The organism is Streptomyces sp. NPDC007875 (assembly GCF_042868035.1).
In the GTDB taxonomy this organism is placed as follows: Bacteria; Actinomycetota; Actinomycetes; order Streptomycetales; family Streptomycetaceae; genus Streptomyces; species Streptomyces antimycoticus.
The window spans coordinates 636246-691922 of record NZ_JBIADZ010000001.1 but is presented as its reverse complement, the minus strand read 5'-3'; the positions used below and the strand labels follow the sequence as shown (position 1 = coordinate 691922).

Below are 55677 nucleotides of genomic sequence, written 5' to 3'. Positions count from 1 at the left end.
GGGCGTTGTGCGAGGCGACCACCCGCTGGCCGTGCGGCCCGCCGTAAGGGTCCATCAGGACCGGCAGTGGTCCGTCGCCCTCCCGGTAGCCGCTGGGCAGCAGCACGGCGCAGGGGATGTCCCGCTTGCCCGCGAAGAGGAGCTCGGGGCGGGCGGTGATGACGGGCTGCTCCGCGTACGAGGCGATCTCGGCGATGCGCTCGGCGGCGCCGTGGTCGGCGGGCCGGAGGATCTCCACGCTCACCCCGGGCCGATCCAACCCGGTGTACGCCAGTGCGAGCACCTCACCGCCGCGCACGGCGGAGTGGACCGCCGGGAAGGGCCGCTTGCCGACCGGCTCCCAGCCGCCCTGGTCGCCGCTGCCCCGGAACCAGGCGCGGTGGACATCGATCTCGCCCGGCCGCTCGGGCAGCGGAGCACCGGCCCCCGGAGAGGCGGAGAACAGCACGTCGTCCGTGCCGATGTCGAGGACCGCGCGCACCTGGAGGGCGCCGGACGTCAACTTGCGGTCGCCGACCATCAGCACCCGGGCGCCGCCCTCGTCCGCGATGCGGACGAGTCGTCCGTCCTCCGTCCAGGCCGGCACTCCGGGGAAAAGATCCAGCCAAACCGTGTCCTCGTCCACATGGACCGTGCTGGTCCGTCCGGTGTCGGTGTCCACGGCCAGATAGAGCTGGCTGCGCTGGTCCCTGGCCTGGACCAGAAGCAGGGGCGGACCGTAGGCCGACCAGTGCACCCGCGCGAGGTACGGATAGCGCTCCCGGTCCCATTCGATCTCCGTACGGGAGCCGTCCAGACCGAGCAGAACCAGCCGCACCTCGGCGTTGGCGGTGCCCGCGGCGGGATAGGCGGCCTCCGCGGGCTTCCGGCCAGGGTGGGCCGGGTCGGCGGTCCACCAGCGCTGTACGGGGGCGTCGTCAGCCCGGGCGGCCAGCAGGGCGTCGCTCCGGGGCGACCACCAGAAGCCGCGTGAGCGGTCCATCTCCTCGGCCGCGATGAACTCCGCGAGGCCGTAGGTGACGGTGTCCTCCTCCGGCTCCGCGAGTGCCCGGTCGTCCTCGCCGTCCGTGCCCGTGACCCGCAGCGCCCCGCCCGCCGCATAGGCGATGTGGCGGCCGTCGGGCGAGGGGCGCGGGTCCACGACCGGACCGGGGACACGCAGCTCACGGCTGGTGCCCGCGGGCAGATCGGTGGTGAAGAGCCGCCCGGAGAGGGCGAACGCGGCCCGCTCGACGGCGGCGTCCACCGCGTAGCCGACCACCCCGGCAGACCCCTCGCGGCTGCGCTCGCGCCGCGCCCGCTCCTCGGGGGACAGCTCCTCGCCGGCGCCGCCGAGCAGCTCGGCCGGGTCGGCGGCGGGGTACTCGCGCTGCCCGGCGAGGTCGTGCACCCACAGGAGGCCGGTCCGGTCGGTGCCCGAGCGGGAGCGCAGGAAGACGACGCGTGAATCGTCGGGGGCCACGGTCAGGGCCCGCGGTGCCCCGAGGGTGAAGCGTTGGGTCCGCGCGTGCTGCCGTGGGAACGAGAGCTGTCCGGTCATAGGGCGAGCGTACGGCTCAGGATCATCGCGAGGGAGAGTACGGATCGGTAGGCCGGGGCGGCGTTGCCGCCGGCACGGTCCGGCCGGAACGACGCGGGGGCCAACCGGCCCCGCCCGATGGCGAGATGGCGCATAACCACCGAGAAACCGCCCCGGGGGCGCGGAAGTTCGTGCGATCAGGCATGCGCCCCTGTCATGCTCCCGTGCACCGAGTCGTGTGCACAGCGCCATAGTTATGATCGATTGCGCATAGTGGGTAGGCCCTCTGTGGCATCAATATGTTGTCCGTCCGAGTGCGTGTATCTGGAGGTGAGCCGCTGTGGCGCTCTCGATCTCGATGTCAGTGCTGCTGCTGATCATCGTCTTCATGCTCGTGAACAAGGCAGGGCTGAAGGCGGTTCACGCGGTCGTCTGCGTCCTCCTCGGCTTCTACCTGGCGAGTTCTTCGGTAGCCCCGACGATCGACGACCTCACCACCAATGTGGCGGACATGATCGGCGGCGTGAAGATCTGACCCCGAGCGGGGCCGGGACGTGCGACCCGTGGGCACTGGTGTGCGAATCGTAGGCTGTGCCCATGACCGCTCTTCCCGCCCGTCGTCTGCTGCTGGTGCACGCACATCCGGACGACGAGTCGATCAATAACGGCGCGACCATGGCGAAGTATGCCGCCGAGGGCGCACGCGTCACCCTGGTGACCTGCACCCTCGGTGAGGAGGGCGAGGTCATCCCGCCTGCCCTCGCGCATCTCGCCGCCGACCGCGACGACGCGCTCGGTCCGCACCGGATCGGCGAACTCGCCGCGGCCATGGACGCCTTGGGGGTCGAGGACTACCGCTTCCTGGGTGGTCCCGGCCGCTATCGCGACTCCGGGATGATGGGCGCCCCGCAGAACGACCGGCCGGACTGCTTCTGGCAGGCCGACCTGGACGAGGCCGCGGGGCACCTGGTGGCCGTGGTCCGCGAGATCCGGCCACAGGTTCTCGTGGCGTACGACACTCATGGGGGGTACGGCCACCCCGATCACATCCAGGCCCACCGCGTGGCGATGCGCGCCGTGGAGCTGGCCGCCGACACGGACTTCCGCCCGGAGCTGGGCGAGCCGCACGACATCGCGAAGGTCTACTGGAACTGTGTGCCGCACTCGGCCGTCGAGGAGGGCTTCGCCCGGCTGCGGGCCGCGGGCCGCGATTCCCTCTTCCCGGGTGTCGCCACGGTCGACGACGTCCCCGGAGTGGTGCCGGACTCGGACGTCACCGCGTGCATCGACGGCACCGCCCAGGCCGGGGCGAAGGCGGCGGCGATGCGCGCCCACGCCAGCCAGATCGCGGTGGACGGACCCTTCTTCGCGCTCTCCAACGACCTGGGCCAGCCGATGTTCGTCCAAGAGCACTACCGGCTGGTCAAGGGCGAGGCCGCGGCGGACCGCGAGGACGACCTGTTCGCGGGGGTGACGGCATGACGGCCCTGCGCCTGGGTGGATACGCCCTGCTCGCCGTGGCCGGGGTGCTGGTCGGCGCCGCTGGCGCGCTGGTCCAAGCGGCATGGTTCCCCGGCGGGTTGCTGCTGGCGCTGCTCGCGGTCGCGGGCCTGTGCTACGGCGGGGTCAAGGCCGCGGGTGCCCGGATGGGCGGCGGAGTGCCCGCGGGGGCCTGGACGGTGGCCGTGTTGCTGCTCACTTCCTCCCGCTCCGAAGGGGATTTCCTTTTCGGCGCCGGGCTGGGGTCGTACGCTTTCCTCCTCGGCGGGATGTTCATCGGTGTGATGTGCGCCACGTTGCCTTTGGTGCCGCAACCTCCTGGCCCGCCGGTCCGACTTGGTAAGTGACGTGACGTTTTCGGCGCGACGTCCCCGGCACTTGGAGGCCCTTCGGACATGCGGCGAAGGGTGCGCCTCGGGCGTACCGGATGCGGTGATCCGGCGGCCGTCAAGTGCGCGTCCGCACCGCCCAGTATGGTGGTGCCGCCGCCGAGCCGCCCGCGTGAGGTCTGACGGGCGGCGGAGCTAACTGGGAGAACCTGCTTTGAGCCGTGAATCTGACAGTTCGTCCTCCGGGCCCCGGGAGGGAAGCGGCGGTGCCGCCTACCCGTCGGGTACCCCGCCGTACGGATCCCGCCAGTACCCCTCGCCGAACCCCACGCAGGAGGCTCCGCAGGAGTTCGCCGACGACGGGCAGGCGCGGGCCGCGGCCAAGCCGGAGGAGCCGAAGACCGAAACCACGCTGACGACCCGGATCAAGATCAACATTCCGGGGTCGCGGCCCATTCCGCCGGTGGTCATGCGCACGCCCGTCGCGGAGGACGGCGTACCCGCGCAGCGCTCCGGCGGGGACAACGACGCCCCCGAGCCCGCCAGCGGGCTGCCCCGGGTCGACTACACGCCGACGCCGGAGCGCGGTGTGCCGGCCGAGCCCGGCGGGCCGGGCGAGCCTTCCGAGAACCGCGAGAAGAAGGGCGACGGCGAGCAGCGGACCAGTGACTGGTTCTCGCCCCGTAGGCCCAGGGGCGGTTCGTCGGCCACCGGCAGCACGCCGACGCCGCCGATGCCCCCGGCCCCGGACACCACGCAGGGGTTCCCCGCTCCGGACACCACGCAGGGATTCCCCTCCCCGGAGACGACTCAGGGATTCCCGGCGCCGGACACCACCCAGGGGTTCCCGGCCCCGCAGCAGGGCGGCGGCCCCGTCGCCGATCTGCCGTACTTCACCGACGCCCAGGCCCCGTCCGGACACCCCGAGCCGACCGGGCCCACCACCGGCCCGATGACCGGCGACATGTTCATGCCGCCGTCCGGCCCCGGTGCGGGCCCGCACGACAGCGAGTTGCTGGCCCCGCCCGGACCGGGCCCCGCCGGCGGCCCGTACGGCGGTGACCCGCAGACGCCTCCGGGCGGCGCGGGGCCGCTGGCCGGCGGCCCGGCCGCCCAGCCGCCGACCCCGCCGGGCGGCTCACCGATGTCCGGCAGCCTCGGCGCCACCACCGGCGCGGGCCCGCTGACCGGCCCCGGGGAGGGGTTCGCGGACGGCCTCGGCCCCGACCCGTCCCCCTCGCTGTTCCGCGACCCCGAGCCCACGCCGGGCGGCGGGGTGCCGCCGGACCAGATCTCCAGCGACACGCTGGTCAGCGGGGTGCCCGTGGTGCCGTCGGCCGGGGGCCGGTCCAGACCGCCGGCGCCGCCCGCCCCGGGCGGCCTGGGGGCCCCGGCGCCCGGCGGCGCCAGCGCCCCGGCGCCGTCCGCCCCGAAGGCCGGCAAGCCCAAGAAGAAGGGCCGTTCCAAGGTCGTCATGGTCGCGGGCCTGCTGTTCGTGATCGCGGGCGGGGCCTACGCCGCCGGTCTGGTGATGAACCACGCCGATGTGCCGAACGGCACCACCGTCCTCGGCGTCGACATCGGCGGCAGCTCCAAGGAAGTCGCCGTCGACAAGCTGGACACCGCGCTGGGCAAGCGCACCACCGCCCCGCTGACGGTGTCGGTCGACGGCCAGCAGAAGGAGATCAAGCCCTCCGTCGCGGGCCTGGCGCTCGACACCGAGGCCACGGTCCGGGACGTCGCGGGCCGGGACTACAACCCGGTCACCGTGATCGGCTCGCTCTTCGGCGGCACCCATGAGGCCGACCCCGAGGTCACGGTCGACGAGGAGAAGCTGCGGGACGCCCTGGAGCGGCTCGCGGGCGACTCCGGCACGGCCCGCGAGGGCGGCATCGACTTCAGCTCCGGCAAGCCCGTCGCGGTGTACGGCAAGGAGGGCAAGGGGCTGGACGTGGACACGGCGGTCAAGGCCGTCTCGGAAGGGTTCCGCCTGCGCGCCGAGACCGGCCAGAACAAGGCCATCACCCTGCCGGTCGCCGTGCGCCGCCCCACGGTCAGCGACGCCGAGGTCGACCGGAAGATGAAGAGCTTCGCCAAGCCCGCGATGTCGGGGCTGGCCACGGTGCAGACGGACGCCCAGCACTCGATTCAGTTCGGCCCGGACAAGTCGCTGCCGAAGATCCTCTCCATGAAGGTGATCGACGGCAAGCTGGTGGAGAGCTACGACCTGTCCGTCATGAAGCAGCTGTACGGCAGCACCTTCGACGGCGTTCTGCTCGAACGGGGCGACGGCAGCAAGAAGCCCGTCACCCCGGAGGACGTGGAGTCCGCGCTGCGGCAGGCGCTGCTCGGCAAGACGCCCAGCGAGCGCATCGGCGTCATCGGCAAGGACAACTGAGCGGGCGCTGCCCGTTCACCACGCGGCCCCCGCCCGGCACCGGGCGGGGGCCGCGTCAGGTCTGCCTGGCCGCGGCAGGTCTCCCGGGTGCGTCATGCCCCGACCCATGACATCTGTCATCCCCAGGTCACGACCGCTGACACTGCCGGGCACCGCCCGCCCTCGGCCAGGCTTGTGGCCATGACCGCAACGACCGCTGTTTCCGCCCCCGGCACCGGGGCCGCCACCACGGGCGCTCCGCCCGTGGTCCGCTTCGAGAAGGTGAACAAGAGCTACGGCAGTGTGCGCGCCGTGGCCGATCTCGATCTCACGCTGTACCCGGGGGAGACCGTCGCCCTGCTGGGCCCCAATGGCGCCGGCAAGTCCTCCGGCCTCGATCTGCTGCTCGGCCTGCGCCACCCCGACTCCGGGCGGGTGGAGGTCTTCGGCACCACTCCGCGCCAGGCCATCGTCCGCGGCCGGGTCGGCGCGATGCTGCAGAGCGGCTCTTTGATGGAGGACGTGACGGTCCGCGAACTGGTGGGGCTGGCCTGTGATCTGCACCCCAAGGGCCATCCGGTGGACGAGGTGCTGGAGCGGGCGGGGGTCGCCGAGATCGCCTCCCGCAAGGTGAACAAGCTCTCCGGCGGTCAGGAGCAGCGGGTGCGCTTCGCGTTCGCCACCGCCGGGGCCTCCGATCTGATCGTGCTGGACGAGCCCACGACCGGTATGGACGTGGCGTCCCGGCAGACCTTCTGGGGCGCGATGCGGGAGCAGACGAAGCAGGGCCGCACCATCCTGTTCGCCACCCACTACCTCGAAGAGGCCGACGCCATCGCCGACCGGGTGATCGTGCTGCACGGTGGCCGGGTGCTGGCCGACGGCTCGTCCGCCGAGATCAAGGCGATGGCCGGGGCCCGGCGGATCTCCTTCGAGCTGGATGGGCCGATCGACGAGACGGCGCTGCGCGCCCTGCCCGCGCTGACCGGGATCGACATCTCGGGGCGTACCGTACGGGTTCGGTCCACCGACCCGGACGCGACCGTGCACGCGGTCTACGGGCTCGGGCTGTATCCGCGCGGCCTGGAGGTCACCGGGCTCGGCCTGGAGCAGGCGTTCCTCGCCATCACCGACGCCGCCACCGGTACGGCCACCGGCGCCGCGCCGACAGTTGAGGAGTCCGCACGATGAAGGCGCTGGTCAAGCTGGAGATCGCGCGGACCCTGCGCAATCGCAAGTTCATGTTCTTCACGATCATCTATCCGTCCGTGCTCTTCCTGCTGATCGCGGGCAGCACCGACGCCGACGACCGGGTGCCCGGCACCCGGCTGTCGATGCCGCTCTACTACATGGTCGCGATGGCCTCCTTCGGGGCGCTGACCGCCGGGCTGATGGGCAACGGCGAGCGGATCGCCAAGGAGCGCGAGGGCGGCTGGACCCGGCAGCTGCGGCTCACCCGGTTGCCCGGCCGCGGCTATGTGGGGGCCAAGATCGCCGTGGGTGCGGTGGCCACCCTGCCGTCGATCGTGATCGTCTTCGTGGTGGCCGCCGCCGTCAAGGGCGTGCGGCTGGACGCCGCCTGGGAGTGGGCGGCGCTGACCGGCGCCATCTGGGCGGGCTCCCTGGTCTTCGCCGCGCTGGGGGTGGCCATCGGCTATCTCGCGAGCGGGGACGCGGTACGCCCGCTGACCATGATCATCTACTTCGGTCTGTCGATCCTCGGCGGGCTGTGGATGCCGACCACGTCGTATCCGCAGTGGCTGCGGAACATCGGCGACTATCTGCCCACCCACGCCTACACCGCCCTCGGCCAGGCGATCGAGCTGGGCGGCGCCCCGCACGCCAAGGACGTCGCACTGCTCATCGGCTATCTCGCGGTCTTCGCGGGCGGTGCGGCGTGGCTGTACCGCAAGGACACCCGTAAGGCGTGAGCGGCACCCGTAAGACGCGAGAGACAGTCGTAAGGCGTAAGGGACATCCGTAAGGCATGAAGGACAGCCGTAAGGCATGACCGGGGACGTGACCCGAGGCGTGATCCGAGGAGAGAAGAACCATGGCTGACCGGGCCGAGTGGACCGACGGCGATCCGGAGTGCCGCCCCGGCGTGCGCCGCCGGCTGACCTGGTGGGCCGACGCGATGGCGTACGACGACGAGAACGACCGGCTGGCCGCCATCGGCCAGAGCCCCGAGAACCGCCGGCAGGCCCTGATCAAGCTGATGTGGATCGGGATCTGGATGGCCTATATGGGCGCGCCGGTGAGCGATCTCGCCGACGGGCACCACACCGTCCCCGCCACCGTGTGCGGTGCGCTCGGCCTGCTGGCCTTCGTCGCCATCTATCTGGTGCTGGTCTTCCGGCACACCGGCCGGGCGCTGAGCCGGGCCGCGGTCTTCGGGGCGCTGGGCACGTCCTGCGTGCTCGCCGTCGTTCTCACCCTCACCATGGGCGACGCCTGGCTGGTGCTGTGCGTCTATGTGTCCGTCGCCTACGGGGCGGTGCTGCCGCTGCGGCTCTCGCGGTGGGCGATTCCGCTGAACACCGCGTTCATGGTGGCCGTCGGGGTGCTGGTGCGCGGTTCGCACGGGCTGTTGTCCGCCCTGGTGATCCCCTCGCTGCTCGGCGGGTTCGCGATGAGTGGGGTGCGGCAGATGGTCCGTACCACCCGGGCGCTGCGCGCCGCCCGCGCCACCGTGGCCCAGCTCGCCGCCAACGAGGAGCGGCTGCGGCTCGCCCGCGATCTCCACGATCTGCTGGGCCACTCGCTCTCCCTGATCACGCTCAAGAGCGAGCTGGCGGGCCGGATGCTGCCCGACAAGCCCGAGCAGGCGGCGCGGCAGGTCGCCGATATCGAACGGGTCAGCAGGCAGGCGCTGGTGGACGTCCGGGAGGCGGTCAGCGGCTTCCGCCGCCCCACCCTGGAGGCCGAGGTCGCCGGGGCCCGTACCGCCCTCGCCGCCGCGGGCGTCGCCGCCGACCTGAGCCGGGCCGCCACCCACCACCCTGACCTCCCGCCCGACCAGGAGGGGGCCCTGGCCTGGGCGCTGCGCGAGGCGGTCACCAATGTGGTGCGGCACAGCGGGGCGCGCCGCTGCGCGGTCACGCTCGACGAGACGGGCCACGAGCTGTGCCTGACCGTGACCGACGACGGCCGCGGCGCGACCGGCCCGCACGGCAACGGGCTCACCGGGCTGGCCGAGCGGCTCCAACTGGCCGACGGCCGCCTGGAGACCGGCCCCGGCGAGCGCGGCGGCTTCACCCTCCGCGCCCTGGTCCCGCTCTCCCACGGCGTCCGCGTGGAACTGCCCTCACAGGCCGCGCCGTAGGAGGGCGGGCCGCGCCGTAAGGACCGCGCGGAGGGAGCGCGCGGAAGAAGGGAGCGCGCGGAAGAAGGGAGCGCGCGGAAGAAGGGAGCGCGCGGAAGAAGGGAGCGCGCGGAAGAAGGGAGCGCGCGGAAGAGCGGATACGAAGAGCGGATACGCTGCGGGGCGTGATCCGGGTACTGCTGGCCGAGGACCAGTCCATGGTGCGGGAGGCGCTGGCCGCGCTCCTCGGGCTCGAGGACGAGATCGAGGTCATCGCGCAGGTGGCCCGCGGCGACGAGGTCGTGGACGCCGCCCGGACCCATCGCCCCGATGTGGCGCTGCTGGACATCGAGATGCCCGGTATGAGTGGGATCGAGGCCGCCGCCGCGCTGCACCGGGCCGCGCCCGGGATCCGGATCGTGATCCTGACCACCTTCGGCCGCCCCGGCTATCTGCGCCGCGCGATGGAGTCGGGCGCCGACGCCTTCCTGGTCAAGGATGCCCCGGCGGCTCAGCTCGCCGACGCCATACGGCGGGTGCTGCGCGGGGAGCGGGTGATCGACCCCACGCTGGCCGCCGCCGCGCTGGTGGACGGGGCCAGCCCGCTGACCGCGCGGGAGCGCGAGGTGCTGCACGCCTCGGCGGACGGCTCGACCAACGCCGAGCTGGCCCGTGCTCTGCACTTGTCGCCGGGCACGGTCCGCAACTACCTCTCCACGGCCATCCAGAAGACCGCCGCCCGCAATCGGGCCGAGGCCGTCCGCATCGCCCGCGAAAAGGGCTGGCTGTAGCCGCGCGGGCTTTCCCCTCCCGCCCCTTCCCGAGACCTGACGATATGCGGCTCCGCCGCGTGGGGCCCCGGCCCCCGCCGGGGCTCCGCTCCTCAACCGCCGGAGGGGCTGGAAGGCCGGGCCGCCGTCCCGCGACGATCGGCCTGCCTCACGTGCCAGGCCCTGCCCGGCGGCTCTTCCCGGGCCCATGGCGCCCGTACGACGCCCCCCCGCGTCCGCCCCTGGCCCCCTGGCCATCACCGGACAGCCGCCAGGCCCTGCCCGGTGGATCTTTCCGGGCCCCGGCATCCGTACGACGCCCTCCGCGTTCGCCCCTGGCCCCCCTGGCCCCCTGGCCCCCACCGGACAGCCGCCAGGCCCTGCCCGGTGGATGTTCCCGGGCCCCGGGCACCCGCATGGCCCCCGGCCACCACCGGGAGGTGCCCCAGCACCGGACGCCCGAGCCGACGACGCTCGGCACGGCGCCCCCAGCGCCCGCCACCGCGCCCCTGACCACCACCGGAGGTGCCCTGCGCCGGACGCCCCGGGTCCCGAGGCCGAGCAGCCGCCGATGCTACCGGCGCGAAGACCCACCGGACAGCCGCTCAGCAGATCGGCGGAGGTCGACTGCGGTTCGAAAGGGTCCTGAAGTGGCGCGGGGCTGTGCCGATGTGCGGCTCCGCCGCGTGGGCGACCGGCCAAGATGGCGCCGCAGACGATCGACAGCAGGCCAGGGCACTTTCAGGGGAGCGCTTAGTTGAGCATCGCGCGGGCGGCGCGGGCCTCGTGGCGTACGGTCTCGGCGGCGTCGGGCTGCACCGCCTCCACCACCTCCGCGTACTCCTCCAGCTCCTTGGCGCCGGTCATGAAGTCGCCCCGCTCCACCAGGAGTTGTGCCCGCTCGTAGCGCAGCTCGGCCGGATGGCTGGGCAGCAGCAGCGACAGCTCGACCGCCCACAGCCGGACATCGGTGCGCTCGGGGCGGGCGGATGCCCAGGCGCGGATGTTGTTGAGGATCCGCAGCACGATGTCCAGCGGCCCGGCCGGGCTCAGCATCGACGCAGAGAGCGGGGCGCCCGTGGCCCCCGACACCAGCCTCGCCGCGTCCTCACTGGACAGCGGCCGCCCGCCGTCGAACGGATCGGCCAGCACATGGCTTCCGTAAGGATCGCCGAAGCCGACCACGAAGTGGCCCGGCAGCGCCACCCCGTACACCGGCGCCCCCGCCCGCCGTGCCACCTCCATCCACACCACGGACAGCAGGATCGGCAGTCCACGGCGGCGCCGCAGCACCGTGTGGAGGAGCGAGGACCCCAGCCGCCCGTAGTCGGCGGGGCCGCCCCGGAAGCCATGGCGCTCGCCGAGGAGGCGGGCCAGCGCGGCGGCCCAGTCCTCGGGGCCGCCGGGGGAGAAGGGAAGCTGACCGGCCAGCCGGTCGAGCTCGATCTGCGCTTCGTCGAGTCCGGTCTCGTCCAGTCCGGAATCGGCCTCCATGCCGACCAGCAGGCACAGCAGCGCCAGATCGGGGCGCTCTTCGCGGGCCGCGTCGGCGAACCGCCGGCGGCGGGACGTGTCGTTCATCCGTGGCATAGCCGACTCGTACCCTGCTCAGCGCACATCGTGTCCAGATGCGCGCCAGTGGTGGTAGCTGTGGTGGACGGTGAAGCCCATGCCCTCGTAGAGGGCGTGCGCACCGTCATTGTCCGTCTCCACCTGGAGATACGCGGCCGAGGCGCCCTCGTCGAGCGCCTTGCGGGCCAGTGCCGTCATCACGGCCTTGGCCAGTCCCTGGCGCCGCCGCTCCGGGGCGACCTCCACGGCGGTGAACCCGGCCCAGCGGCCGTCCACCACACAGCGCCCGATCGCGGCCGGGGCGTCTCCCTCCGACCCCGGCACGGTGGCGAACCACACCGAAGGGCCGCCGGACAGCACCGTGCGCGCCTCGGGGGAGGGCTCGCCGGACGACCGCTGGTAGCGGGCCAGCCAGGCGTCGTCGAGTCGGCGGGAGAGCGTCACCGCCGAGGTGCCGGCGTCCAGGTCCCCGATGGGGGCGAGCGCCGCGATGCGTATCCGCGCCGAGACCTCCCGTGTCCAGCCGCGGCTCTCCAGCTCCGCCGCGAGCAGCTCCTGGGTGCCCTCGGCGCCCGTGCTGACCTGGATGTACGCGGGCAGCTCCCGCGCCGTGTACCAGTCGGTGACCCGGCGCAGCGCCTCGTCGAGACCCATCCCGGGGTCGCCGAGGGGCAGCACCGAGTTGGCGCGCCGGGTGAATCCTTTGGAGGCGCGCAGCGTCCACTCGCCCAGCGGCTCGCTGACCATGGGCGGCCAGGCCCTGGCGGAGACCCGGTCCAGCTCGGGCGCGGTCGCGGTGGGGCCGCGGCGGCGGGCCGGAGCCGCGGGCACCACCTTGCCCGCCACCAGGGACGACTCGGCGATCCGCACGGCCTCCCCGGTGCGCCGCGTGATGGAGAGCGAGCCCTCGGTCCACGATGTGAGAACACCGACCACGTCGGTGAAGGTGGGGGCGGGCTCACGCTCCCCGGTGATCAACCTGACCGAGACGCGTTTTCCCACGTCATCCGGGGTGATCCGGACTTCAAGACGTCCGCCAGTGGTGAAATCCACAGCTCAGTCAGCCCCTCATGTGCGTCTGGTGCCCAAGAACGGAGATACTAGGTGCGGGCATCGACGACGCCGCGCTCCCGCGCGATAGCAGCCCTAACGAGGAGGAACGACAGCGTGACCTACGTCATCGCGCAGCCTTGTGTCGACCTGAAAGACAAGGCGTGCATCGAGGAGTGCCCCGTCGACTGTATCTACGAGGGCCAGCGGTCCTTGTACATCCACCCGGACGAATGCGTCGACTGCGGGGCCTGTGAGCCGGTTTGCCCGGTCGAGGCGATCTTCTACGAGGACGACACTCCCGAGGAGTGGAAGGACTACTACAAGGCGAACGTCGAGTTCTTCGACGAGCTCGGTTCGCCCGGTGGCGCGAGCAAGCTCGGCCTGATCGAGCGGGACCACCCCTTCATCGCCGCGCTTCCGCCGCAGGAGCACGACGAGTAACCCTGCCCCGGCGTCAGCGCCCGGAAGCAGCCGGCGGTCCCGTATGGCCTGTGGCCTGCGGGACCGGGCTGTTTTCCCGGGCGCTCCCGGCGTTCCGGTGGGTCCCGGGTCTCCCCGGGGTCCACCGGTTCGGCCGGAATCCACCGGGTTCCCGGGTCAGCGGCCCGGGCAGTTCGAAGAACCCGGGCAGTTCCGAAGAAAGTGAGCCACCCCGTGCCACCCGTATCCGCCCGCCTCCCGGTCTTCCCCTGGGACCGGCTCGAACCGTACAAGGCGATCGCCGCGGCCCACCGCGACGGCATCGTCGACCTCTCGGTGGGCACCCCCGTCGACCCGGTCCCCGAGCTGATCCGCGCGGCCCTCGCCGACGCCTCGGACAGCCCCGGCTATCCGACCGTCTGGGGCACGGCCGCGCTGCGCGACGCCCTCACCGGCTGGGTGGAGCGGCGGCTGGGCGCGGCCCGGGTGACCCACACCCAGGTGCTGCCGGTGGTCGGCTCGAAGGAACTGGTGGCCTCGCTGCCCGCGCAGCTTGGTCTCGGCCCCGGCGACGGGGTCGCCTTCCCGCGGCTCGCCTATCCGACGTACGAGGTGGGCGCGCGACTGGCGGGCGCCGAGCCGGTGCCGTACGACACGCGGACATTTGCGGCCGGCGCCGCGGGCACCGATCTCGACCCGGCCGGGCTGAAGCTGCTGTGGCTCAACTCTCCGTCCAACCCGACCGGCCAGGTGCTGTCCAAGGACGAGCTGCGCACCGCCGTCGCCTGGGCCCGCGAGCACGGGGTGCTGGTGGTCAGCGACGAGTGCTATCTGGAGCTGGGCTGGGAGGCGGACCCGGTCTCCGTACTCCACCCGGACATCTCCGGCGGGTCCTTCGAGGGGCTGGTGGCGGTCCACTCGCTGTCCAAGCGGTCCAATCTGGCGGGCTACCGGGCGGCCTTCCTCGCCGGTGACGAGGCGGTGCTGGGCGAGCTGCTGAAGATCCGCAAGCACGGCGGGATGATGGTGCCCGCACCGGTGCAGGCGGCCACGGTCGCGGCGCTCGGCGACGAGAAGCACGTGGCCGAGCAGCGTGAGCGCTATGAGCGGCGCCGGGCGGCGCTGCGGTCGGCGCTGGAGGGCCGGGGCTTCCGCATCGAGCACAGCGAGGCGTCGCTGTATCTGTGGGCGACGCGGGACGAGCCGTGCTGGGACACCGTGGGCGCCCTCGCCGAGCTGGGCATCCTGGTGGCCCCGGGCGAGTTCTACGGCGCGGCGGGGGAGCGGCACGTCCGGGTCGCGTTCACGGCGACCGACGAGCGCGTGGCGGCGGCGGTGCGGCGGCTGGCGGGCTGAACAGATCAACAGGTGAACGACCGGGAGGGGCCCGGGGAGTACGAGACTCCCCGGGCTCCCGTGTTGGTCCGGCGAGATCAGCCGAGCAGCGGCAGGCCCTTGATCGGCAGGTCCTTGACCGGGAGGTCCGGGCCCTGCGGGGCGCTGGGCGCGGGGGCCTGCGGGGCGGCGGCCTGCGCGGGTGTGGCCGCCTTGCCCTTGCCCTTGGCGTGGGCGCCGCCCTTGCCCTTCCCGTGTCCGAGGGCCCTGCTCTCGCCCTTACCGGCGGCCTTGGCGTGGGCGGCCCCGGCCGGGCCGGCCTTGGCGGCCTTGGTGGTCTTCGCGCCCTTGGCGGTCTTCGCGCCCTTGGCGGGCTTCGCGGGCTTGGCCGGGGCCGCCGTCGCCGGGGCGGTCTGGCCCGGCAGGATCTCCTTGACGGTCCCGCCGGCCTTGCGGCTGACGTCACCCGCCGTGCTCCCGACCTGCTGCGAGGCGACGTCGGCGACCTCACCGACCGAGGCGGGGTCCAATGAGGACAGCCCCAGCTTGGAGGACTGCGGCTGGGCCGGCTCCGCCGCACTCGCGACGCCGGCGGCGCCGACGACGGGTGCCGCGCTCGCCGCGACCAGCAGTGCGGCCCGGGCGATCCGACGGGTGAGAGGGAGGGACATGGTTCTCCTTTGGCGGAGGGACAATTGGCGTGCGGTGCCCGGCGATTCGGACGCTGTGAATACCGCGCGAACCCCGCGAAGGTTGCGGTGAGACAAGGCAAAGAGTTGGCAATGCGTCGCATTATCCGGTTCTGCGTGTAATACGCCCGGGCCATTCCTCCGTGCGTGCCGCACAATGCGCCGTAAGCCGCCCTGAACTGCGGTGATTCCATGCGCTATCGCATGGTGACGATCCGCACTTCCGTCCCGGAAATTCCCTTGGCGGGACGCCAACCCGCCGCGGAATTCCGGGCGTTCCATTCGCGCTCGCCGTAAGAGACACGTTCGATGCGCAACTCGTCCGAGTGGGCCACCGCCCAGTGCGCGATCTCCCAGCCGCGCTGCCCCGCGCGCCCCGGAGCCGCCGCCTTCGGCACCGGAACCACCACCGTGTGCGGCGAGGGCGCGGCCTGCTTGCCGCCGCCGTGCCCGGCCGAGGCCGGCCGCGCCTCCGTCTCGGAGCCGAACTCCCGCTTCAGCGAAGCCCGTACGCGCCCCGGATCGCCCGCCTGACCGTCGTCCGGCGGCCCCGGGCAGCTGAGGGCCGCCCCGGAGCGCCCGGTGAGGGCGCCGGTCAGCACCACCGCTTCGGTCTCATGCTTCGCGTACGCCTGGGGGAATCCGCTGCGCTGCACCCGCTGCGCCGCCACCGTCAGCGGCAGCCGCGAATAGCCGGGCATCCGCACCAGGTCGTCGTAGAACTTCCCGGCGGCGTAGACCGGATCACGGATCTGCCGCACACTGCCCCAGCCCTGGGAGGGGCGTTGCTGGAACAGCCCCTGCGAATCCCGGTCCCCGTGGCGGATGGTGCGCAGCCCCGACTCCTGCAGGGCGGTGGCCAGTGCGATGGTGACGGCGCGCTCCGGCAGTCCGCGGGAGGCGGCCACGGCCTCGATCGTGGCGGCGTTCACGGTCTGTTCGGGGGAGAGCCGCACATCCTCGCCGTTCGCCCGTACGACACAGCGCGGCGGTCCCACACCACCCGTCAGCAGCTGCGCCGCCAGGTATCCGGCCAGCGCCAGCAGTACGGCACAGGCGACCGCGGCCCGCAGCAGCCGGGCGCGGTGGGAGAAGACGGACAGGGGCACGCGCCACACGGTACTGGAGCTCGCGCGGCCCCGCCGGATCACGGGCGCGGGGTGGGGAACACCACGTCGCCAACCGCTTGGGCCGCCAGGACCGGGGCCGCCCGGGTCGCCGGGCCGGGGCCGCCGGGGGCCAGGGCCGACCGGCTAGGGTCGGCCGTATGGCACACCCAGAACTCGACCTGTCCCTGGACGCGGCCCGGCTCACCGCCCGGCTCGTCGACTTCCCCTCGGTCAGTGGTGAGGAGAAGGCGCTCGCCGACGCCGTGGAGCAGGCCCTGCGGGCCCTGCCGCATCTGACCGTCGACCGGGACGGGGACGCCGTCGTCGCACGTACGAACCTCGGGCGGGACGAGCGGGTCGTGCTGGCGGGCCATCTGGACACCGTGCCGATCGCCGACAACGTGCCCTCCCGCCTCGACGACGACGGCGTGCTGTGGGGCTGCGGCACCTCCGACATGAAGTCCGGCGTCGCCGTACAGCTGCGCATGGCCGCCACCGTTCCCGAGCCCAACCGCGACCTCACCTTCGTCTTCTACGACCACGAGGAGGTCGCCGCCGAGCTCAACGGGCTGGGGCGGCTGGCCAGGAATCACCCCGAGTGGCTGGCCGGGGACTTCGCCGTGCTGCTGGAGCCCACCGACGGCAAGGTCGAGGGCGGCTGCCAGGGCACGCTGCGGGTACGGGTGACCACGCAGGGGCGGCGCGCCCACTCCGCGCGCAGCTGGCTCGGTGAGAACGCCATCCACAAGGCCGCGCCGATCCTGGACCGGCTGGCCGGATACGTCCCCCGGCGGGCGGAGATCGACGGGCTCACCTACCGCGAGGGCCTCAACGCGGTACGGATCGACGGCGGCCACGCGACCAACGTCATCCCGGACTTCTGCACGGTGACGGTGAACTTCCGCTTCGCCCCCGACCGCTCCGAGGAGGAGGCGCTCGCGCACGTCCGCGAGGTCTTCACCGGCTTCGACATCGAGCTCACCGACAGCGCGCCCGGCGCCCTGCCCGGTCTCGGCCACCCGTCGGCCGCCGCCCTCGTGGCGACCCTCGGGGTGGAGGTGGCCCCCAAGGACGCCTGGACCGATGTCGCCCGCTTCTCGGCGCTCGGCGTGCCCGCGGTGAATTACGGGCCCGGCGATCCGAAGCTGGCCCACACCCGCGAGGAGCACGTACCGGTCGCCGCCGTCCTGGAGGCCGAAGAACGACTGCGCGCCTGGCTGGCCCACTAGCGCCACCGGGCGGCCGGCCCCGCCACGGGCCGCAGCCGGCCGCAGGCGTCTGGATCCGTCGGGCGTCCCCTGGCGGCGCCCGGTGGCCGTTGGACCTGTGATCAGCGGTTCGGTGGGTGAGTGTGGCCGGGATTTCGGCTCCAAGCCGCCCGTGGGGCCTACCCTGAACCACAGATCTTTGACCAGATCTTGGTCTTGGCGAAGGGAGCACACAGTGGGCAACGCCGAAGAAGAGCGAGCGCTGCACGAGCAGCGTCTGGGCCCGGTCGTGCGCCGCCGCCACCAGATGCGACCCGAGACGACCGATCAGCGGCTCCTGGACACGCAGGGGGCCACGCATTGGGTGCACGAGGACCCGTTCCGGGTGATGCGCATCCAGTCGGAGTTCGTCGAGGGCTTCGGCACCCTGGCGGAGCTCGGCCCGGCGATCAGCGTGTTCGGCTCCGCCCGTACGCTCGAGGGGTCCCCGGAGTACGAGGCGGGGGTGCGGATCGGCCGGGCCCTCGTCGAGGCGGGCTTCGGGGTGATCACCGGCGGTGGCCCCGGCGCGATGGAGGCCGCCAACCGCGGCGCGACCGAGGGGGGCGGCGTCTCGGTCGGCCTGGGCATCGAGCTGCCGTACGAGCAGGGTCTGAACCCGTACGTCGACATCGGCGTCAACTTCCGCTACTTCTTCGTGCGAAAAACGATGTTTGTGAAGTATGCCCAGGGGTTCGTGGTGCTTCCCGGCGGGCTCGGCACCCTCGACGAGTGCTTCGAGGCGCTCACCCTCGTCCAGACCAAGAAGGTCACCCGCTTCCCGATCGTCCTTTTCGGCAGCGCCTACTGGAAGGGCCTGGTCGACTGGCTCAGGAACACCCTGATCGCGGAGGGCAAGGCGTCCCCGCACGATCTGGACCTGTTCCACCTCACCGACGACATCGACGAGGTGATCGACCTGGTGACCAAGGAGTCCGGCGTCTGACGGCGCGCTCCTCGCGCCCCGCCGGGCCGGTGCCCGGCGGGTTTCCCCTCAGGCCAGTCCCCGGCGGGCGACCGCCGGGGGCCGGTGGCCCGCGATGGACGACACCATGTCCAGCACCTGGCGGGTCTCGGCCACCTCGTGCACCCGGTAGATCTGGGCCCCCAGCCAGGCCGATACGGCGGTCGTCGCGAGCGTGCCGATCAGCCGCTCCTTGACCGGCCGGTCCAGGCTCTCGCCGACGAAGTCCTTGTTGGACAGCGAGACCAGGACGGGCCAGCCGGTCTCCGTCAGTTCGCCCAGCCGGCGCGTCGCCTCCAGTGAGTGGCGGGTGTTCTTACCGAAGTCATGGCCCGGGTCGATCATGATCCCGTCGCGCCGCACCCCCAGTTCGAGGGCGCGCTCCGCGAGGTCCACGGTGACCCGCAGGATGTCCTCCACCACATCGTCGTAGCCGATCCGGTGCGGGCGGGTGCGCGGCCGGGCCCCGCCCGCGTGGGTGCACACCAGCCCGACGCCGTGGCGGGCGGCGACCTCGGCCAGCTTGGGGTCGACCCCGCCCCAGGCGTCGTTGAGCAGATCCGCACCAGCGGCGCAGACCGCCTCGCCGACCTCATGGCGCCAGGTGTCCACGCTGATCACCACGTCCGGATGGCGCCTGCGGACCTCGGCCACGAAGCCCACTGTGCGGCGCGCCTCCTCCTCGGCACTCACCTCGTCACCGGGTCCGGCCTTGACGCCGCCGACGTCGATGATTGCGGCGCCGTCCGCGATGGCCTGCTCCACGCGGGCCAGGGCGGGCTCGTCGCGGAAGGTCGCCCCCTGGTCGTAGAAGGAATCCGGTGTCCGGTTCACGATCGCCATGATCACTCGCTCGTTCTCGCCGAACTCACGTCGTCCCAGCCGCAGCATCCGAACTTCCTTCACGTCTTCTTCCAGGTTGCGGGCAGCGACGATAACTGTCGGAGGGGCATGGCACGATCGGGGCAGACAGTTATCGAGGCCGACGGACACAGACTCAACCATGCATCTGACGGGGAGACGATCACCGTGTTCTTGTTCTTGCTGATCGCGCTGGTCGTGGTGGTCGGCGGGGTCACGCTCGCCGTCGTCGGCGGCGGTGACGGCCCGCTCACCGAGGCGCCCCCGGACCGGCTGGACGAGCCGCTGCCCGCCGACCGGCCGCTGGCCCGCGCCGATGTGGAGGCGCTGCGGCTCCCCATGACGCTGCGGGGCTACCGGATGGCGGACGTCGACGATGTGCTGGGCCGCCTCGGTGCCGAGCTCGCCGAGCGCGACGCCCGGATCGCCGAGCTGGAGGCGGCGCTCGCGGGCCCGCACCCGAAGCCGTCGTCGCCCCCCGGGCCCGGCCCCGATCCCCTGTCGGCCCCGGAGAGCGACCACGGCTTCGGGCGGAGCGGCCGGGAGGGCCCGGCCGAGTGGCCCGGCTTCGACGAAGACGGCTTCGAGGGAAACCTCTTCGAGGGGCGCGGCTACGACGGGCGCGGCCATGAGGGACACGGCTACGAAGGGCATGGCGCATGAGCGGGCAAGGTGTGGTTCCCGGGCCGGACGGTCTGTTGCGCTGTCCCTGGGGGCTGGAGGCCGAGACCATGGCCGACTACCGCGTCTACCACGACACGGAGTGGGGCCGCCCGGTCCACGGCGATGACGCGCTCTATGAGCGGATCTGTCTGGAGGCGTTCCAGTCCGGGCTGTCCTGGCTGACGATCCTGCGCCGCCGGGAGGGGTTCCGGGCCGCCTTCGCCGACTTCTCGATCAAGAAGGTCGCGGAGTTCACCGAGGCCGATGAGCAGCGGTTGATCGCCGACCCCGGGATCATCCGCAACCGGGCCAAGATCGCCGCCACGATCTCCAACGCCCGCGCCGCGGCGGCCCTGGCGCCCGGTGAGCTGGACGAGCTGATCTGGTCCCATGCCCCGGCCTCCGACGGCCGCCCCATCCCGCGGACCGCCACCGATGTGGCCGCGATCACCCCGGAGTCCACGGCCCTCAGCCGCGACCTCAAGAAGCGCGGCTTCCGCTTCGTCGGCCCCACCACGGCCTACGCCCTGATGCAGGCATGCGGTCTGGTCAACGACCATCTGGCCGACTGCCACAGCCGCGACGCGGTCTGATCGCCACAGCCGCGACGGGCTCCGAGCCCCGGCCGCGACGCGTTCCGAGACGGGCTCCGAGCCCCGGCCGCCGGCGGCCGGGGCGAGCCGGTCAGCGGCCGGTGAACCTCGGCTTCTCCTTGTTCACGAACGCGTTCACCGCGATGGCGTGGTCGTCCGAGGCCCCCGCGCGGCGCTGCAGTTCGTCCTCCATGGCCAGGGACTCGGTGAGGGTGTGGCCGGCGGCGAACGCCAGGGACTCCTTGAGCGCCGCGTAGGCCGCGGTGGGGCCCTCGGCCAGCCGCCGGGCGACCGCCGCCGCCTCGGCGGCCAGCTCGTCGGCCGGGACCACCCGGTGCGCGATGCCCAGGTCGAGTGCCTCCTGGGCGTCGATACCGCGCGGGAAGAGCAGCAGATCCGCCGCGCGGCCGTATCCGATCAGCCGCTGAAGGGTCCAGGAGACCCCCGAGTCGGCGGTCAGCGCGACCCCGGCGAAAGAGGTGTTGAAGGAGGCGGTGTCCGCGACGATCCGGTAGTCGGCGGCGAAGGCGAAGCCCGCCCCGGCGCCCGCCGCGACGCCGTTGACGGCGGCGACCACGGGCTTCGGCATCCCGGCGATCGCGGTGACGATCGGGTTGTAGTGCAGCGCCACCGTGCTCATGGTCGAGCCCTCGCCGCTGCCGTCACGGTCGGAGGCCAGCAGGCCGATGTGCTCCTTGAGGTCCTGGCCGACGCAGAAGGCCCGCTGCCCGGAGCCGGTGAGCAGCACCGCCCGCACCGCCGGGTCCTCCGCGGCCTGCAGCAGCGCGTCGCGCAGCGCCACCTTGGTGTCGATGTTCAGGGCGTTCATCGCGTCGGGACGATTGAGCGTGATCGTCGCGAGGCCTTCGGCGAGGTCATAGAGCACGGTGTCGGCCATGGCGGTCCTCCGGCGGTGAGGCGAGGCGAGTTGGCGGGTGGCTCGGGCGGTGGCCGCACCGGCGGGCCCGGGAGGGGGCCCGCCGCGGCGGTCAGCGCACAGCATGCCGGAGATCATGACCGACCGACATGTGACCTGTGTCAAAGAACCGACCCTTCGTTCGGTGACGGCGGGCGTACGCTACCGCGACCCCCTCCCCGAATTGGGTGGTTTTGGGGGAGCGCCTCGTACAGGCGTTGCCGACCGATGTTGGTCATCGGGTCATGCCATGCGGGATAATGAGAGTGAAGCAACGTGTTCGATGCCGGTGACACCTGGGTTGTCGGCTGCGATGAGCTGGTTTCAGGAAGGGGAACGAGCATGGCGGCCATGAAGCCGCGGACGGGCGACGGCCCGCTCGAGGTGACCAAGGAGGGGCGGGGCATCGTCATGCGCGTTCCGCTCGAAGGCGGCGGTCGGCTCGTCGTCGAGCTGACACCGGACGAGGCCGACGCCCTCGGCGACGCCCTGAAGAAGGTCGTCGGCTGACGGCTTGCGGCCCACCATCACCCGCGCGCTGCCCCGGCGGCCGGTACGTCAGGTACCGGCCGCCGGGGCAGCGCATGTAAGGGGTTCCGCTATGCGGCGGGGGACCGGCCGGGCCGGCCGTTTCAGCCCCGCTTGACCGCGCAGAGCAGGCCGTCGCCGACCGGCAGCAGGGACGACTGCAGCACGGTGGACTCCCGTACGGTCCGCAGCAGTTCGCGCACCCGCAGCACCTCCGTGGGCTGGGCGGCGGAGTCCACGGTCCGCCCGTTGGTGAAGACCCCCTCGAAGCAGACGAGCCCGCCGGGCCGCAGCAGACGCAACGATTCGGCGAGGTAGTCCAGGCACTCCAGCCGGTCGCCGTCGCAGAAGACCAGGTCGTATCCGCCATCGGCCAGCCGGGGCAGCACATCCAGGGCGCGGCCGGGGATGAAGCGCGCCCGATTTCCGGTGAACCCGGCCTCGCGGAACGCCTGCCGGGCGAACTGCTGCATCTCCGGTTCGGTGTCCACGGTGGTCAGCACGCCGTCCGGGCGCATCCCGCGCAGCAGATGAATCCCCGAGACGCCCGTCCCGGTGCCGATCTCGGCGACGACCTTGGCATCGGCGGCGGCAGCGAGCAGCCGCAGCGCGGCGCCGGTGCCCGCCGACACCGAGCGCAGCCCTGCCTCCCGGGCCCGGTCACGGGCCCAGTGAAGGGCTTCGTCCTCGGCGACGAACGCGTCGGCGAACGCCCAGCTCGTCTGCCGGTTGCCGGTAATGACCTTCTCCTGTCCCCGTAGTTGGCGCAACGGTGACTGTATCCGCTGCGCACGGGAACCCGCAGATGGGACCAGGCGTTGTAGAAGCCGGGGGGGACCGTATGGATCACGACCAAATGCAGGTCAAAAATGCTTATCCGGAGCTAACGGGCGAGGTGGATATGGTAGGGGCTCTACTGGACACCACCAGAGCCGACAGGGGAGGTGCGGCTGCGGCCGGTGACCGGCGAGTGCTGAAGCGCTTTCGCAGGTCAGTGGGCGAGCCGAAATCCGTGACCAACACCGCTGACCGTTCTCGCCCCCGTAGCCCAAAGGGCACGGGAGGTGCGCCCCTCGCCGAGCCCGCCACCACCGCGACCTTCGCCACGGACGCGGACGCGCCGGCGTGGACGCCTCCTACCTGGGAGGAGATCGTCAGCACGCACAGCGCACGGGTCTACCGCCTCGCCTACCGGCTCACCGGTAACCAGCACGACGCCGAGGATCTCACCCAGGAAGTGTTCGTCCGCGTCTTCCGCTCGCTGTCGACGTACACCCCGGGCACGTTCGAGGGCTGGCTGCACCGCATCACCACCAATCTCTTCCTCGACATGGTCCGCCGTCGGCAGCGCATCCGCTTCGACGCTCTCGGCGAGGACGCGGCGGAGCGGCTCCCCAGCCGCGAGCCCTCTCCCCAGCAGCACTTCAACGACACCCACTTCGACGCCGATGTGCAGCAGGCGCTGGACACCCTCGCCCCGGAGTTCCGCGCCGCCGTGGTGCTCTGTGACATCGAGGGACTGTCCTACGAGGAGATCGCTGCCACTCTGGGCGTCAAGCTGGGCACTGTGCGCAGCCGCATCCACCGCGGCCGCTCGCATCTGCGCAAGGCGCTGCAGCACCGTGCCCCCGCGGCGCGGACCGGTCAGCAGCATGAGGTCGCCGCGGTGGCGCCGCGTGTCACGGCCCCCCGGCTGAGCGGGGAGGTCGGAATCGCGTGACCCGATCAGGCGGTCCGTCCCCCGCCGAGCAGCATCTCGGCGACCGCCTTGCGGCTCTGGTCGACGGTGAGCTGGGGCATGACGCGCGTGAGCGCGTCCTCGCCCATCTCGCCACCTGCTGCAAGTGCAAGGCGGAAGCCGATGCTCAGCGTCGGCTGAAAAACGTGTTCGCCCAGACGGCGCCCCCGGCACCGTCCGAGGGCTTTCTGGCGCGTCTGCAGGGCCTGCCGGCCGCGGGCGACGATGGAATGGGCGGCTCCCCCTTCGGGGGCCCGAGCGTCTTCGGCCCGCGCGAGATGCGCGGCACCCCACGGGACGTTCGCGAGCTGCGCGGCGTCCGGGAGCCGGAGGAGAGACGGGAGCGGGCCTTCGCCTTCGTGCCCGCGATGCCCCCGGGCAGCGCGATCGCTCCGGCGGCGTCGGCTCGTGCCTCACGTCAGCGCGGCTTCAGGATCCATGAGGTCGAGCGCCCCGCCCCGCGCCGCAGGTTCGCCTTCGCGGCGGCCGGAGCGGTCTCGCTGGCGGCCTTCGCGCTCGGCGCTGCCCTTCCGCTGGACGCGGCGGTCGACCCCCCGGGAAGTTCGGCCGACGGTGCCGACACCGCGGTCGCCCCGGTCGAGGCCGACGCCGCCGTGAGCACGGGCGTCCGGGAGCGGACCCGCCAGGAGGTGGGGCTGATGGCCACCACGGACACCCGGACGGGCACCCCGTCCCCGACGGCCACCCCGCATCCACCGTCCCTGCACCAGCCCGTAGGGGCGGCGCTGAATCCGCTGATACAGCCGATTCTCTCGGTCACGGAGCTGCTGCGGACGTCGAACTCCACCCCCCCGGCCCCCGCGCCGACCCAGCTGGAGGTCCCGTCCCGGCCCACGTCGGGCGGCTCGCCGTATCTCGGGGTCAGTGCGCCCCCGAAGTAGTGCGACGGCGGTGACGGCGCGACGTCGTCGGCCGCCCGTCTCTTTGCCGATCATGACAAGGTCTGTTCGTCCGCCCTGCGCGAGCGCCGACGGACCTGATTGAATCGGCTCCGGGCAGCGCGGCTTGGCCTTACCGGCTGGGACACGCACCGGGCAAGCAAGGGTGCTTGGCCTTACCGCCGGGGGCATTCCCAGGGTGGCTGGGGTAGGCCGAAGGGCGCCTTAGTGTGTCCGGGTGCTGGGTTCTTCCGGCGAGTGAGCCGAAGGGGCGCGTCGCTGTCGTAAGGGAGAGCGCGCGTAGGGAGCGAGGAACGAGCGACCGAGCACGGTCGACCGTCGACAGCGACTGGAGCGCCCCGGAGGCGAACCGAGCCTCTAAAAAAGAGGGAGATCATGGACGAGCCGAAGGCCCCCAAGCCGAAGTGGTGGAGCCGCCCGGTCGCCGCACGACCCGGCGACCGGCCGAGCGATGCGGCGGAGGGCGCCGAGGAGCGTACGGAGGCTGCCGCCGCGCAGGCGCCGCCGGAGCCGGTGGACGCGCCCATGGAGGGCCGCGCGCCCGAGGAGCAGGCGCCCCGGCCGCTGCACGAGCCCGACCCGTACAGCACCCCGCCCTACGGCGGCCCCGGGCCCTGGGCCCCGGCCCCGCCCGTCCAGCACCCGGTGGCGACCCCCGCGCAGGGCACGCATGTCCCACCCGGGATGGCCCAGGCGCCGGCCCCGGCTCCCGGGATGGCCCAGGCACCGCCCCAGGCCCCCGGACCCCAGGCACCGCCCCAGGCCCCCGGAATGGCCCAGGCACCGCCCCAGGCCCCCGGGACGCCCCAGACGTCGCCCCAGGCCCCCGGAATGACGCCGCCCCACGGCACCACCCTGCCGCCCGCCACGGGCCCCGTACCGGGGCGGAGCGCGCCCGTGCCCATGCCGTCGCACCCCGGGACGACCCCGCCGCACGGCACACAGCTGCCGGTGGGGCCCGGAGAGCCCCACCGGCCCGCCCCGATGGCGCAGCCCGCCCCGACCGCCCAGTGGCGCGGCTACGACCCCTGGACCGTGGTTCCGCCGCCCGCCGCGCCCAAGACGCCGAAGACGGTCTCCCGCCGCGGCGCCTGGATCGCCGTGCTGCTGATCGCCCTGGTCGCGGGGTGTATCGGCGGCGGTATCGGCGCGTACGCGGAGCGGGACGACGCCTCCGGCGGCGTCGATGTGAAGCTGCCGCAGGCCCCGGTCGAGAAGGAGGCCAGGGCCCCGGACACCGTCGCGGGGATCGCCGCCAGCTCGCTGCCCGGCGTGGTGACCATCCATGTGCGCGGCAGCTCGGAGGAGGGCACCGGCACCGGCTTCGTCCTCGACAAGCAGGGCCATATCCTCACCAACAACCATGTCGTCCAGCCCGCCGGCGCGGACGGCGACATATCGGTGACGTTCAACAGCGGCCAGGACGCCAAGGCCGAGATCATCGGCCGCGACACCGGCTATGACCTGGCGGTCGTCAAGGTCGACCGCGTCTCCGGGCTCACCCCGCTGCCGCTGGGCAACTCCGACTCCGTGCGCGTCGGCGACCCCGTCGTGGCCATCGGCGCCCCCTTCGACCTGGCGGGCACCGTCACCTCCGGGATCATCAGCGCCAAGGAGCGCCCCATCACCGCGGGCGGCGAGAAGGAGGACGGCAGTGACGTCAGCTATGTCGACGCGCTGCAGACCGACGCCCCGATCAACCCGGGCAACTCCGGCGGCCCCCTGGTCGACCGCAAGGGCCGGGTCATCGGGATCAACAGCGCGATCCGGGCGGCCGACGACGGCTCCGGCCTCGGCGGCGGCCAGGGCGGCAGCATCGGCCTGGGCTTCGCCATCCCGATCAACCAGGGCAAGCGGGTGGCCGAGGAGCTGATCAACACCGGGAAGGCCACCCATCCGGTGATCGGCGTGACCCTCGATATGAGCTACACGGGCGACGGCGCCCGGGTGAACACCAAGGGTGCCGGCAGCGGCCCGCCGGTCACCTCCGGCGGCCCCGGCGACAAGGCGGGGATCAAGGCCGGTGACGTGATCACGGAGGTGGACGGCGTTCCGGTGCACAGCGGACAGGAGCTGATCGTGAAGATCCGCAGCCACCGCCCCGGTGACCGGCTCGCGCTCACCGTCAAGCGCGACGGTAAGAAGCGCACCGCTCAGCTGACCCTGGGATCGGCGAGCAGCGGCTGACGCGCGATGTTGGCCCGGCCGTCTCCCGCGCCGACCCTGCCGCCAGGTACGGTGTTGAGTGGCCCAGGCCGGGGCCCCAGACGTCTTGAGGAGCTGCAAGGTGTTGGACATAGGACCTCTCGAGCTTGTCGCGCTCGTTGTCCTTGCGGTGCTCGTCTTCGGCCCGGACAAGCTCCCGAAGGTGATTCGGGATGTCTCGCAGTTCATCCGGAAGATCCGGGAGTTCTCCGACAGCGCCAAAGAGGACATCCGCTCCGAGTTGGGGCCGGAGTTCAAGGACTTCGAGTTCGAGGACCTCAACCCCAAGACCTTCGTGCGCAAGCATGTGCTGGACTCCGATGAACTCGGCCTGAAGGAGATCCGTAACGGCTTCGACCTCCGAAAGGAGATGGCGGAGGTCGCCGACGCGGTGCACGGCCGGGAGAGTGATCCGCCGCAGGGCTCTTCAGGGGCTTCCGGCACTACCCCGCCGTCCCTGTCCAAGGGTGACTCCAGCACGCCTGACCTGCTGCGCAAGCGCGAGGAGCCGAGCCGCGAGGAGCGTCCGCCGTTCGACTCCGACGCCACTTGATCCCCCCGTATGCCCGGCCTGGTTGACCCGTATGGCTATCCTCCCTTTGTCCGGGGTGAGGGTCGCCCGAGGGGGGCGGGCCGCCCACAACGCAGGGCAACGAGGAGGCCGCGCGCACATGGAGACCACGGGTCGGCTAGGGGAACGAGGGGTGGCAACGGCTGCGCAGGGGATGCCCGCCGACGCCCGGCGGAGCGTCGACGGCTATCTGATGGCCCGCTTTCCCTGGTACGGGCTTGACGAGGCATTCACCGGCCCCCGCTGGCTGATGCAGGTGGGCGCGGCGGCCGATGGCATCGTCGAGTACGGCTCGACCGGCCATGGCGAGGAGCCGTCGCTGCGCGTCGAGACCGATATGGACCAGCAGCGCTTCACGGTAGTCGTCACCGTCGCCAGCCGCCCGGGGCGGGACAGCGCCGACGGCACCGGCAAGCTGGAGGCCACCTCGGTCTCCTCCGCCGCCTGGCTGGCCGGCTCCGGTCTGTTGTCGTGCACCTGGCCGACGCGGATGGAGCGGGCGCTGCGCCAGGACTGGCTGGACCAGCAGACCGCGATCGCCTGGGAGCTGGCGGACGATCTGGAGGGCGAGAGCTGGTCGCAGCTGTCGCTCCCGGTGGACGGGGCGCCGACCGACTTCCACTACCGCGAGTCGGAGTACGGCTGGGTGCTGGCCGGAACGGCGGGCGAGGACGTGCACATCGGCGCGTACGGGCGCGGGATGAGCGCCTACGGCCTGGGGTTCGCGGTGGTCAAGGACATCACCCGCTACGACGCGTAAGGCATCCGCCAAAGGCTCAGGGGCGGCTTCCCGAGGAAGCCGCCCCTGAGCCGTGAGGCCGTGGCCGAGCGAGCCGTAAGGCCGTGGCCGAGCGGGCGCTCAGAACTTGTTGCGCGGGGTGACGCCCAGCGACATGCCCGCGAGGCCGCGCTGCCGTCCGCCGATCTTGCCCGCGATCGCCTTGAGCGCGCTGCCCGCCGGGGAGTCGGGGTCGGTCAGCACGACCGGCTTCCCCTCGTCGCCGCCCTCGCGCAGCCGTACGTCGATCGGGATGGAGCCCAGCACCGGCACCGTCGTGCCGGTGGTCCGGCTGAGCCCGGCGGCGACCACCTGGCCGCCGCCGGTGCCGAAGACGTCGACCATCTCGTCGCAGTGCGGGCAGGGCAGCCCGGACATGTTCTCCACAACGCCGACGATCTTCTGATGGGTCTGGACGGCGATGGCACCGGCCCGCTCGGCGACCTCGGCGGCGGCCTGCTGCGGCGTCGTCACCACCAGGATCTCGGCGTTGGGCACCAGCTGGGCCACGGAGATCGCGATATCGCCGGTGCCCGGGGGGAGGTCGAGGAGCAGCACATCGAGGTCGCCCCAGTAGACATCCGCCAGGAACTGCTGGAGCGCGCGGTGCAGCATCGGCCCGCGCCAGACCACCGGGGCGTTCCCGGGGGTGAACATGCCGATCGAGATCACCTTCACGCCGTTCGCCGACGGCGGCATGATCATGTTCTCGACCTGGGTGGGCCGTCCGTCGGCGCCCAGCATGCGGGGCACCGAGTGGCCGTAGATGTCGGCGTCCACCACGCCGACCTTGAGCCCGTCGGCGGCCATCGCGGCGGCCAGGTTGACCGTCACCGACGACTTGCCGACGCCGCCCTTGCCGGAGGCCACCGCGTAGACCCGGGTCAGTGAGCCGGGCTTGGCGAAGGGCACCTCGCGCTCGGCCTGGCCGCCGCGCAGCGAGGTGGCCAGCTCACGTCGCTGCTCATCGCTCATCACATCGAGTTCGACCGTGACCCCGGTCACGCCCTCGACCTCGGCGACCGCCGTCCGCACGCTGTTGGTGATCGTGTCCCGCATCGGACAGCCGGAGACTGTGAGGTAGACCACCACGGCGACCGAGCCATCCGCCGCGATCTCGACGGATTTGACCATGCCGAGGTCGGTGATCGGCTTGTGGATCTCCGGGTCGTTGACCGTCGCGAGCGCGGCGCGTACCGCGTCTTCGCTCGGCGCTGGGAGGGTGTCGGTAGCCATACGGAGATGGTACGGCGCCGCGGGCGGGACGCGGGATGGCCGTCGGCGGTCGCGTTCCTCACTCGGCCCTCATTCGGCCGGGGGTTCGCCGTGGACGCCGGGCCGCGGGGCGCTCCGTCCGCCGTCCGGCTCCCGGCGCAGGTCCTCCAGCTGGTCGCGGAGCCAGTCGCGGGTGGCGACCTCGCCCAGACCCGTCCGCAGCGCCGCGATCTCCCGGGTGAGGAACTCGGTGTCGGCGATCGACCTTTCGTTCCGCTTGCGGTCCTGTTCGAGGTTGACGCGGTCGCGGTCGGCCTGGCGGTACTGGGCCAGCAGGATCAGCGGGGCGGAGTACGACGCCTGGAGCGAGAGCATCAGCGTCAGGAAGATGAACGGGAACGGGTCGAACCGCAGCCGCGGCGGCGCCAGGATGTTCCAGGCCAGCCATAAGGCGACGAAGGCGGTCATCCAGGCGATGAACCGCCCGGTGCCCAGGAAGCGCGCGATCCGCTCCGACGCCTTGCCGAACGCCTCGGGGTCCCAGCGCGGCAGCGGGCTGCGGCGCCGCGCCTTGGGCCGGTCCAGCCGGATGCCCTCACCGTCCATCGGCGGCCTCCGGCAGCGCCATCCCGGCGTACAGCTCGCGCTCCCGCCAGTCGGACGGCAGCAGATGGTCCAGCACGTCGTCGACCGTCACGGCGCCGAGCAGGGAGCCGGTCTCGTCCACGACGGGCGCCGCGAGCAGGTTGTAGGTGGCCAGATGGCCGGCGACGACGGGCAGCGGGGTGTCCGGCGGCAGCGTCGGCAGATCGGTGTCGACGGACGCCCCGACGAGGGTGAACGGCGGGTCACGCAGCAGCCGTTGGAAGTGGATGACGCCCAGATAGCGGCCGGTGGGCGTCTGGTCGGGCGGGCGGCACACATAGACCTGGGCGGCGAGCGCGGGCGTCAGGTCCTGGTTGCGCACCCGGGCGAGCGCGTCCGCGATGGTGGCGTCCGGGCGCAGCACGATCGGCTCGGTCGTCATCAGACCGCCCGCCGACCCTTCCTCGTACGACATCAGCCGCCGCATGTCCGCCGCGTCGCGGGGGCGCATCAGGTCCAGCAGCCGCTCCTTGTCGGGTTCGGGAAGTTCGGAGAGCAGATCGGCCGCGTCATCGGGGTCCATGGCCTCCAGGACGTCGGCCGCGCGCTCCTCCTTGAGCTTGCCGAGGATCTCCACCTGGTCGTCGTCGGGCAGCTCCTCCAGGACGTCCGCGAGACGCTCGTCGTCCAGGGCCGCCGCCACCTCGCCCCGGCGCTTCGCGGACAGGTGGTGCAGCACATTGGCCAGGTCGGCGGGGCGCAGCTGCTCGAAGGTGGCCAGCAGGTTCTCCGCGCCCTGGCCCTGCTCCTCCAGCGAGAAGCCGGTGACCGCCGACCAGTCCACGGTCAGCGCCTCGCCGCGGCGGCGCAGCGCGCCGGTCTTGCCGCGGCGTACGAAGACCTTGTCGACCTCCCACTCCCGGCGCGCGGGCAGCTGGGTCATCGCCACGTCGAGGACCGTCACCGGTTCGCCGGTCTCGACCACCTGCACCGTGCGGTCGAGCAGTTCGCCGAGGACCAGGGTTTCGGTGGGGCGCTGTTCGAAGCGGCGCATGTTGAGCACACCGGTGGTGATGACCTGGCCGGACTCCACGCCGGTCACCCGCGTCATGGGCAGGAAGATCCGGCGGCGGCCGATCACCTCGACCACCAGGCCGAGCACCCGCGGCGGGCGGCCGGCCAGCCGCAGCATCGCCACGACATCGCGCACCCGCCCCACCTGGTCGCCGTTCGGGTCGAAGACGGCGACGCCCGCGAGATGCGAGACGAAGACCCGGGGGGCGCCTGCCGGCATGCCCTGCCTCCCCTCATGTATGGGGTTTTGTGGTCATTCAAGTTAATGATCCGCTCTTCACCGGGTTCAGGCTAACGTGCCCGCACCTGCCCTGCCGCCGGGCGAGGGCGGTACGGCACCCTGCGGACACCGCGGGACGGCACCGGTACGCTGCCCTACTGCACCGGCATCAGGAGGCAGAGCGGACGTGCGCACCTGGAACAGGGCTGTCGTTGCGGCGATGTGCGCGGGGTTGGCCGCCACGCTCGCCGCGTGTGGCGGCGGCGGTGGGGAGCAGGACCCCGACGCGGGAACGAACGGCGTGGGAAAGCTCCCCGCCACGAAGATCGAGAGCAAGGTCCGTCAGGCGGTCGCCGGCGCGAGATCGGTGCGGCTCTCCGGCACGCTGGTCACCCAGGGAGCCACCTACAAGCTGAACATGCGGCTCAACGCCGACGGCGGCACGGGCCAGGTCTCCACCAAGGGCTCCAGCTTCGAGCTGCTGCGCGTGGGCAAGGAGCTCTACCTCAAGGCCGACGCGGGCTTCTGGTCCCACGACGGCGGGGACGAGGGGCACAGCGGCGCGGCCGACGCGGCCGGGAAGCTGGACGACAAGTATGTGAAGGTCCCCTCCGGCGACCCCTCCTACCAGCGGCTCAGCGGTTTCACCGATATGAAGCTGCTGCTGGACGGGCTGCTCGGCCTGCACGGCAAGGTCGCCACGGGTGACCACGGGCAGGTGGCCGGCGTACGGACGATCCGCATCAGCGCGGGCAAGGCCGGTGAGGGCGGATCGCTCGATGTCTCCCTGAAGGGCCGGCCCTATCCGCTGCGGCTGCAGCGGGCGGGCGGCGCGGGCGTGATCCAGCTCGCGGACTGGAACAAGGGCTTCAAGCTCGCCGCCCCGGAGAAGGGCCATGTGCTCGACTACGGGCAGCAGATCCCGGAGGCGCCGTAGCCGGCCCTACGGGCGCCGTAGCCACGAGCACGACCGTAAGGGGGAGGGCGCGTAAGGGCGGCGAGGCCGCGTCCTTGAAGCCAGGACGCGGCCTTACCGGGCGTCAGGGCCAGGAGGCGTCCTTACGGATGTCAGGACCGGAACGCGGCCTTACCCGGCGTCAGAAGCTACGACGCGTCCTTACGGGCGTCACGGGCCCGCTTCTTGCGGCGGGCGAGGAGCTTCGGGAGCGCCGCCGGGATCGGCCGGCGGGTGGTCGCCGGGGACGGCAGCGGGGTCGCCGCCAGGGAGCCGGTGGGGTGTTCGGCGAGCGCTCCGGGTGCGGGCTCCAGCCGTAGCACCCGGCATTCGCGCGCCCAGCGCTCCGCGATGTGGTCGGCGTCCGGCGCGTTCAGCCGCTTGCCCTTGAGCTCGTCGACCACCGCGGTCCACGCCTCGCCGCCCGGGGCCAGCTCGACCACCCGCGCGGGCCAGCCGACCAGGCGCCCGCCCTTGTCCTTGCTGCGCACGGTCACCGTGGCGCTTCCGCCGTCGGCCAGCCCGAGGCCCTGGAGGGGCTGCTCCTGGGGCCCGTCCCCGACGAGGCAGACCGCGCCTTCGTGCCAGATGTGCCACAGGGCGCGCGGGGCGCCCTCGGTGCCCTGGACCCAGATGAGGGCGGACTTCTTGGCCGCCTCCTCGACAAGGGCACGGTCCATCGGCGTCTGCGTCATGCCGACAGCCTAGGCCAGTCGCGCACCCGTCCCAGCCTGTGAAATGTCAGTTCCGTCGCATGCTCATGCGCCTTACGCTGACGCCGTGCCCACCGCCCGCGCCGCGCGCACCCAAGCCCACACCACCACCCCCGCCGCACCCGGTGACGGCGGCCGTCCCGGTGGTGGCGTTCCCGTCGACATCGCGCTCCTTACGGTCGCCATCGCCGGTGTCTCGCTCTCCGCGCCGCTGGCCGCCGCGACGGTGGCGCCCGCGCTCGCCATCGCCTTCTGGCGCAACGCCATGGCGGTGGGCGCGCTCACCCCGTTCGCGCTGTGGCGCCACCGGGGCGAGCTGCGCGGGATGGGCCGCCGGGCGGCGCTGCTGTCGGTCGGGGCGGGAGCGCTGCTCGCGGTGCACTTCGGCGCCTGGCTGCCGAGCCTGCACATGACCTCCGTGGCCTCCTCGACCGCGCTGGTGACCACGACCCCCATCTGGACGGCGCTGCTGCTGCGGCTGCGCGGCCACCGTCCGCCCACGCTCGCCTGGCTGGGCATGGGGCTCGCGATCCTCGGTGTGGTGATCCTCACCGGGGTTGATCTGTCCGCTTCCCCGGGCGCCCTGCTGGGCGACGCGCTCGCGCTGCTGGGCGGGGTGGCGGCGGCCGGGTACGTGCTGCTCGGGGCGGAGGTGCGCCGTTCGGTGAGCACCACCGCGTACGCCTACGTCTGCTACGCCACCACCAGCGTGCTCCTGCTGCTGACCTGCCTGGTGGCGGGCACGCGGCTCGGCGGCTACAGCGGCACCACCTGGCTGCAGCTGGCCGTGCTGACGGTCACCGCGCAGCTGCTGGGGCACACCCTCATCAACCGGGTGGTCAAGGGCCTCGGCCCCGCCATCACCTCGACCGCGATCCTGCTGGAGACGCCGGGGGCGGCCGTGATCGCGGCCCTGTGGCTGGGCCAGATGCCGCCCGTGGCCGCCTACCCGGCGCTCGCGGTGATCCTCGGCGGGCTCGCGCTGGTCATCATGGCGGACGGCAGGAAGCCCGGCCCAGGCCGATGAAGCCCCCCTCGGACGGGCCCGTCCGCTCGCGGTCCGGCCCGCAGCCGGCCGTTGCCCCTACAGCCAGCCGTTGCGCTTGAAGCCGCGGTGGATCGCGAAGCAGATGCCCACGGTGACGACGAGCACGGTCGGGTAGCCGAACTTCCAGCGCAGCTCCGGCATGTAGTCGAAGTTCATGCCGTAGATCCCCGCGATCATCGTCGGCACGGCGAAGATCGCCGCCCAGGACGTGATCTTCCGCATGTCCTCGTTCTGCGCGACCGTGGCCTGCGCCAGATTGGCCTGGAGGATCGAGTTCAGCAGGTCGTCGAAGGCCAGCACCTGCTCGTTGACCCGCGCCAGATGGTCCGCGACATCCCGGAAGTACGTCTGGATGTCCGGGTCCACCAGCCGCATCGGCCGCTCGCTCAGCAACTGCATCGGCCGCAGCAGTGGCGAGACGGCCCGCTTGAACTCCAGGACCTCGCGCTTGAGCTGGTAGATCCGGCCCGCGTCGCCGCCCCGCCGGGAGGTCGCGGCCGAGAAGACATCGATCTCGACCTCGTCGATGTCGTCCTGGACCGCGTCGGCGACCGCGAGATAGCCGTCGACGACCTGGTCGGCGATGGCGTGCAGCACCGCCGAGGGGCCCTTGGCGAGCAGCTCCGGGTCCTGCTGGAGCCGGTGGCGCAGGGCGCGCAGCGAGCCCTGGCCGCCGTGCCGCACGGTCACGATGAAGTTCCGGCCGGTGAAGCACATCACCTCACCGGTCTCCACCACCTCGCTGGTCGAGGTGAGTTCGGCGTGCTCGACGTAGTGGATGGTCTTGAAGACGGTGAAGAGGGTGTCGTCGTACCGCTCCAGCTTGGGCCGCTGATGGGCCTGCACCGCGTCCTCGACCGCCAGCGGGTGCAGCCCGAACTCCTGGGCGATCCCCGCGAACTCGCGCTCGGTCGGCTCATGCAGTCCGATCCAGGCGAACCCGCCCTCCTCGCGGACCCGCTCCATGGCCTTCGCCGGGCTCACGTGGTCGCTGACCCGCTTGCCGTCGCGGTAGACCCCGCAGTCGACCACGGCGCTGGTGACCGACGGGTCACGCGTCGCGTCGTAGTCGCTGGACGTACGGCCCCGGCGCAGGGCGGGGCGGACGGCTGCACGCAGGTCACGGATCATCGACATGACGGGCTCCTTCACGGGCCGGCCGTCAGCGGCGGGCGCGCGGCGCAGCGCTGCGCCCGGAAGGTGGACGTACGACACCCGGTGCCCGTACGTCCGCAAAGCGGGCGGCGCTCCGTGCGATGGCGCTGACGGAAGTTCGCGGAACTGAACAAAGCGGTACGAAGGCGCTCTACCGTCAGATGCCCTGGATACGAGATGGCTTCGCGTGTTTCACCGCCGGGGGGCGGGGTACGGAAGGCTTCAGATCATGGAGTCGCATACCAAGGGGAAACGACGGGAGAACTGTCGGTACTGCACGGTCGACTAGGATCCACCGCAGCCCCACCTCCTCCGGCCGGTCCCCCGTGAGGGACGACGTGTTGTAACTCCCTGGGCAGGGGTAAAGGCTATCAGTCGGCAGAACCGTTACGTCGCCGCTTTGCCCGTTCGATACGCGATCTATGCTCACCGCATGTCAGACGTTCTTCAGCTGGTCGAGGCCCGGTTGATCACCGCGCTGGGCGAGCCGGACGCCCGCGCCGCCATCACTTTCGTCGGTACGGACCGCATTGACGTGCTGCGATTCCGGGACGAGAGCGATGTGATCCGCTACGCCACCCTCGGCATGTCGGACCATCCGATGACCAGCCCGACCGCCGCCGTCGCCGACCCCCTGCGCGGGCCGCGCGCCGAGCTGCTGCTGACCGTACGGGCCGGCGGCCGCGGCCCCGACCTGGCCGTCCTCGACGAGGTGCTCCGCCCGCTCGCCGTGCTGGCGGCCTCCCCCCAGGTCGAGGGGGTCGTGGTGACCCCTGGCGCGTCGCTGGAGCTCGGCGGGCCGCTGTGGCCCGGGGCGTCCTTCAGCTCCGTCCTGGTCGCCGAACCGGGCGGCCTGGTCGAGGACTTGGAGCTGCGGGAGCCGATGGAGCCGGTGCGCTTCCTGCCGATGCTGCCGATGACCGCGAACGAGGCGGCGTGGAAGCGGGTGCACGGCGCCGGCGCCCTCCAGGACCTCTGGCTGCGGCACGGCACGGATCTGCGCGACCCGGTGCGATCCGGGGTGCCGCTGACGGGCTGAGGCCCGTAGGGACGTCTTTCGCGGGAGGGGCGCCGGACGAACTCCGGTCCGGGGAACGTCGGCGCCGACGGCACATCCCTTCCGGGGGCGCCGGACGGGAACTCCTGCGGGGCGCCGGACGCGAACTCCTGCGGGGCGCCGGACGGGAACTCCTGCGGGAAGTGACCTCCGGACGGGTGATCGTCCTTGACGCGACGACGACCGGGGAGGACCGTGGGGGCCTATGAGGGGCGAACCCAGTTGCCCGAAATGCGGTGGCCGGGTGCGAGCACCCGGTCTCTTCGCCGACTCCTGGCAGTGCGGAGTGCACGGCACGGTGCACCCTCAACAGCCGGTCGTTCCGCCGAGCGTCGAAGCGCTCGTGGTGGTCACCAATCGCGCCCGGGTGCCGGTATGGATGCCGTGGCCGCTGCCCGTGGGCTGGCTGTTCACCGGTGTGGCCTGCGCCGGGGACGACCGTAGCGGCGGCCGCGCCACCGCCGTGGCCTGCTCCGGCCCCGGACCGCTGGGCGGCCCGGGGGAGCTTTTGCTGATCGCCGAGGAACTGGGCGTCGGACTCGGCGCGCGTTTCGCGGGCATCCCGGGGCCCGATCCGGGGCCGGGGATGCGGGTCGACAAGCCGCCGCACGTCAAGGTGCTGGCCGCCGGGCGGCCCACCCCGCTGTGGCATGTCGAAGGCACCCCGGACGACCGCGCCGTCTTCGCGGGCGAGGCGTGCGGGCTGTGGCTGTGGGCGGTCGTCTGGCCCGAGCAGACCGGGCTGCTGATGTACGACGAGATGGTGCTCACCGATCTGCGGGACGCGGGGGCCGAGGTCGACCTGGTGCCCTGCGGGGCGCTCTCACCGAGGCTGCTCTCGCCCTGATCCGCCTCGCCGCCGGAGTCTTACCGCCGGAGCCTCGCCGCTGGTGGCGGCTCCAGCGCGGGTCAAGGGGCGCCGACCCGGGCATCTCCGGGCGTGGTTATGCTGGGGCGTCCCCATCAACCCGCCCCGAACGCAGCTTGGAGCCCGTGCCGTGCGCATCGATCTGCACACCCACTCCACTGCCTCGGACGGTACGGACACCCCCGCCGAGCTGGTGCGCAATGCCGCCGCCGCGGGTCTGGACGTCGTCGCGCTCACCGACCACGACACCGTCGGCGGCTATGCGGAGGCGACGCGGGCGCTGCCCTCCGGGCTGACCCTGGTCACCGGCGCCGAGCTGTCCTGCCGCCTGAACGGGGTGAGCCTGCACATGCTGGCGTACCTCTTCGACCCGGACGAGCCCGAGCTGGCGGCCGAGCGCGAACTGGTGCGCGACGACCGGGTGCCCCGGGCCCAGGCGATGGTCGCGAAGCTGCGCGAGCTGGAGGTGCCGATCACCTGGGAGCGGGTGGCGGAGATCGCCGGGGACGGGGCCGTCGGACGGCCGCACATCGCCACCGCGCTGGTCGAGCTGGGCGTCGTGGCGAGCGTCTCGGACGCCTTCACCCAGGACTGGCTGGCCGACGGCGGCCGGGCGCATGTGGAGAAGCACGAGTCGGACCCCTTCGAGGCGATCCGGCTGATCAAGGGCGCCGGCGGGGTCGCGGTCTTCGCGCATCCGCGGGCCGTCAAGCGGGGCCAGTGCGTACCGGAGAGCGCGATCGGCGAGCTGGCGGCGGCGGGTCTCGCCGGTATCGAGGTCGACCACATGGACCACGACGAGGACACCCGTGCGCGGCTGCGCGGCCTCGCCGCCGAGCTCGGTCTGCTCACCACCGGTTCCAGCGACTACCACGGCAGCCGTAAGACCTGTCGGCTCGGCGAGTACACGACCGATCCCGAGGTCTACGGGGAGATCGTGCGCCGGGCGACCGGGGCCTTCCCGGTGCCGGGCGCGGGCGGCTGAGCGCGCCCCTCCCGCTGTCCTTTCCCTCCTCCTCGCCTTCCCTTCTCCCGCCATCCCTCCGTTTCCCGTACCGCATCAGCGCCGCACCGCTGCTCGTCCCCGCAAGGCCATTCACCGTGTTCGACGCCGCCGTCTTCGGCTCCCTCTTCCTCACCCTTTTCGTGATCATGGACCCGCCGGGCATCACACCCATCTTTCTCGCGCTGACCTCGGGCCGTCCGGCCAAGGTGCAGCGCAGGATGGCGGGCCAGGCCGCGGCCGTCGCCTTCGGCGTCATCGCCGTCTTCGGCATCGGCGGTCAGCAGATCCTCGACTATCTGCATGTCTCCGTCCCCGCGCTGATGATCGCGGGCGGGCTGCTGCTCCTGCTGATCGCGCTCAGTCTGCTGACCGGTAAGAGCGACGAGCCGAGCCAGACCAAGGACGTCAATGTGGCGCTGGTCCCGCTCGGCATGCCGCTGCTGGCCGGGCCGGGCGCGATCGTCTCGGTGATCCTCGCCGTCCAGCACGCGCCCGGGCTCGCCGATCAGGTGGCGGTGTGGTCCGCGATCGTGGCCATGCATGTCGTGCTGTGGCTCACCATGCGCTACTCGCTGCTGATCATTCGCGTGATCAAGGAAGGGGGAGTGGTGCTGGTCACCCGGCTGTCCGGGATGATGCTCTCCGCCATCGCGGTCCAGCAGATCATCAACGGGGTCCTCCAGGTGGCCCACACCGCCTGACATGACACAAGCGCCCCCGTACCGTCGCGGTACGGGGGCGCTCGACGCTCTGTGCTGCTGGAGGGCCTTACGGCACTACCGGGCGGCGGTCTCGGCTGGACGGATGTAGATGCGCTGGCCGATAGCGGCGGCCTGCTGCACGATCCGGTTGACGGAGGCGGCGTCTACGACGGTGCTCTCGATGGCACTGCCATCGACATCGTCAAGGCGCATGATCTCGAAGCGCAAGTGGCTTCTCCCTTCGTCTGATCCTCCTGAAGGAGAACTGATGTGTACGGAGCCGCGCAGCGTCGCTGCCGCGCCCTCCTGTACGTGTTCAACGAGAGGGTCCCCCAAAAACATTCCCTACGCTAATAAAATTTTTTCGCAGCCTAAGTATCTGCTGGTGGCCGGGGCAGGGTCCGGTTGTGCCTCTTACACGGCCGCCCGGAGAATGAACCGCGTATGAGTGAAGCGATGCCTCCGGGCCCACCAGACCTCGCCTCGATCGTCGCGGGCATCGAGCGCACCAACGAGCTGCTGCAGCGCGTGCTCGCCGAGGTCGCGACCACGCCCTCGACGCACGCGATCTTCGTGGACGCGGGGTATGTCTACGCGGCCGCCGGCCGGCTCGTCGCGGGCACGGAGGACCGCCGTGCGTTCGAGCTGGACGCCGAGGGGCTCATCGAGGCGTTCATCGACAAGGCGCGCACGATCTTCCCGGACAGCAGGCTGCTGCGGGTCTACTGGTTCGACGGCGCCCGGCGCCGGATCCACACCTCGGAGCAGCAGAGCATCGCGGAGCTGCCCGACGTCAAGGTCCGGCTCGGCAACCTCAACGCCAACAACCAGCAGAAGGGCGTCGACTCGCTCATCCGCTCCGACCTGGAATCCCTCGCCCGCCACCGCGCCATCGGCGACGCCGTGCTGATCGGCGGCGACGAGGACCTGGTCTCCGCCGTCGAGGCGGCCCAGGGCTACGGGGCACGCGTCCATCTGTGGGGCATCGAGGCCCTCGACGGGCGCAACCAGGCCGAGCCGCTGCTGTGGGAGGTCGACAGCCAGCGCACCTTCGACCTCGACTTCTGCAAGCCGTACGTCACCCGGCGGGCCACCGGCTACGAGCTGAACGGTGACTCGCCGCTGTGCGGGCCCGCCCCAACCCGGGACGAGGTGCGCTTCGTCGGGGCGCAGATCGCCGCCCAATGGCTGTCCGCACGCGGCCGCGAGACGCTCGCGGAGCTACTGCCGGGCCATCCGTATCTGCCCGGCTCCGTGGACCAGGAGCTGCTGATCGACGCGGAGGGGCTGCTGCGGCTCTCGCTGCGTGCCCACGCCGATCTGCGGCGGGCCCTGCGGGACGGCTTCTGGGAGCATCTGCAGGCGCAGTACTGAGCCTTTCCGAGCGCTTCCGAGCCTCCTTTGGCTCAGCCCGCGTCGCTCAGTCCACGTCGCAGCTCAGCCCACGTCGCGCCAGAAGGAGACCAGGGCGTCGGCGGTGGGGTGGGCCCGCTCGGTGTTGGGGGAGTGCCCGGCGCCCTCGATCACGGTCCGGCGGGCGACCAGCCGTTTGGCCATCTCGTCGATCAGCGGCACCGGCCAGGCGTAGTCCGACTCACCGGAGAGCACATGGGTGCGCAGCCGCAGCGCCGCGAGCTCATCGACCCGGTCCGGCTCATCGGACAGCTGCCGCCCTGTGACGATCAGCTGCTCCGGTACGGTCCCGAGCCAGCGCTGATGCAGGAACTCCGCCACCCCGGGCGGTGTCGCCGCGTCGGCCGCCTCGGGCGGATCCAGCTCGCGCATCGCCTGCCATACGGACTCCATGTCCATCACGGTCAGCGCATCGATCAGCAGCTTGATCCGGGCGCACTGCGGGGCGGAGATGGCCGCCGGGCCGGAACTCATGATCGTCAGTGAGGCGAACGCCCCCGGGTCGCGCAGTACGGCCGCCCGCGCGATCAGCCCGCCGAGCGAATGCCCGAGCAGATGGACGGGGTTCTCGGTCGCCGCGCTCAGGGCGGTGGCCTGCGCGAGCAGGTCCTGGGCCAGCTCGTCCTGGGCGTACGCGGCCTCCTTACGGGGGCCAGGACTCTCGTGCTGCCCCCGCCCGTCGATGGCGACGACCCGGAAGCCGGCCGAGGAGAGCGGCTCCAGCAACGCGATGAAGTCCTCCTTGCTCCCGGTGAACCCCGGGACCAGCAGGACGGTCCCGTGCGCGGCCGAAGCGGGCCGCGCGTCATGGACGGCGAACTCCCCGCGCGCGGTCCGGAGGCGGTACGCGCGGGCGCCCGCGGGCAGTGTGAGAAAGGGCGGCCTGCTCATGGGATGAGGCTATACAGGTCGCGGGAAACGGTACGTGAACGCCCAGGGGCCCGCCCCGCGGTGTCGCGGAACGGGCCCCTGGCCATGCGCTGTGGCGCGGTCGCGTCAGCCTTCGGCCGCGGCCTCGACGGCCTCGGCAGCCTTGGCGCGCGTACGGCGCCGGGGTTTGGCGGGCGCGGCCTCGGTACCGGCCTCGTCCGCCGCCGGTGCCGCTGTGTCGGCCTTGGCAGCCTTGGCGCGGGTCCGGCGCGGCTTGGCGGGGGCCTCGGTGGCCTCCGTCTCCGGCTGTGCGTCGGCGGTCGCCTTGGCGGTGGCGCGGGTGCGGCGCCGGGGCGTGGCCGCCTCGGCGGTGCCCTCGGCCGTCTCCACGGCCGCCTGTGCGGCGTCCGCGGCCTTGGCGCGGGTACGGCGCCGCGGCTTGGCTGCCTCGGCGGCGTCGGTGGCCTCGGCGGTGCCTTCGGCGGTCTCGACAGCGGCTTCCGCGGCCTTCGTGGCCTTGGCCCGGGTGCGCCGCGGCTTGGCGGGGGCCTCGGCGGTCTCCGTCTCCGGCTGTGCGTCGGCGGTCGCCTTGGCGGTGGCGCGGGTGCGGCGCCGGGTCGTGGCGGGGGCCTCCACGGCCTCCGGCTGCGCCTCGACGGTGCCCTCGGCCGTGTCGACAGCGGCTTCCGCGGCCTCGGCAGCCTTGGCGCGGGTGCGGCGCCGGGGCGTGGCGGGGGCCTCCACGGCCTCCGGCTGCGCCTCGACGGTCTCGACGGCGTTCACCGCCCCCGTCGTGCCCTCGGCCGTTTCCACGGCGGTCTGGGCCGCGTCGGTGGCCTTGGCGCGGGTACGGCGGCGCGGCTTGGCGGGTGCCTCTACGGCAGCCTCCGTGGCCTCCACCGTCGTCACCGCGGTCTCCGCCGACTCGACGGCGACGGCGCTCGCGGACTCCTCCGGGGCGCCCTCGGTGCCCTCGGCCGTCTCGACGGCCGCTGTCGCCGCCTCGGCGGTCCTGGCGGCGCCACGGGTGCGGCGGCGGCGCGGCTTCGCGGAAGCCTCGGCGGGCTCCGCCTCCGGCTGGGCCGCCTCCGCCGTGTCGACGGCGGCCGTGGCCGCCTCGGGGTGGGCCGTCGCCGCGCCGCCGCGCGTACGGCGGCGTCGGCGGGGCCGACGGGGCTCGGTGGCACCCTCGGCGGTGTCGGCGGCGGACTCGGCCGCCGCCGCGCCCTCCGGGGCGCCCGCGCCGTCCGTGGACATACCGCCACGGGTGCGGCGGCGTACCCGGCGGTTGCGCGGCGGGCGCTCCTCCGTGGCCGGGGCGGCGGCCCGGCGGCCGCGGCCACCCCGGCCCCCGGTCTCGCCCAGGTCCTCGATCTCCTCGGCGGCGAGCCCCGCCCGGGTGCGCTCACCACGCGGGAGCACACCGGTGGTGCCCTCGGGGATGTTCAGCAGCTCGAAGAGGTGCTCGGAGGTGGAGTACGTCTCCTCCGGCTCATGGAACGCCAGGTCCAGCGCCTTGTTGATCAGCTGCCAGCGCGGGATGTCGTCCCAGTCGACGAGCGTGATGGCGATGCCCGAGGCGCCCGCGCGGCCCGTACGGCCGATGCGGTGCAGATAGGTCTTCTCGTCCTCGGGCGACTGGTAATTGATCACATGCGTGACGCCCTCGACGTCGATGCCGCGCGCGGCGACGTCGGTGCACACCAGCACATCGACCTTGCCGTTGCGGAAGGCGCGCAGCGCCTGCTCGCGCGCCCCCTGGCCGAGGTCGCCGTGGACCGCGCCGGAGGCGAAGCCTCGGCGCGCGAGCTGATCGGCGATGTCGGCGGCGGTCCGCTTCGTACGGCAGAAGATCATCGCGAGGCCGCGGCCATCGGCCTGCAGCACCCGCGCCACGACCTCCGGCTTGTCCAGCGAGTGGGCCCGGAAGACATGCTGGGTGATGTTGGCCACGGTCGCGCCCTCGTCGTCCGGCGCGGTGGCGCGGATGTGCGTGGGCTGTGACATATAGCGCCGGGCCAGCGAGATGACCTGGCCCGGCATGGTGGCCGAGAAGAGCATCGTCTGGCGTTTGGCGGGCAGCAGCTGGATGATCTTCTCGACGTCGGGCAGGAAGCCCAGGTCGAGCATTTCATCGGCCTCGTCCAGGACGAGCGCCTTGACGGAGGAGAGCCGCAGCTTCTTCTGGCCCGCCAGGTCCAGCAGCCGGCCCGGAGTGCCGACGACCACGTCGACGCCCTTCTTCAGGGCCTCGACCTGCGGTTCGTAGGCGCGGCCGCCGTAAATCGACAGGACGCGGACGGCGCGGACCTTGCCGGCCGTCAGAAGGTCGTTGGTCACCTGCTGGCACAGCTCCCGGGTGGGGACGACCACGAGCGCCTGCGGGGCGTCGGTCAGCTGCTCGGGCTTGGCCCGGCCCGCCTCGACGTCCGCGGAGACGACGACGCGCTCCAGCAGGGGCAGGCCGAAGCCCAGCGTCTTGCCGGTGCCGGTCTTCGCCTGGCCGATGACGTCGTTGCCGGAGAGGGCAACCGGAAGCGTCATCTCCTGGATGGGGAACGGGGACGTGATGCCGACGGCTTCCAGGGCCTCGGCCGTCTCGGGGAGGATCCCGAGTTCTCGGAAAGTGGTCAGGATGCTTGCCTCTTCTGTGAGACGCGGCGAGAAGCGGCGAAGGGGGTCGCACGGCGCCCGGGTGCACCGGCCTTGGGGATGCCGGTTCGGCGCGGGACCACGGCCTTCGCTCGAGCGCTCACGCCGCGAGCGGGTCCCTCCTGCCATGCGCATAGGTGATGCGCGCCGCGCGGAGGGCGGTCGGGTTTGGAGCCGATCGGGCCACCGACCGGGCATCCGCATTCGTGGAACAACCCGCCGATACTCGACGGGCGCATTTATCACTGTACCCCGGAAGCACGCATCTGTGACCGGGCTGTCCGATGCGGCGCCTCCGTGGGCATGGCTGACCAGGGCCTTCCCCGGGGCGCGGAGGGGGCTATTGTGCGCTCCATGGAGACGCCTGACACGCCTGAGACGCCCGCCGCGACCCCCGGGGACCACGCCGGGGACCACGCAGCTTCGGGGGAGGGCAGCGAGGAGAAGGCCCCGGAGCCCACCGGGATCGCCGCCCAGAACTGGGACACGGCGGCCGCCGATCCGCAGTACCGGGCCGCCGTGGTGGATCTGCTCGGCGCCCTCGCCTACGGCGAGCTGGCCGCCTTCGAGCGGCTGGCGGAGGACGCCAAGCTGGCGCCCACGCTCGAGGACAAGGCGGAGCTGGCGAAGATGGCGTCCGCCGAGTTCCACCACTTCGAGCGGCTTCGGGGCCGGCTCTCGGCGGTCGGCGAGGAGCCGACGGCGGCGATGGAGCCGTTCGCGGCGGCACTGGACGGGTTCCACCGCCAGACCGCGCCGTCCGACTGGCTGGAGGGCCTGGTCAAGGCGTACGTGGGCGACTCGATCGCCAGTGACTTCTACCGCGAGGTGGCGGCCCGGCTGGATTCCGACACCCGCGATCTGGTGCTCCAGGTGCTCGACGACACCGGCCACGCGTCGTTCGCGATCGAGAAGGTGCGTGCCGCGATCGAGGCCGATCCGCGGGTCGGCGGGCGGCTGGCGCTGTGGGCGCGGCGGCTGATGGGCGAGGCGCTGTCGCAGGCCCAGCGGGTGGTCGCGGACCGTGATGCGCTCTCCACGATGCTGGTCGGCGGGTTGGCGGACGGCTTCGACCTGGCGGAGGTGGGCCGGATGTTCTCACGGATCACCGAGGCCCACACCAAGCGGATGGCCGCCCTGGGGCTCGCCGCCTGAGCCCTTCCGGCGGATCTTCGCGCCTGTGACCTCAGCGGCCGATGCCGAGGGGCCCGCGGCGTCTGGTGCGTGGGGCGCCTCCCCGGGGCAGCCGGGGGTCGCCGTGCCAGGCGTCGCGGGCCCGTGAACAGCGGCCGGACAGGTCCTACGCCGGGGCCGAACGCCGACGGCGCGTCCTGGCGGGGCGGATGAGCAGCGACAGCAGGGCAGCGGCGAAGCCGAGCGCGACGATCAGCACGGGCGCCGTGTGCCCGGAGCCCAGCACCGTATGGGTCAGCAGAGCGCCCAGCAGCGCGGCGGCGGGGCCGGTGGCCAGGACGAGGCGCCGCGCGGGCAGCCTTCGGGGGAGCCGGTGCAGCGCCCCGTACGCGATGACGAGACCGATCAGTACCGAGGCGAGCGCTTCCCAGAACAGCATTGGCGCGTCCTTCCCGTAAGCGGATCGGAACCGACACGTGATCACGCGTCGGTCGGACCCGTCCTACCCGCGCCCGAGCGGGGGCAACCCTGCCCACGGGGGCGGTCCGTGGTGCCCGGCGTGCTGGGGGCGTGCGAGCGCGCGCACAAACAGCGGCGGGGTTTGGTGGAATGTTCCACCAAACCCCGCCGCTGTCGGCTGAATACGTCAGGCCGCGCCGAAACCGACCTTGCGGGCGCTCGGCTCGCCGAGCTCGATGTAGGCGAGCCGGTCGGCCGGGACCAGGACCTTGCGGCCGTGGCTGTCCTCCAGGATCAGCACCTGAGCCTTGCCGCCGAGCGCCTCGGCCACCAGGCGCTCGACCTCCTCGGCAGACTGCCCGCTCTCCAAGGTGATCTCGCGGGGCGCGTGCTGCACGCCGATCTTGACCTCCACGGCCTTGTCCCTCCGACGGTCATTTGGGGTAGCGCGGCCATCCGCGCTGTACCCAGCACACACTAGCCGTGCCGGGACACCCGCCGGGGGCCGCGGGCGCACGCCGGCAGCGAACACACCCGCCGTCGCGAACACACCTCCTCGCGGCCCCGAGCACTCGTGGCCCCGGGCCCGCGTGGCCGGAAATGGCGCCCCGGCGCTCAGTGGCCGCCCTCGGCCCCGTGCAGCGGGAAGCCCGCGATACCGCGCCAGGCCAGCGAGGTGAGCAACTGCACAGCGGACTCCCGCGGCACCTCGCTCTCGCTGGAGAGCCAGTAGCGCGCGACCACCTGGGAGATCCCGCCGAGGCCCACGGCCAGCAGCATCGATTCGTCCCTGGACAGCCCGGTGTCCTCGGCGATGACCTCGCTGATCGCCTCGGCGCACTGCAGCGAGACGCGGTCCACGCGCTCGCGCACCGCGGGCTCGTTGGTGAGATCGGACTCGAAGACGAGCCGGAAGGCGCCGCCTTCCTCCTCGACGTAGGCGAAGTACGCCTCCATGGTCGCCGCGACGCGCTGCTTGTTCTCGGTGGTCGAGGCGAGTGCGGTGCGCACCGCGTGCAGCAGGGACTCGCAGTGCTGGTCGAGCAGGGCCAGATAGAGCTCCAGCTTGCCCGGGAAGTGCTGGTAGAGCACCGGCTTGCTGACCCCGGCGCGCTCGGCGATGTCATCCATCGCGGCGGCGTGGTAGCCCTGGGCCACGAAGACCTCCTGAGCGGCCCCCAGGAGCTGATTACGTCGGGCTCGGCGCGGAAGGCGCGTACCCCGTGGGCGCGCCTCGGTCTGCTCGATGGCTGTCACGCCGCCTCCCAATGAATGATCCCTATGCACGATGTCCATCGCGTCCGCCATCGTACTTTTCGGTAACAGTGCGGCGCGCGGTTCGTGCGGAGAATTTCACGGACCGGACTCTATGAAAAGCCCACAAATGACGCAGGTCATCGGTAGTCCTCCTCGTTCACCTCGACCACCCGGGCCTGTTCCGCGCGGTCGGCCTCGTTGGCTTCCACGAACTCGTCCGTCCTGGGCGGTTCGTCGCGGCGGACGATCACCTCGCGATGTTGTTCGGCGGCGTCCGCCTCGGGAGCCTCGACGTCGTACACGGCGGTTTCGTCGGTGTTCTCGACGGAGTCCTCGAAGGTGTCTGGGTCGGTTGGGTCGATGGACATGTACTCCCCTTCCCTGTGCCCTGTGGCGGTTGCCACTGACGGCCACCCGTGGTGGCGTCCCGTCCTACTGACGGCTTACCCACTGGCGACTACCCGTGGCGGCTACCCAGGGGCAAGGCGATCGCCCCTGTGGCTTACGAGCCTAGGAGAGATCACTTTCGGACGCTACGCGGTCTGTGAGCGTGAACACACGGTCGCGCGCGTGATCGTCTCGTAACATTGGCGCATGTCTTCGACCGAGCCGCCGGAATCCCGCATCCTCGCGGCGGTGCCGCCCGCGAGGTCCGTGCGGGTCGGAGCGGGTGAGAAGCTGCGGACCGCTTCCCTTCCGGGGCTCACGATGACCGTGCGCTGCCGTCCGTCATCCGCCTCCGGATCGCCGCCCGCGCTGTTCGTGCACGGCCTCGGCGGCTCCTCGCAGAACTGGTCGGCGCTCATGGAGCTGCTCGCCGACCGGGTGGAGGGCGAGGCACTCGACCTCCCCGGCTTCGGCGACTCCCCGCCGCCGGACGACGGCAACTACTCCATAACCGGCCACGCCCGCGCCGTGATCCGCTATCTCGACGCGCAGGATCGCGGCCCCGTCCATCTGGTCGGCAATTCGATGGGCGGCGCGATCACCACGCGCGTCGCGGCGGTGCGGCCGGATCTGGTGCGCACCCTCACTCTTGTCTCGCCCGCGCTGCCCGAGCTGCGCCCGCAGCGCACCGCGGTGCCGACCGGTCTGCTCGCGGTGCCCGGGGTGACCCGGCTGTTCACCCGCATGACGCGGGACTGGGACGCGGAGCGGCGCACCCGCGAAGTGATGTTCCTCACTTTCGGTGACCCGTCTCTTGTCAGCCGGGAGGACTTCGCCTACGCGGTCGAGGAGTTCGAGCGCCGGCTCGCCCTCCCGTACTTCTGGGACGCGCTGAGCCGCTCGGCACGTGGTGTCGTCGACTCGTACACCCTGGGCGGCCAGCACTCTCTGTGGCGTCAGGCCGAGCGGGTGCTCGCCCCGACGCTCCTCGTCTACGGCGGCCGCGACCAGCTGGTGTCCGTAAGGATGGCGCAGCGGGCGAACGCGACCTTCCGCGACTCGCGTCTGCTGACGCTGTTGGACGCCGGGCATGTGGCGATGATGGAGTATCCCGAAGCGGTGGCGCGCGGGATGCGCGAGCTGCTCGATGGCGTTGAAGAACGAGATGACCGGGACAGCCGGAAGGCGCGGGGGGCCGTACCGGCGTCCGGCGCGGACGGGAGCGGTGCGGCGCGTGGGTAAACACAGCGCACGTGGCAGCCAGGAGGGCCGGGAACGCCGGTCCGCGGCGGCGGGCTCCGGACAGGGGCACGGCTCGGGCCCGGAGTTCGTCGAGCACACTTCATCCGGCGCGGCCCCGGAGGGCGACAGACCGGGCACCGGACGGCGCCGCGCCGCGGCGGGGCCGGGTGCAGTGGACCCAGGGGTGACCCCGCCGCAGGGCGTGCCGAGGCTGCCCTACGGGGCGGGCGGCCCCGCGGCGCGCACCAGGGGCGGGCATCCCGAGCAGCGCGAGGCGGGCGGCGGCTGGGGCGCGGTCGGTGGCCGCGGCGGCGGTCCGGGCGGGGCCAGGGGCCCCGGCGCTCCCGGCGGTCCGCGACCCCCTTACGGCATGCGCACCATGAACCCGTCGCAGCGCCCGACCACGGGCGGCACGGGCGGCGCGGCCGGTCTGATGCCCGGCCCGCGCAAGGAGTACGTCGAGGCGTTCGACACCCCCGACGCCCTGGACTGCGACGGCGATGACGTCTTCGCCGCGGGGGCACCGGGCGGAGTGCCCCCGCAGCGCCGTACGCAGCGGTCGGCCACCCCCTCCGACGGGATCGGCGGCGGCTCCGGCGGTGACGGCGGGAGCGGACCGGACGACGACGAGACGGGGCCCGCGGGCAAGGGGGCGCGCGGCGTCACCAAGAGCGGTAGGGGACGCACCTTCACCGGTGTCGCCGCCGCGGCCGTGACCACCGTGCTGGCCGTCGTGGTGGCCGGACAGGTGGCGAGCGGACCGCACAGCGGCGGTAAGACGCAGGCTCAGGACGGCCCGGAGCGTGGCGACGCCGCCGCCCGCGGCGGTCGCGACTCCCGCGCCGACGACGGCCGCGGGGCGGCCCGCTCGGCGGGCCCGGCGGCCCCCGTCACCTACGACGCGAAGATGGCGACTGTCTTCCCGCTCGACGCCAAGCTGCGCGGGTCCGGCTCCTTCCAGGCCGTCGGCGGGCACGACAAGGCCCCCGGCCGGGGCCAGGTGATGCGCTACCGCGTCGATGTGGAGAAGGGACTGCCCCTCGACGGCGAGCTGTTCGCCGAGGCCGTGCACAAGACGCTCAACGACGAACGCAGTTGGGCACACGGCGGCGTTCGCACCTTCGAGCGGGTCTCGTCCGGCCATGCGGACTTCGTCATCACCCTCGCGAGTCCCGGGACCACGGCGGTGTGGTGCGCCAAGTCCGGCCTCGACACCACCGAGGACAACGTCTCCTGCGACTCGGCGTCCACCGAGCGCGTCATGATCAATGCCTATCGGTGGGCGCAGGGCGCCAAGACCTATGGCGACGACAAGATGCACTCGTACCGCCAGATGCTCATCAACCACGAGGTCGGCCACCGTCTCGGCCACAACCACGAGATCTGCTCCAAGCAGGGCGCGCTGGCGCCGGTGATGATGCAGCAGACCAAGTTCCTGTCGACGGACGGCGCCGCCTGCCGCCCCAACGCCTGGCCGTTCCCCAAGGGCTGACGGCCGCGCACTGGCCCATATAGCGCGTCGCAACGCCTGAATTCCCGATAGGTCACGTGCGTTCACCCCTTCCGGTGGTGGGGGGGGCCCCCCCCCCCCCCCCCCCGGGGGGGGGGGCCCGGCCCCCCCCCCCCCCCCCCCGGCGGGCGGCCCCCCGGGGCGCCGGCGGCCGGCCGGCCGGGTCGGGGGGTCGCGGGCGGCTCCTCGCCCTTTTGGGGGGTCCCACTGCTTTTTTGCCCTTTGGGGGGCGGGGGGGCCGCCGGGGGGGGGGCGCGCCCCCCCCCCCCCCCCCCCCCCCGGGGCTCTGCGCGCATAACGTGCTCCCGCTGCCTGACGGCGGCCGCCGCCGGTGACGGCGGCAGGACGACGGCCCGTTTGGGAGATCGGGGGTGCGCTCATGCGCGTGGGACTGCTTACGGAGGGTGGCTATCCGTACGCGATCGGTGATGCGCGGGTGTGGTGCGACCGGCTGGTGCGCGGGCTCACCCAGCACGAGTTCGAGGTGTACGCGCTGAGCCGCGGCCCCGGTCAGGAGGCCGGAGGCTGGGGCGATCTGCCGCGCCATGTCGGCCTGGTGCGCACCGCGCCGCTGTGGGGAGAGCCGGAGCGCCGGCGGGGCGGGCGGGGCGGCCGCCGGCAGCGGCGGCGGTTCGCCGAGCACTTCGGGGAGCTGGCCGCGGCGATCAGCGCGCCTTACGGTTCCGGCGCGCCTCATGGCTCCGGTGTGCCCGGCCGCTCCACTGCCGAGGCGGACCGTTTCGCCAATGGTCTCCACGGCCTCGCCGACCTGGCCGGGGAGTACGGCGGGCTGTCCGCCGCGCTCCGCTCCGAGGACGCCGTAAGGACGCTGGAGCGGGCGTGCCGCACCCTGGGGGCGCAACACGGCGCCCACCAGGTGCGGGTCGCCGATCTGCTGACCGTCACCGAGGCGCTGGAGCGCGCGCTGCGCCCGCTGTCGCTCGACTGGTACGGCGACGGCGCCGGAGGCGATCCGGGGCTGTCCGGCGTGGATCTGTGCCACGCCGCGACCGGCGGCGCGGCCGTGCTCCCCGGGCTGCTGGCCAAGCGCCGCTTCGGCACACCGCTGCTGCTCACCGAGTACGGCGTACGGCTGCGCGAGTGCTATCTGGCGGGCGCGGCCGACGCGGCGGGCGGCCGGCCGCTCCCCGGGCCCGTACGGACCCTGCTGGCCGGGTTCCACGGCCGGCTGGCCGCCGAGGCGTACGCCCGGGCGGATCTGATCACCCCGGGCAATACGCATACGCGCCGCTGGCAGGAACGGTGCGGCGCCGAGCGGGAGCGGCTGCGCACCGTCTATCCGGGCATGGACGCCGCCCGCTTCGCGGAGGTCGGCGAGCAGGGCGCGGCCCAGTCCGGCGGCGACGACCGGACGCTGGTGTGGGTGGGCCGCATCGAGCCCGCCAAGGACGTCATCGCCCTGCTGCACGCCTTCGCGGAGGTGCGCCGATGGCAGCCGGACGCCCGGTTGAGGATCATCGAGACCCGGCGCGGCGAGGATCCGGGGGCGGACGGCTATCCGGCCCACTGCCGGGCGCTGGCCGAGCATCTCTTCCCCGACGAGGCGGCGGACGCCCACTCCGCCGGTGACAACCCGGTCTCCTTCGAGCGGCTCGGTGACCCCGAGGTGCCGACCCTGGCCGACGCCTATGGGGCGGGCGGTGTCGTGGTGCTGTCCAGCGTGGTCGAGGGCTTCCCGGTCGGGCTGGTCGAGGCGATGTTCTGCGGCCGGGCCACGGTGTCCACGGATGTGGGCGCGGTGTGCGAGGTCATCGGCGGCACCGGGCTCGTGGTGCCCCCGCGCAATCCCCGGGCGCTCGCGGATGCGTGCCTGGCGATGCTGGGCGACCCCGAGCGCTGCGCGCGCCTGGGCGCCGCCGCACGCGCCCGTGCGCTGGAGCTCTTCACCGTCGAGCAGAACGTCGCGGCCTTCCGCGGGATCTATCTGGAGCTGATGTCGCACTGCCCGGTGCGGCGCGAGGAGGTCGGTGAGGGCGGCGGGCCGCTGCCGTTCGCCCGCCCCGCCGAGGCCCATGTCCCGGGGCGCTGGACCGCGGGCCGCGAGGGCGACGGCTTCGGACATCGGCTGCCCGGCCCGCTCGCCTCCCGATCCGCTCCCGAGCACACCCCCACCTGGGCCACCCCACCGCCGCGTGAGCCGCTGGGCGTGGGCCCGCGGCCGTCCGAGGAGGGCCTATGACCACGCCTCCCCGGTGGAACGGCCCGTTCGATCCGGCCTCCTCCGACCGTGGCCTCGGCGCCCTGTCCGAGGTCCGGGTGCCGGTCTCCCGGCGGCCGGACGAGGCATCCGCGCGCACCGGCGCCGGGAGGGGACAGGGGAAGGGACGGCGGGGGCCCGCCGATCCGGTGCGGGCGCTGATGCACCACCACCACGACCTGTGCGCCCGCGCCGTCGATCCACTGGAGATCGCCGCCGGGCTGGAGGTCCATGGTGTGACGGACCGCACCGCCGCGCGCTTCCGGCACCGCGATGTCTTCTCGCTCGCCGAGGAGTTGTACGCACGGGTGCCGCACGCCGAGGAGCCCGCGCCCCCGGCCGCCCCCGCGCCGGGGCGCGCGCTGGCGGCGCGCATGGCGCTCGGGGCGCTGTGGCTGGTGCCGGGCGCCCTGTGCGCGGCGACCGCCTCCGCCCTCCGCGTCGGTGCCATCCGTAAGGACGCCACCGTCGGCCTCGCCGTGGGCGCGGGCGGCGCCGCCCTGACGGTCATCGCGCTGTGGCTGTGCCTGCGTCGCGGGCCCCTGCGCGTCCATGGCAGCGGACGCGGGGGCCGTATTGCGTACGCCCTCGGCGCCGGCTGGCTCCTCGGCTACGCCGCCGCCGGGGACTGGCTGCTGACCGGGCTCCTCGACGGACGCCGTCCTTACGAAGCGGGGCCCGCGACGGAGGCCGCCGTCCTCCTCGCCGTGGCCGTGGCGCCGGCCGCGTGGTGTGCCCGCTGGTTCGCCGTAAGGGCGCGCCGCAGGCTGGCGGTCAGTCGTGGGCTGGAGGAGTTCGCGGCGGGGGTGCGCCCGCTGTTCGCGGGCGTGGTGACGGCCTTCCTCTGCGGTCTGACGGCCCTGGTGCTCGCGGCCCGGCTCACGGTGCCCGGATCACCTCCCGTCGCCACGCCGCCCTCGATGGCCGAGGCGGCCGTCGTGGCGCTCTGCGGGCTGCTGTTCCTCGCCCGGCTGCTCGCCGTCCACGGCTTCCGCAGGGCCGCGCTCATCGGCACCGCCGTGGCCTGCGCGGTCCAGGCCGCGGCCCTGGCGACGGCCGCGGCCGCCCGGCTGCCGGGCGCCGCGCCGCTCGGCGCGCCCGTGGCACGGCTGACCGCCGCCCACGGCACGGCCGCCATCCCCGCGGCCGCCTGCGGCGTCGCCGCGCTCGCGCTGCTGATCTACGCGTTCGGCGCCCTGTGCCGGGCCTCCGCCCACGGCGGCCCCGGCGCGCGTACCGCCCGTACCGCCCCTGCCACCGGAACCGCCCCGAACCGCGCGCCGTAAGGCGCCCACCGAACCCGCCACCCCCCGTCCTTCCCCCCCCTCAATGAGTCCGAGGAGCAACCACATGAGCTGCGACACGACCGATCAGCGCGCCGGCACGGGGAGGCGCGACCGATGAGAGTCCTGTTGCTCGGATCCGGCGGATTTCTCGGCCGCTACGTCGCCGAACACCTGCTTGCCGACCCCGCCGTCCAGCTCACCGCGCTCGGGCGCGGCGATGACGCCGATGTGCGGTTCGACCTCTCCAACGGCAGCCCCGGGGCGCTCACCCGCTTCCTCAACGCGGTCCACCCCGGCGTCGTGATCAACTGCGCCGGGGCGACCCGCGGCGGGGCGCGCGAGCTCACCCGGCACAACACCGTCGCCGTGGCGACCGTCTGCGAGTCGCTGCGCCGCAGCGGCTGCGGCGCCCGCCTCGTCCAGATCGGCTGCTCCGCCGAGTACGGGCCCTCGCAGCCCGGCTCGTCGACCGCCGAGGACGCCGTGCCGCGCCCCGGCGGCCCGTACGGCGTGAGCAAGCTGGCCGCGACCGAGCTGGTGCTGGGCTCCGGGCTGGACGCGGTGGTGCTGCGGGTCTTCTCGCCCGTGGGGCCCGGCACTCCGGCCGGTTCGCCGCTGGGGCGGCTCGCGGAGGCGATGCGGCGCGCGATGCAGTCCGGGGAGAGCGAGCTCAAGCTGAGCGGCCTCGGCGTGCAGCGCGACTTCGTGGACGTACGGGACGTGGCGCGGGCGGTCCACGCGGCCTCGCTGTCGGCCGCGCAGGGCGTCGTCAACATCGGCAGCGGGCGCGCCGTACGGCTCCGCGAGGCGGCCTCCGTGCTCGCCCGGGTCGCGGGCTTCGGCGGCGCCCTGCACGAGATCGACGGCCCGCCGGGGCGCGTCGCGGCCGCCGCCGGCCATATCCCGGCGCCCGCCCACCCCCATGGCACGGCCCATGCCCATGCCACCGCCCACGGCCACGTGCCCACCCACCCCCAGGCGGCGGCCGAGCACGGCGGCGTCCCGGGAGGCTCCGGCAACGCGACGACCTATCCCTATCCGGACGGCTGCGGCAGCTGGCAGCAGGCCGATGTGCGCACCGCCCGCGACCGGCTCGGCTGGCGCTCCCGGATTCCGCTGGAGGAGTCCCTCGCCGACATCTGGATGGAGGCGGCATGTCGCATCTGATCCCCACGGGCCCCTCGCAGGACGCCCCGGTCATCGCCGACCGGCTGGGCTTCGGAGTGCCCGGCTACGCCCACCCCCTGGTCGCGCCCACCGAGTGGGCCGAGCTCACCCGCCCCGGCACGCCCCTGCACTGGGCGGTCCTCAACGTCTCCCGCGGCCCCGGCACGAGCAGGGATCCGCACTGCCTTACGGCGGCGTCGAGGCTGCGCGCCACGGGCGTACGGGTGCTGGGCCACCTCGACCTGCGGTGCGGCACCCGCCCCTTCGGCGAGCTGATCAGTGACGCGAACCACTTCCTGGACTGGTACCAGGTCGACGGCTTCTGTCTGGACCGCTGCCCGGTGGACCGCCCCGGTCTGCCGGAGGTCCGCCGTACGGCAGCCACGCTGCGGGCGCTGCTGGGTGGGGCGTATCTGGTGCTCGGCCAGGGCATCCATCCCCATGAGGGCTATATGGAGCTCGCCGATCAGCTGGTGACCTTCCGGGGTTCGTGGGCGGACTACCGCTGGTCCCAGGTGGCCGAGTGGACGGCGGGGTATCCGCCCGAACGGTTCTGCCACCAGGTGCACGGCGTCCCCCGCCGCCATCTCGAGGAAGCGCTGAGGATCGCCCGCTGGCAGGGCGCGGGCACGATCTACTTCACCGACCGTACGGCCCATCCTGAGGGGCGGACCTGCGCGGATTCCCCCTGGAAGACCCTGCCCGGCTACTGGGACGAGATTGTCTCGCGACTCGGACCACGTGTCATGGAATGAGATGGGGCGTGGCAGTGTTACGAGAAGAAAACCTCCCCGCTCACGCGGGGGTGAACCGTTTGCTCCCTTCCCTTACGGAGTCCCCGTGTCGCTGCCACCGCTGGTCGAGCCGGCTTCCGAGCTCACCGTCGACGAGGTCCGCAGGTACTCACGCCATCTGATCATCCCGGATGTCGGGATGGACGGGCAGAAGCGGCTGAAGAACGCCAAGGTGCTCTGTGTGGGCGCGGGCGGCCTCGGCTCTCCGGCCCTGATGTACCTCGCCGCGGCCGGCGTGGGCACGCTCGGCATCGTGGAGTTCGACGAGGTCGACGAGTCCAATCTGCAGCGCCAGATCATCCACAGCCAGGCGGACATCGGCCGCCCCAAGGCGGAGTCCGCCCGTGACTCGGTCCTCGGCATCAACCCGTACGTCAACGTCGTGCTGCACGAAGGCCGCCTCGAGGCGGACAACGTGATGGAGATCTTCTCCCAGTACGACCTGATCGTGGACGGCACCGACAACTTCGCCACCCGCTATCTGGTCAACGACGCGTGCGTGCTGCTGAACAAGCCGTACGTCTGGGGCTCGATCTACCGCTTCGACGGGCAGGCGTCGGTCTTCTGGTCCGAGCACGGCCCCTGCTACCGCTGCCTGTACCCGGAGCCCCCGCCCCCCGGCATGGTCCCGTCCTGCGCCGAGGGCGGCGTGCTGGGCGTGCTGTGCGCCTCCATCGGCTCGATCCAGGTCACCGAGGCCATCAAGGTGCTCACCGGCACCGGGGACCCG

55 protein-coding genes (2 of these 55 running past the window's edge) are annotated in these 55677 nt (G+C 72.7%); 35 read left to right on the top strand and 20 right to left on the bottom strand.

What is annotated here, in order from left to right:
* On the bottom strand, window positions 1-1540 hold the 5' portion of the coding sequence (locus ACFYOY_RS02965; protein WP_351879689.1) for an alpha/beta fold hydrolase. The gene continues 623 nt to the left of window position 1, outside the view; the window shows 1540 of its 2163 coding nt (coding positions 1-1540); its start codon is at window positions 1538-1540; its stop codon lies beyond the left edge, outside the window.
* Between the two features lie 319 nt (window positions 1541-1859).
* Between ACFYOY_RS02965 and ACFYOY_RS02960 the strand changes: the two genes are divergently transcribed.
* The 8 genes from ACFYOY_RS02960 to ACFYOY_RS02925 all read left to right on the top strand — a co-directional run bounded on the left by ACFYOY_RS02960 (window position 1860) and on the right by ACFYOY_RS02925 (window position 9820).
* Entirely contained in the window at window positions 1860-2054 is a 195-nt protein-coding gene (locus ACFYOY_RS02960) for a hypothetical protein (RefSeq protein WP_069864354.1), read from the top strand.
* A gap of 62 nt (window positions 2055-2116) precedes the next feature.
* Complete coding sequence (gene mshB / locus ACFYOY_RS02955; protein WP_351879692.1) at window positions 2117-3001, top strand: N-acetyl-1-D-myo-inositol-2-amino-2-deoxy-alpha-D-glucopyranoside deacetylase; 885 nt, start codon at window positions 2117-2119, stop codon at window positions 2999-3001.
* Window positions 2998-3366 (top strand): DUF6113 family protein, encoded by a 369-nt coding sequence (locus ACFYOY_RS02950; protein ID WP_351879695.1) that lies wholly within the window; start codon window positions 2998-3000, stop codon window positions 3364-3366. The genes mshB and ACFYOY_RS02950 overlap by 4 nt, the downstream gene beginning before the upstream one ends.
* A gap of 196 nt (window positions 3367-3562) precedes the next feature.
* Entirely contained in the window at window positions 3563-5746 is a 2184-nt protein-coding gene (locus ACFYOY_RS02945) for a hypothetical protein (protein ID WP_351879698.1), read from the top strand.
* A 180-nt stretch (window positions 5747-5926) separates the two neighbouring features.
* Window positions 5927-6916, top strand: a complete 990-nt coding sequence (locus tag ACFYOY_RS02940; RefSeq protein WP_388584403.1) for an ABC transporter ATP-binding protein — start codon at window positions 5927-5929, stop codon at window positions 6914-6916.
* The gene (locus tag ACFYOY_RS02935; protein WP_351879704.1) at window positions 6913-7656 is read left to right on the top strand and encodes an ABC transporter permease; all 744 of its coding nucleotides are present in this window, start codon (window positions 6913-6915) and stop codon (window positions 7654-7656) included. Before ACFYOY_RS02940 ends, ACFYOY_RS02935 begins: the two co-directional genes overlap by 4 nt.
* Window positions 7657-7778: 122 nt before the next feature.
* A complete protein-coding gene (locus ACFYOY_RS02930; protein ID WP_388584400.1) occupies window positions 7779-9050 on the top strand; it encodes a sensor histidine kinase in 1272 nt (423 codons plus the stop codon).
* A gap of 164 nt (window positions 9051-9214) precedes the next feature.
* Window positions 9215-9820, top strand: a complete 606-nt coding sequence (locus ACFYOY_RS02925; RefSeq protein ID WP_374212273.1) for a response regulator — start codon at window positions 9215-9217, stop codon at window positions 9818-9820.
* A 732-nt stretch (window positions 9821-10552) separates the two neighbouring features.
* On the opposite strand, the gene ACFYOY_RS02920 is transcribed toward ACFYOY_RS02925, so the two are convergent.
* Together ACFYOY_RS02920 and ACFYOY_RS02915 are read right to left on the bottom strand one after the other, a co-directional pair.
* On the bottom strand, window positions 10553-11389 hold the full coding sequence (locus tag ACFYOY_RS02920; RefSeq protein ID WP_351879707.1) for a transglutaminase-like domain-containing protein: 837 nt from the start codon (window positions 11387-11389) through the stop codon (window positions 10553-10555).
* 18 nt (window positions 11390-11407) lie between these two features.
* On the bottom strand, window positions 11408-12424 hold the full coding sequence (locus ACFYOY_RS02915) for a GNAT family N-acetyltransferase (protein ID WP_388584395.1): 1017 nt from the start codon (window positions 12422-12424) through the stop codon (window positions 11408-11410).
* Between the two features lie 114 nt (window positions 12425-12538).
* On the opposite strand from ACFYOY_RS02915, the gene fdxA reads away from it, so the two are divergent.
* Window positions 12539-12865 (top strand): ferredoxin, encoded by a 327-nt coding sequence (gene fdxA, locus ACFYOY_RS02910; RefSeq protein WP_014054705.1) that lies wholly within the window; start codon window positions 12539-12541, stop codon window positions 12863-12865.
* A 213-nt stretch (window positions 12866-13078) separates the two neighbouring features.
* Window positions 13079-14200, top strand: a complete 1122-nt coding sequence (gene dapC / locus ACFYOY_RS02905; RefSeq protein WP_388584392.1) for a succinyldiaminopimelate transaminase — start codon at window positions 13079-13081, stop codon at window positions 14198-14200.
* Between the two features lie 77 nt (window positions 14201-14277).
* Here dapC and ACFYOY_RS02900 read toward each other — a convergent pair whose 3' ends face one another.
* Together ACFYOY_RS02900 and ACFYOY_RS02895 are read right to left on the bottom strand one after the other, a co-directional pair.
* Window positions 14278-14850 carry an ATP-binding protein gene (locus ACFYOY_RS02900; protein WP_388584390.1) on the bottom strand — a complete coding sequence of 191 codons (573 nt, stop codon included), beginning with the start codon at window positions 14848-14850 and terminating at the stop codon, window positions 14278-14280.
* Window positions 14851-15065: 215 nt separating this feature from the next.
* Window positions 15066-15986 carry a hypothetical protein gene (locus tag ACFYOY_RS02895; RefSeq protein ID WP_351879719.1) on the bottom strand — a complete coding sequence of 307 codons (921 nt, stop codon included), beginning with the start codon at window positions 15984-15986 and terminating at the stop codon, window positions 15066-15068.
* A gap of 149 nt (window positions 15987-16135) precedes the next feature.
* On the opposite strand from ACFYOY_RS02895, the gene dapE reads away from it, so the two are divergent.
* Together dapE and ACFYOY_RS02885 are read left to right on the top strand one after the other, a co-directional pair.
* Window positions 16136-17206 (top strand): succinyl-diaminopimelate desuccinylase, encoded by a 1071-nt coding sequence (gene dapE, locus ACFYOY_RS02890; protein WP_351879722.1) that lies wholly within the window; start codon window positions 16136-16138, stop codon window positions 17204-17206.
* Window positions 17207-17420: 214 nt separating this feature from the next.
* Complete coding sequence (locus ACFYOY_RS02885) at window positions 17421-18170, top strand: TIGR00730 family Rossman fold protein (protein WP_351879725.1); 750 nt, start codon at window positions 17421-17423, stop codon at window positions 18168-18170.
* 48 nt (window positions 18171-18218) lie between these two features.
* On the opposite strand, the gene folP is transcribed toward ACFYOY_RS02885, so the two are convergent.
* Entirely contained in the window at window positions 18219-19079 is an 861-nt protein-coding gene (folP, locus tag ACFYOY_RS02880) for a dihydropteroate synthase (RefSeq protein WP_351879728.1), read from the bottom strand.
* Between the two features lie 138 nt (window positions 19080-19217).
* Here folP and ACFYOY_RS02875 point away from each other — a divergent pair, with 138 nt between their 5' ends.
* Together ACFYOY_RS02875 and ACFYOY_RS02870 are read left to right on the top strand one after the other, a co-directional pair.
* Window positions 19218-19712, top strand: coding sequence for a DivIVA domain-containing protein (locus ACFYOY_RS02875; RefSeq protein ID WP_388584387.1), 495 nt, complete (start codon window positions 19218-19220; stop codon window positions 19710-19712).
* Complete coding sequence (locus ACFYOY_RS02870) at window positions 19709-20305, top strand: DNA-3-methyladenine glycosylase I (protein ID WP_351879734.1); 597 nt, start codon at window positions 19709-19711, stop codon at window positions 20303-20305. Before ACFYOY_RS02875 ends, ACFYOY_RS02870 begins: the two co-directional genes overlap by 4 nt.
* Window positions 20306-20396: 91 nt before the next feature.
* Here the strand turns inward: ACFYOY_RS02870 and ACFYOY_RS02865 are convergent, their stop codons facing one another.
* Window positions 20397-21203, bottom strand: a complete 807-nt coding sequence (locus ACFYOY_RS02865; protein WP_351879737.1) for an enoyl-CoA hydratase-related protein — start codon at window positions 21201-21203, stop codon at window positions 20397-20399.
* 360 nt (window positions 21204-21563) lie between these two features.
* On the opposite strand from ACFYOY_RS02865, the gene ACFYOY_RS02860 reads away from it, so the two are divergent.
* Window positions 21564-21731 carry a DUF3117 domain-containing protein gene (locus tag ACFYOY_RS02860; protein ID WP_003966491.1) on the top strand — a complete coding sequence of 56 codons (168 nt, stop codon included), beginning with the start codon at window positions 21564-21566 and terminating at the stop codon, window positions 21729-21731.
* Between the two features lie 122 nt (window positions 21732-21853).
* On the opposite strand, the gene ACFYOY_RS02855 is transcribed toward ACFYOY_RS02860, so the two are convergent.
* Window positions 21854-22519 carry an O-methyltransferase gene (locus ACFYOY_RS02855; protein WP_351879740.1) on the bottom strand — a complete coding sequence of 222 codons (666 nt, stop codon included), beginning with the start codon at window positions 22517-22519 and terminating at the stop codon, window positions 21854-21856.
* A 131-nt stretch (window positions 22520-22650) separates the two neighbouring features.
* Between ACFYOY_RS02855 and sigE the strand changes: the two genes are divergently transcribed.
* The 5 genes from sigE (at window position 22651) to ACFYOY_RS02830 (ending at window position 27943) form a co-directional block, all read left to right on the top strand.
* The gene (sigE, locus tag ACFYOY_RS02850) at window positions 22651-23469 is read left to right on the top strand and encodes an RNA polymerase sigma factor SigE (protein WP_079059467.1); all 819 of its coding nucleotides are present in this window, start codon (window positions 22651-22653) and stop codon (window positions 23467-23469) included.
* On the top strand, window positions 23466-24389 hold the full coding sequence (locus tag ACFYOY_RS02845; protein ID WP_351879744.1) for a zf-HC2 domain-containing protein: 924 nt from the start codon (window positions 23466-23468) through the stop codon (window positions 24387-24389). Before sigE ends, ACFYOY_RS02845 begins: the two co-directional genes overlap by 4 nt.
* Before the next feature lie 393 nt (window positions 24390-24782).
* Window positions 24783-26594, top strand: a complete 1812-nt coding sequence (locus ACFYOY_RS02840) for a trypsin-like peptidase domain-containing protein (protein ID WP_388584382.1) — start codon at window positions 24783-24785, stop codon at window positions 26592-26594.
* Between the two features lie 100 nt (window positions 26595-26694).
* Window positions 26695-27165 carry a sec-independent translocase gene (locus tag ACFYOY_RS02835; RefSeq protein WP_059145246.1) on the top strand — a complete coding sequence of 157 codons (471 nt, stop codon included), beginning with the start codon at window positions 26695-26697 and terminating at the stop codon, window positions 27163-27165.
* A 118-nt stretch (window positions 27166-27283) separates the two neighbouring features.
* Window positions 27284-27943: a hypothetical protein gene (locus ACFYOY_RS02830; protein ID WP_351879750.1), complete on the top strand. Its 660-nt coding sequence runs from the start codon at window positions 27284-27286 to the stop codon at window positions 27941-27943.
* 99 nt (window positions 27944-28042) lie between these two features.
* Here ACFYOY_RS02830 and ACFYOY_RS02825 read toward each other — a convergent pair whose 3' ends face one another.
* The 3 genes from ACFYOY_RS02825 to ACFYOY_RS02815 all read right to left on the bottom strand — a co-directional run bounded on the left by ACFYOY_RS02825 (window position 28043) and on the right by ACFYOY_RS02815 (window position 31055).
* The gene (locus tag ACFYOY_RS02825) at window positions 28043-29197 is read right to left on the bottom strand and encodes an Mrp/NBP35 family ATP-binding protein (RefSeq protein ID WP_388584378.1); all 1155 of its coding nucleotides are present in this window, start codon (window positions 29195-29197) and stop codon (window positions 28043-28045) included.
* 69 nt (window positions 29198-29266) lie between these two features.
* Complete coding sequence (locus ACFYOY_RS02820) at window positions 29267-29782, bottom strand: DUF1003 domain-containing protein (RefSeq protein ID WP_351879753.1); 516 nt, start codon at window positions 29780-29782, stop codon at window positions 29267-29269.
* On the bottom strand, window positions 29772-31055 hold the full coding sequence (locus tag ACFYOY_RS02815) for a magnesium transporter MgtE N-terminal domain-containing protein (RefSeq protein ID WP_351879756.1): 1284 nt from the start codon (window positions 31053-31055) through the stop codon (window positions 29772-29774). The genes ACFYOY_RS02820 and ACFYOY_RS02815 overlap by 11 nt, the downstream gene beginning before the upstream one ends.
* A 187-nt stretch (window positions 31056-31242) precedes the next feature.
* Between ACFYOY_RS02815 and ACFYOY_RS02810 the strand changes: the two genes are divergently transcribed.
* Window positions 31243-31992, top strand: a complete 750-nt coding sequence (locus ACFYOY_RS02810) for a hypothetical protein (protein ID WP_351879759.1) — start codon at window positions 31243-31245, stop codon at window positions 31990-31992.
* A gap of 167 nt (window positions 31993-32159) precedes the next feature.
* On the opposite strand, the gene ACFYOY_RS02805 is transcribed toward ACFYOY_RS02810, so the two are convergent.
* Window positions 32160-32705 (bottom strand): hypothetical protein, encoded by a 546-nt coding sequence (locus ACFYOY_RS02805; RefSeq protein WP_351879762.1) that lies wholly within the window; start codon window positions 32703-32705, stop codon window positions 32160-32162.
* Between the two features lie 85 nt (window positions 32706-32790).
* Here ACFYOY_RS02805 and ACFYOY_RS02800 point away from each other — a divergent pair, with 85 nt between their 5' ends.
* The gene (locus ACFYOY_RS02800) at window positions 32791-33750 is read left to right on the top strand and encodes a DMT family transporter (protein WP_388584373.1); all 960 of its coding nucleotides are present in this window, start codon (window positions 32791-32793) and stop codon (window positions 33748-33750) included.
* Between the two features lie 57 nt (window positions 33751-33807).
* On the opposite strand, the gene ACFYOY_RS02795 is transcribed toward ACFYOY_RS02800, so the two are convergent.
* A complete protein-coding gene (locus tag ACFYOY_RS02795) occupies window positions 33808-34908 on the bottom strand; it encodes a magnesium and cobalt transport protein CorA (protein ID WP_137967318.1) in 1101 nt (366 codons plus the stop codon).
* A gap of 451 nt (window positions 34909-35359) precedes the next feature.
* On the opposite strand from ACFYOY_RS02795, the gene ACFYOY_RS02790 reads away from it, so the two are divergent.
* The 4 genes from ACFYOY_RS02790 (at window position 35360) to ACFYOY_RS02775 (ending at window position 38558) form a co-directional block, all read left to right on the top strand.
* On the top strand, window positions 35360-35965 hold the full coding sequence (locus ACFYOY_RS02790; protein WP_351879768.1) for a suppressor of fused domain protein: 606 nt from the start codon (window positions 35360-35362) through the stop codon (window positions 35963-35965).
* A gap of 223 nt (window positions 35966-36188) precedes the next feature.
* Window positions 36189-36830 (top strand): DUF6758 family protein, encoded by a 642-nt coding sequence (locus ACFYOY_RS02785; protein ID WP_059145236.1) that lies wholly within the window; start codon window positions 36189-36191, stop codon window positions 36828-36830.
* Between the two features lie 151 nt (window positions 36831-36981).
* Window positions 36982-37836 (top strand): PHP domain-containing protein, encoded by an 855-nt coding sequence (locus tag ACFYOY_RS02780; RefSeq protein WP_351879771.1) that lies wholly within the window; start codon window positions 36982-36984, stop codon window positions 37834-37836.
* Between the two features lie 116 nt (window positions 37837-37952).
* Complete coding sequence (locus ACFYOY_RS02775) at window positions 37953-38558, top strand: MarC family protein (protein WP_351879774.1); 606 nt, start codon at window positions 37953-37955, stop codon at window positions 38556-38558.
* 75 nt (window positions 38559-38633) lie between these two features.
* Here ACFYOY_RS02775 and ACFYOY_RS02770 read toward each other — a convergent pair whose 3' ends face one another.
* The gene (locus tag ACFYOY_RS02770; protein WP_086708585.1) at window positions 38634-38786 is read right to left on the bottom strand and encodes a hypothetical protein; all 153 of its coding nucleotides are present in this window, start codon (window positions 38784-38786) and stop codon (window positions 38634-38636) included.
* Window positions 38787-39002: 216 nt separating this feature from the next.
* On the opposite strand from ACFYOY_RS02770, the gene ACFYOY_RS02765 reads away from it, so the two are divergent.
* Window positions 39003-39932 (top strand): NYN domain-containing protein, encoded by a 930-nt coding sequence (locus tag ACFYOY_RS02765; protein WP_351879777.1) that lies wholly within the window; start codon window positions 39003-39005, stop codon window positions 39930-39932.
* 63 nt (window positions 39933-39995) lie between these two features.
* Here ACFYOY_RS02765 and ACFYOY_RS02760 read toward each other — a convergent pair whose 3' ends face one another.
* Window positions 39996-40862, bottom strand: a complete 867-nt coding sequence (locus ACFYOY_RS02760) for an alpha/beta fold hydrolase (protein ID WP_388584367.1) — start codon at window positions 40860-40862, stop codon at window positions 39996-39998.
* A 105-nt stretch (window positions 40863-40967) separates the two neighbouring features.
* Window positions 40968-43385, bottom strand: coding sequence for a DEAD/DEAH box helicase (locus ACFYOY_RS02755; RefSeq protein ID WP_351879783.1), 2418 nt, complete (start codon window positions 43383-43385; stop codon window positions 40968-40970).
* Window positions 43386-43838: 453 nt separating this feature from the next.
* On the opposite strand from ACFYOY_RS02755, the gene ACFYOY_RS02750 reads away from it, so the two are divergent.
* A complete protein-coding gene (locus ACFYOY_RS02750; protein WP_351879786.1) occupies window positions 43839-44648 on the top strand; it encodes a ferritin-like fold-containing protein in 810 nt (269 codons plus the stop codon).
* A 145-nt stretch (window positions 44649-44793) separates the two neighbouring features.
* Here ACFYOY_RS02750 and ACFYOY_RS02745 read toward each other — a convergent pair whose 3' ends face one another.
* From ACFYOY_RS02745 to ACFYOY_RS02730, 4 genes are all read right to left on the bottom strand, one after another.
* Entirely contained in the window at window positions 44794-45066 is a 273-nt protein-coding gene (locus ACFYOY_RS02745) for a hypothetical protein (RefSeq protein ID WP_351879789.1), read from the bottom strand.
* 207 nt (window positions 45067-45273) lie between these two features.
* The gene (locus ACFYOY_RS02740; RefSeq protein WP_179959813.1) at window positions 45274-45501 is read right to left on the bottom strand and encodes a DUF3107 domain-containing protein; all 228 of its coding nucleotides are present in this window, start codon (window positions 45499-45501) and stop codon (window positions 45274-45276) included.
* A gap of 200 nt (window positions 45502-45701) precedes the next feature.
* On the bottom strand, window positions 45702-46343 hold the full coding sequence (locus ACFYOY_RS02735) for a TetR/AcrR family transcriptional regulator (RefSeq protein ID WP_351879792.1): 642 nt from the start codon (window positions 46341-46343) through the stop codon (window positions 45702-45704).
* A gap of 137 nt (window positions 46344-46480) precedes the next feature.
* On the bottom strand, window positions 46481-46711 hold the full coding sequence (locus ACFYOY_RS02730) for a hypothetical protein (RefSeq protein WP_351879795.1): 231 nt from the start codon (window positions 46709-46711) through the stop codon (window positions 46481-46483).
* A gap of 226 nt (window positions 46712-46937) precedes the next feature.
* On the opposite strand from ACFYOY_RS02730, the gene ACFYOY_RS02725 reads away from it, so the two are divergent.
* From ACFYOY_RS02725 to moeZ, 7 genes are all read left to right on the top strand, one after another.
* Complete coding sequence (locus ACFYOY_RS02725; RefSeq protein ID WP_351879798.1) at window positions 46938-47972, top strand: alpha/beta hydrolase; 1035 nt, start codon at window positions 46938-46940, stop codon at window positions 47970-47972.
* Window positions 47956-49464, top strand: coding sequence for a DUF3152 domain-containing protein (locus ACFYOY_RS02720; protein WP_351879801.1), 1509 nt, complete (start codon window positions 47956-47958; stop codon window positions 49462-49464). Before ACFYOY_RS02725 ends, ACFYOY_RS02720 begins: the two co-directional genes overlap by 17 nt.
* A 397-nt stretch (window positions 49465-49861) precedes the next feature.
* Window positions 49862-51682, top strand: coding sequence for a DUF3492 domain-containing protein (locus ACFYOY_RS02715; protein WP_388584360.1), 1821 nt, complete (start codon window positions 49862-49864; stop codon window positions 51680-51682).
* Window positions 51679-52986, top strand: a complete 1308-nt coding sequence (locus ACFYOY_RS02710) for a hypothetical protein (RefSeq protein WP_351879807.1) — start codon at window positions 51679-51681, stop codon at window positions 52984-52986. Before ACFYOY_RS02715 ends, ACFYOY_RS02710 begins: the two co-directional genes overlap by 4 nt.
* Window positions 52987-53100: 114 nt before the next feature.
* The gene (locus tag ACFYOY_RS02705; protein ID WP_351879810.1) at window positions 53101-54153 is read left to right on the top strand and encodes an NAD-dependent epimerase/dehydratase family protein; all 1053 of its coding nucleotides are present in this window, start codon (window positions 53101-53103) and stop codon (window positions 54151-54153) included.
* Complete coding sequence (locus ACFYOY_RS02700) at window positions 54141-54908, top strand: spherulation-specific family 4 protein (protein ID WP_351879813.1); 768 nt, start codon at window positions 54141-54143, stop codon at window positions 54906-54908. The genes ACFYOY_RS02705 and ACFYOY_RS02700 overlap by 13 nt, the downstream gene beginning before the upstream one ends.
* Before the next feature lie 85 nt (window positions 54909-54993).
* On the top strand, window positions 54994-55677 hold the 5' portion of the coding sequence (moeZ, locus tag ACFYOY_RS02695; RefSeq protein WP_093464510.1) for an adenylyltransferase/sulfurtransferase MoeZ. It continues 495 nt past the right edge of the window; only the first 684 of its 1179 coding nucleotides appear in the window; its start codon is at window positions 54994-54996; its stop codon lies off the right edge, out of view.

What these genes read in the sequence shown, in the direction of transcription:
- ACFYOY_RS02725 (WP_351879798.1), top strand. Translation starts at nt 46,938, where the DNA reads ATGTCTTCGACCGAGCCGCCGGAATCCCGCATCCTCGCGGCGGTGCCG.
- ACFYOY_RS02935 (WP_351879704.1), top strand. Translation starts at nt 6,913, where the DNA reads ATGAAGGCGCTGGTCAAGCTGGAGATCGCGCGGACCCTGCGCAATCGC.
- ACFYOY_RS02745 (WP_351879789.1), bottom strand. Translation starts at nt 45,066, where the DNA reads ATGCTGTTCTGGGAAGCGCTCGCCTCGGTACTGATCGGTCTCGTCATC.
- ACFYOY_RS02815 (WP_351879756.1), bottom strand. Translation starts at nt 31,055, where the DNA reads ATGCCGGCAGGCGCCCCCCGGGTCTTCGTCTCGCATCTCGCGGGCGTC.
- ACFYOY_RS02760 (WP_388584367.1), bottom strand. Translation starts at nt 40,862, where the DNA reads ATGAGCAGGCCGCCCTTTCTCACACTGCCCGCGGGCGCCCGCGCGTAC.
- ACFYOY_RS02710 (WP_351879807.1), top strand. Translation starts at nt 51,679, where the DNA reads ATGACCACGCCTCCCCGGTGGAACGGCCCGTTCGATCCGGCCTCCTCC.
- ACFYOY_RS02705 (WP_351879810.1), top strand. Translation starts at nt 53,101, where the DNA reads ATGAGAGTCCTGTTGCTCGGATCCGGCGGATTTCTCGGCCGCTACGTC.
- folP (WP_351879728.1), bottom strand. Translation starts at nt 19,079, where the DNA reads ATGCTGCGGCTGGGACGACGTGAGTTCGGCGAGAACGAGCGAGTGATC.
- ACFYOY_RS02790 (WP_351879768.1), top strand. Translation starts at nt 35,360, where the DNA reads ATGTCAGACGTTCTTCAGCTGGTCGAGGCCCGGTTGATCACCGCGCTG.
- ACFYOY_RS02715 (WP_388584360.1), top strand. Translation starts at nt 49,862, where the DNA reads ATGCGCGTGGGACTGCTTACGGAGGGTGGCTATCCGTACGCGATCGGT.
- ACFYOY_RS02755 (WP_351879783.1), bottom strand. Translation starts at nt 43,385, where the DNA reads ATGACGCTTCCGGTTGCCCTCTCCGGCAACGACGTCATCGGCCAGGCG.
- ACFYOY_RS02870 (WP_351879734.1), top strand. Translation starts at nt 19,709, where the DNA reads ATGAGCGGGCAAGGTGTGGTTCCCGGGCCGGACGGTCTGTTGCGCTGT.
- ACFYOY_RS02820 (WP_351879753.1), bottom strand. Translation starts at nt 29,782, where the DNA reads ATGGACGGTGAGGGCATCCGGCTGGACCGGCCCAAGGCGCGGCGCCGC.
- ACFYOY_RS02940 (WP_388584403.1), top strand. Translation starts at nt 5,927, where the DNA reads ATGACCGCAACGACCGCTGTTTCCGCCCCCGGCACCGGGGCCGCCACC.
- ACFYOY_RS02765 (WP_351879777.1), top strand. Translation starts at nt 39,003, where the DNA reads ATGAGTGAAGCGATGCCTCCGGGCCCACCAGACCTCGCCTCGATCGTC.
- ACFYOY_RS02830 (WP_351879750.1), top strand. Translation starts at nt 27,284, where the DNA reads ATGGAGACCACGGGTCGGCTAGGGGAACGAGGGGTGGCAACGGCTGCG.
- ACFYOY_RS02865 (WP_351879737.1), bottom strand. Translation starts at nt 21,203, where the DNA reads ATGGCCGACACCGTGCTCTATGACCTCGCCGAAGGCCTCGCGACGATC.
- ACFYOY_RS02730 (WP_351879795.1), bottom strand. Translation starts at nt 46,711, where the DNA reads ATGTCCATCGACCCAACCGACCCAGACACCTTCGAGGACTCCGTCGAG.
- dapE (WP_351879722.1), top strand. Translation starts at nt 16,136, where the DNA reads ATGGCACACCCAGAACTCGACCTGTCCCTGGACGCGGCCCGGCTCACC.
- mshB (WP_351879692.1), top strand. Translation starts at nt 2,117, where the DNA reads ATGACCGCTCTTCCCGCCCGTCGTCTGCTGCTGGTGCACGCACATCCG.
- ACFYOY_RS02825 (WP_388584378.1), bottom strand. Translation starts at nt 29,197, where the DNA reads ATGGCTACCGACACCCTCCCAGCGCCGAGCGAAGACGCGGTACGCGCC.
- ACFYOY_RS02805 (WP_351879762.1), bottom strand. Translation starts at nt 32,705, where the DNA reads ATGACGCAGACGCCGATGGACCGTGCCCTTGTCGAGGAGGCGGCCAAG.
- ACFYOY_RS02930 (WP_388584400.1), top strand. Translation starts at nt 7,779, where the DNA reads ATGGCTGACCGGGCCGAGTGGACCGACGGCGATCCGGAGTGCCGCCCC.
- ACFYOY_RS02920 (WP_351879707.1), bottom strand. Translation starts at nt 11,389, where the DNA reads ATGCCACGGATGAACGACACGTCCCGCCGCCGGCGGTTCGCCGACGCG.
- ACFYOY_RS02700 (WP_351879813.1), top strand. Translation starts at nt 54,141, where the DNA reads ATGTCGCATCTGATCCCCACGGGCCCCTCGCAGGACGCCCCGGTCATC.
- ACFYOY_RS02795 (WP_137967318.1), bottom strand. Translation starts at nt 34,908, where the DNA reads ATGTCGATGATCCGTGACCTGCGTGCAGCCGTCCGCCCCGCCCTGCGC.
- ACFYOY_RS02950 (WP_351879695.1), top strand. Translation starts at nt 2,998, where the DNA reads ATGACGGCCCTGCGCCTGGGTGGATACGCCCTGCTCGCCGTGGCCGGG.
- ACFYOY_RS02900 (WP_388584390.1), bottom strand. Translation starts at nt 14,850, where the DNA reads ATGTCCCTCCCTCTCACCCGTCGGATCGCCCGGGCCGCACTGCTGGTC.
- sigE (WP_079059467.1), top strand. Translation starts at nt 22,651, where the DNA reads ATGGTAGGGGCTCTACTGGACACCACCAGAGCCGACAGGGGAGGTGCG.
- ACFYOY_RS02785 (WP_059145236.1), top strand. Translation starts at nt 36,189, where the DNA reads ATGAGGGGCGAACCCAGTTGCCCGAAATGCGGTGGCCGGGTGCGAGCA.
- ACFYOY_RS02860 (WP_003966491.1), top strand. Translation starts at nt 21,564, where the DNA reads ATGGCGGCCATGAAGCCGCGGACGGGCGACGGCCCGCTCGAGGTGACC.
- ACFYOY_RS02840 (WP_388584382.1), top strand. Translation starts at nt 24,783, where the DNA reads ATGGACGAGCCGAAGGCCCCCAAGCCGAAGTGGTGGAGCCGCCCGGTC.